This window comes from Burkholderia sp. A9 (genome assembly GCF_000801975.1).
Map to the genome: position 1 here is coordinate 169380 of NZ_JSZN01000003.1, position 57671 is coordinate 227050.

A 57671-nucleotide genomic window follows, 5' to 3' on the forward strand; every position below is an offset into this window, starting at 1 on the left:
GTCGTGCGTCTTCGCCGCGTCCTTCATCGACTGGATGATGCCCTTCAGCACCTTCAGCGTGTCGGGCGAAATGCGCTTCGCGAGCGCGCGCGCGACCGACTCGTCGAGCATCGCGCGCACTTCGTAGATCTCCTCGGCCTCGCGCAGCGGCACGACCCGCACCGTCACGCCGCGGTTCTTCTCGTTGCGCAGCAGCCCGGCCTGCTCGAGCGCGCGGAACGCTTCCCGCACGGGGCCACGCGACACGTTCAGCTTGGTCGCGATATCGACTTCGTTGAGTTTCTCGCCCGGTGCGTATTCGCCGGACACGATCGCGCGCTCGAGCATGTCCTGGACAATCATCGCGAGCGACTGGCTTTGCAGGAGTTCGATGGCGTTGAGCGCGTTCGGGGCTGTCATGGTCGGGCAGGCAGCGTAGCTGCGGATGAAAACGAGGGCGCCATATCGGCGAATGATCCTTATATATCCTCGGCCCGGAATATTGTCAACAGTTTTCAGTTTCCAAAAACCAGTCGCACGGCCGGCGTGAGCACACCGGCCGTGCGATGCAGGCCCGCCGTCAGGCCGTCTGCTTCACCGGTCCCGGATCGCTCTGGCTCGGCCGGCCCGTCTCGACGTGGCCCGCGAAGCGGCGCACGACCTTGTCGTCGCCGCCGCGCAGCGTCGTCGCGGTGATCGTCAGATCGTACCAGCCGTGGCTCGACGACAGCTCGAAGTGATCCTCGATGCGTTCGCCCGGCTCCAGCGTGTAGGTCCGCGCATGCGCATGGCTGTATGCGTTGTCGACGACCACGCGGCACGCCGCGCGGCCGCTGTTGCGCAGTTGCAGGTACACGTGGCGGTTGCGCACGTCGTAGCCGATCTTCGCTTCCGGGTTCGCGTGGCTGCCGTCCGCGGCGAGCCGCGTGTTGCCCTGGAATTCGCACAGATAGCCGTTCGGGCCGTAGGCGGCGAGATGGTAGTCGCCGCGCGCGGCCGCCGTGCTCCAGGTATCGGCGAAGCGGTCGTGCGACGACACCGCATAGCGGCGCGGCGGCGTCGCCGGGTTACGACGGTCGTACACGTAGAACGCGGCGCCCGCGTCGCCCGAGTTCGCGAAATCGAGCGACACGCTGTCGTCGCGGCCGTTCACGCGCGCATGCACGAACAGCTCGTACGGCAACGCGCGTGCCGGACGGGTGCCCGGCTCCTGCGCCGGCATCGACTGCTGCGCGGGCACCTGGTACGCCTGGCCGGCCGTGGCGATGTGCTGCGGCACCGTGAAGCTCACCGTGCGCGTATCGGGTCGCGCGGAGAAATCGAACGCCGACGTGAGGTCGCCGCAGATCGACCGGCGCCATGCGCTGATGTTCGGCTCCATCACGCCGAAGCGCGCCTCGAGGAAACGCAGTACCGACGTATGGTCGAACGTCTCCGAGCAGACCCAGCCGCCCTTCGTCCACGGCGAGATGATGATCAGCGGCACGCGCGGCCCGAGGCCGATCGGCTGGATCCCGCCCGGGTCCGCACCCGGCACCAGCGGGCTCATCTCGCCCGGGTACTTGTTCAGGTCGAGCAGTTCGTCGCCGAGGTTCGACAGCAGGTTCGACGACACGATGCCCTGGCCGCCCACCCCGCTCGTCACCGGCGGCACCGGCGGCACGACGTGGTCGAACAGCCCGTCGTTCTCGTCGTAGTTGAGGATGAACACCGTCTTCGCCCACACCTCGGGGTTCGACGTCAGCGCCTCGAGCACCATGTTGATGTAGAACGCGCCGTCGGTCGGCGACGCCTGCGGGTGCTCGCTGTACTTGTACGGCGACACGATCCACGACACCTGCGGCAGCCGGTTCGCCTGCACGTCGGCCTTCAGCTCGGCGAGCGTGTGGTCCGACGCGCCCTTGTCGACCAGCGGGCCGCTCGCGCCTTCCTTCACCTGGAACTTCTTGAAGAACATCAGCGAGTTGTCGGTGTAGTTGTCGGTCGGGTCGCCCGGGATACCCGTGCCGCCCTGGTACACCTTCCAGCTGACCTTCGCGTTCTCGAGGCGTTCGGCGTAGGTCGTCCACGTGTAGCCGTTCACGTCGTCGCGCTCGCCGATGCCCGGGCCGTTCGGCGGGCTGCCGTAGATGTTGCGCGGGTCGACCGTGCCGGTCCACAGGTAGATGCGGTTCGGCGCGGTATCGGCGTGCGCGGAGCAGAAGTACGAATCGCAGATCGTGAACGCGTCGGCCAGCGCGTAGTGGTACGTGAGGTCCTGGCGCTTCAGATAGCCCATCGTCAGCACGTCCTGCTTCTGGTTCACCCACTGGTCCCACTGGCCGTTGTTCCAGGACAGGTGGCCGCTGCTCCAGCCGTGGTTGGTGCCCGGCTGGAATTCGGTCGTCTGCTTCGGGTCGAGGTAGAACGGCAGCACGTACGGCGCCGACGGATCGAGCCCGCGCGAATGGTAGTGCTTGGTGAACACCGACGCCGGCGGCTGCTGCCACACCGGCGCGCCGCTCGGCAGCAGGTGCGGACGCGGGTCGTTGAAGCCGCGCACGCCGCGCAGCCCGCCGAAGTAATGGTCGAACGAGCGGTTTTCCTGCATGAAGATCACGACGTGTTCGACGTCGCGGATCGTGCCGGTGCGATACGCGGCCGGCATGGCCAGCGCGTTGCGGATCGCGGGCGGGAAGCCGGCGTAGGCGGCCATCGCGCCGGCCGACTGGGCGGCGAGGCGCAGGAAATCGCGTCGATTGGTGGCGGACATGAAGAGGATCCTGTGGGTCGGTAAGAGTGGCGCCGGTCGAGCGGGGCCGGCGGTCGGTGCATGGCCGTTATTAGTCCGCACCGGCATGTCCCGGCCGTGACCGGTTCCATCAGGTTTCTTGTGGTCACCCCCAGCTTTTTTTCGAAGCGGCGCACGACGCGTCTTTCATCCGGCCGACACACGCGTGCGCTACGCTGACGCGCGATCAAGAGGGGGAGAAGCCGAGTCGTGTTCGATCAGCTGAAGGCGTTCCACGCGACCGTCCGGCAGGGCAGCATCACGCGCGCCGCGCGCCACCTGGGCGTCAGCCAGCCGACGATCGCCGCGCAGATCCGGCAGGTCGAGCAGCTGTACGGCGTCGAGCTGTTCTATCGCAGCGGCCGCAAGCTCGAGGTCACCGAGACCGGCATCGAGCTGCTGCCGCTCGTCGAGAAGATGATCGCGCTCGAGGCGCAGGCCGACATCATGCTGCGCAACGTCGGCGGCCTGTTCGAAGGACACCTGCGGATCGGCGCAACGGGGCCGTACTACATCATGGACGCGGTCGGCCGCTTCTCGCATGCGCATCCGTCGATCGCACTCACGTGCCGGATCGGCAATTCCGAGGAGATCCTGCAGGCGCTGCAAGAATTCCGCATCGACCTCGCGGTGTCGTCGCAGCGCAATGACGCGGACGGCCTCGAACGCAAGGTGATCTCGACCGATCCGCTCGTGCTCGTCGTGCATCGCGACCATCCGCTCGCGCGCTTCGATGCGATCGACGCCGCGCAGCTCGCCGACGTGCGGCTGCTGATCCGCGAGGAAGGCTCGGTCACGCGCCGCTGTACGGAGACGATCCTCGCAGCGGCCGGCGTCGCGGCCACGTCGGCCGCCGAGATCGGCAGTCGTGAAGCGATCCGCGAGGCGATCCTGCATGGGGTCGGCGGCAGCCTCTTTCCGCGCGGCGAGGCCGAGCGCCATCCGGACCTGCGCGTCCTCGCGCTGCGCGGCGTCGACACGACGATCGACGAATACGTGTACTACCTGAAGGCGCGCCGCCAGAGCCCGGCGATCGATGCGTTCCTCGCGTGCATCCTGCCGGCGCAGCACGCTGCGAGCGACGCGATGCGGCAGGTGAACGCGCGCTGAGCCGCTGCGCGCTCACCGGTTTCGCGCATGTCCCGGCGGCGTTCCCGGCGCTTTTCCCGCACCGTCCGTCGTCGCTTTCCTCGCGCCGCCCTTCTCGCATCCCGCCACGCGTTACTTCGGCAGCGCGGGAATCATCCACGTCAACACGTGCTGCTGCAGGAACACGAGCACGCCGAGCAGCAGCGTGAGGATCACGCTGTGCCAGAAGGTGCGCGCGAACACGACGCCCTCCTGCCCCTTCAGGTCGGTCGTCGACACGCCCGTTGCGATGTTCTGCGGCGAGATCATCTTGCCCATCACGCCGCCCGACGAATTGGTCGCGGCCATCAGCACCGGATCGAGGCCGAGCTGCCGGGCAGCGACGACCTGCAGGTTGCCGAACAGCGCATTGCCGGACGTGTCGCTGCCGGACAGGAACACCGCGATCCAGCCGAGCGACGCCGACACCAGCGGGAACAACGCGCCGGTCGACGCGACGCCGGTGCCGAGCGTGTAGCTGATCCCCGAGTAGTTCAGCAGATACGCGAGCCCGACGATCATCATCACCGTGACGATCGCGATCCATGTTTGCCGCCACGTCTTGACCACGCATTCGAAGAACGCGCCGACGCCGGTGCGCGTCAGCACGGCCGTGATGATCGCCGACACGAGGATCGCGGTGCCGGTGCCGAGCGGCTGGAAGTCCCAGATCGCCGCGTACGGCTTGTGGTACAGCGACACGAACACCGTGTTGTGCAGGCCCGGCCACTTGATCTTGACGTCGCCGATCGCCGCGATGTTCGCATGCACCCAGACGATCACGATCACCGATACGACGAGCCACGGCAGCCAGCCGCCGAAGCCCGCGCGCGCGGCGCCGGCCGTGGCGGGCACGCTGCGCGCGAGTGCGTACTGCGGATCGGGTTGCGGTTTCCACACCTGCAGGAAGCCGATCGTGACGATCAGCGACGTGAGCGACGACAGCACGTCGGTGAGCTGGTAGCCGAGGAAGTTCGACGTGACGAACTGCGCGATCGCGAAGCTGCCGCCCGACACCAGCAGCGCGGGCCACAGTTTCGCGATCGAGCGCAGGCCGCCGTACGCGCCGACCACGTAGAACGGCAGCAGCAGCGCGAAGAACGGCAGCTGGCGGCCGACCATCGCGCCGAGCGTCGCCGGCGGCAGCGACGTGACCGCGCCGAGCACGGTGATCGGCACGCCGAGCGCGCCGAACGCGACCGGTGCCGTGTTGAACAGCAGCGTGTAGGTGAGCGCTTCGAGCGCGGGGAAGCCGAGCGCGATCAGCAGCGCGCTGGTGATCGCGACCGGCGTGCCGAAGCCGGAGATCCCTTCGAGCAGGCAGCCGAACGAGAACGCGACGACGAGCAGCACGAGGCGGCGGTCGTCGGGCAGGTTGTCGAGCATCCACTGCCGGAACTGGTCGAAGCGGCCCGACTTCACCGCGATGTTGTACAGCAGCAGCGCATTGAAGACGATCCACATCACCGGTACGACCGCGAGCGCCATGCCGGCGCCGACCGCATTGAACGCGAGGCCGGCCGGCATGCCCCATGCGCCGATCGCGACCGCGAGGCCGGTGACGAGCCCGGCCAGCGACGCCTGCCATGCAGGGCGGCGCAGCACGCCCAGCGCGATCAGTGCGACCGCGATCGGGATCACGGCGACGAGGAACGACAGGAACAGCGAGTTGGCGACGGGCGTCAACGGCTGCGCGAACAGGATGCCGGGCGGCAGGGCTGCGGTGGGATTCATCGTGTCTCCGTTGTCGGCATCGGAGTTTGCGCTGAAGCGCCTTAGCGCTGACTCCAATCCCATGCTTCGCGGTCGGCCGGAGGTCGGTGGGGGTTGGCGCTTCAGCGCCTGGTCGCACCCTATGCAAGGCTGTTGGCGCTTCAGCGCCTACGCACGCCCCGGTCCCGTTCAAACCTTCGTTCCACGACCTCGACACCTGCTCGACGCTTGCGCATGCAACCACACCGCAGCGCCGACCGATCGGTCGCTTAAAAAAGGTTAGGAGGCGCGTCGCGCTTGTACAAGGGGGACAAGCCCGATGCGCATGGCTCCGATACACGCCATCCGCCGAGCGATGAACCGCGGCTGGCGCCCCGCTGACCCGCGCGCCAGGAAGCCGCCGGCGCAATGTTGCTCAGCCGACAAAGGTGACTGACGGCAAGCGGGGTGTTTCGTTTGGCGTCCGAAGCCTAGACTGGCTCCATCGATTCCGCCCGCACCGACGAAGGCGCGGCTCCGGAACCTCACGGAGCAAACACGATGAAAGCGATGAAACTTGCAGCGTACGCGTTACTGCTGATCGGCCCGGCGTTCGCCGCCCAGGCCCAGGCCGCATCGACGCTGACGCGCGCGGAAGTTCGCCAGGAACTCTCGGAACTGCAGGCGGCAGGCTACCGGGCGAACCTCGCGAGCAGTCCCGACTTTCCGCAAAACATGCAGGCAATCATGCAGCGCGCCGCGCAGGCGCGCGGCGACGCGACCGGCTACGGCAGCGCCGGTCACGCAAACGTGGAATCAGGGAAGCCGGCGTTGCCGCCCGTGGTCGACCGCGACACGTACGCCCATCACTGAAGCGGGCGAGACCGGGCCGGGCGCGTGAACGCGCGACGACCCGCCCCGCTGCCGGCATACCCGCCGCGCGACACACGGCGGGCAGTGGCGGTCAGACGCTGAAGCGGTTCAGCGTGTACGCACGATAGGCCGCGACGAACGCGTCGAATGATCCGGCCTCCTTCGCTTCCAGCTCGGCCTGCTCGGCCAGCGACTTTGCCGCGAGCGCTTGCTCGGTGCGCATCGTCTCCGCCGACGGCGGGTTCGCACGGAAATGCGCGGCATGCGCTTCGCTGTGTGCAAGCGCGAACGCGAGGAACGACTGGCCGTTCTCGCGCATCGTGCGCAGCACGCGCGCCGACGGCGTGCGCTCCGGATCGGCGAGCTTCTCGCGCTGCGCGGCGATCGCGCGCGCATGCTCGTCGCCGCCGCGGATCTCGTCGAGACGGCGCCCGACGGTTTCGATATCGGCCATCAGGTCGTCCGCCCACGCCTGCAGCGTAACCGGCTGGCCGTCGCGCGTCAGCGTGAGCCCGGGCATGCGCCCTTCCATCGTCACGCTGCCGAAGTTCGCATTCGCTTCCTTGTACGCGTCGCAATCGAGCACGGGGCTCTCGTCGAGTGCACACGCGAGCAGGAATGCGTCGATGAAACGCGCGGTCTCGAGCGCGATGCCGGTCGGCTCGAACGGATCGATGTCGAGGCAGCGCACTTCGATGTACTGCACGCCGCGCGACGCGAGCGCATGCAGCGGCCGCTCGCCCGAATACGTGACGCGTTTCGGCCGGATCGTCGAGTAGAACTCGTTCTCGATCTGCAGCACGTTCGTGTTGATCTGGATCCACTCGCCGTCGCGATGCGTGCCGATCGCCTCGTACGCCGGATACGGCTCGCTCACCGCCTTCGACAGCGCATCCAGATAACCGGACAGCGTGTTGTAGTCGACCTGCAGCGCGGCCTGCGCGGTCGTGTTCGAGTAGCCGAGGTCGCTCATCCGCAGGCTCGTCGCATACGGGCGATACAGCGTATCGGCATCGAACACGTCGAGCGTGTGCGGCTTGCCGCGCAGGAATTTCGCGTCGAGCGCGGGCGATGCGCCGAACAGGTACATCAGCAGCCAGCTGCGACGGCGGAAGTTGCGGATCTGCGCGAGATAGCGCTCCGACTGGTAATCGACGAGCGTGGCCGTCGAGCCTTCATCCGCATGCAGGCGCCGCCACACTTCCTCGTGCAGCGAGTAGTTGTAGTGGATGCCGGCGATGCACTGCATCGTGCGGCCGTAGCGATACGCGAGGCCGCGACGGTACACCGTCTTCAGGCGGCCGATGTTCGACGTGCCGTAGTCGGCGATCGGAATGGCGTCGTCGGCCGGCAGCAGGCCCGGCATCGAGTCGTTCCACAGCATCTCGTCGCCGAGCGACGCATACACGTAGCGGTGCAGATCGTCGAGACGTTCGAGCGTGATCGACGCGTCCGCTTCCGCCGGCGTGATCAGTTCGATCAGCGCTTCGGAATAGTCGGTCGTCAATGACGGGTGCGTGAGGGCCGAACCGAGTGCGCGCGGATGCGGCGTGAACGCAATCATCCCGTCGCGCGTCACGCGCAGGCTTTCCTTTTCGATGCCGCGCAGGCCGTCGGGCAGACGCTGCCGCGTCGGGCCCGAGCTCAGCGCTTCGAGACGATTCAGCAGCCGTTCGGACTGGCGGTGAGTCATGGTGTTCGACATGGAGACGCAAGTGCGTGACGGCCGCGCGCAGAATACCGCGCGCGGCCGGCTGGATTATTGGTCGCTTCGTTGGTAGCGGGCACTTTAACATCTCGCCGAAACCCGTGCTTGAGGTGACTCCGGGCCGCGTGCGCAGGCCGTAGCGGTCCGCCGGGCGGGGCGATGACGACTATTGCCGCGTGCGCTGCCGACTGCGGTCAGCGGCAACGAATGCCGCGAGCGCGCGAAATTCGTCGGATGGAACGTGACCGGTGCGCGAAGCCGCAACGACAGGTGCAACCCGCGCCGCAGTACGCGCTATTCAACACCTTCGTGGTTGAACCGACCGTGCGCCGGGGCGGCGGACGCCGGATTTGTTTGATCGCCGTCAAGCGTCGCAACCATGAGGACGATCGACCGATCGCTGCCGGACCGGCGCCCTCCGCGGGTCGCGTCGCGGCCTCGCCCGGTCGCACCGGCCGAGCCAGCCACCGCTGCCGTCATCCGCCGCGCGCGCCGCCGGCCCGGTCCGCGACGTCGTTCCATAAATGAAGCGCCGCGTACGCGCGCCATGGCCGCCACGCTTCGGTGCGGCGCTTCTGGCTTGCGAGCCGGTCGAGCGACGGATCGCGCGCGGTAATCGACTGCATCAGCACGAGGTCGGACGCCGGCCAGGCGTCAGGGTCACGCCATGCGCGCATCGCGATGTATTCGACCGTCCACGGGCCGATGCCGGGCAGGTCGAGCCACGCGCGGCGCAAGGTCCCGAGATCGGCATGTGCGGGATCGAGCGGCACGTGGCCGGCCGCCACCGCGCGCGCCATGCCGGTCAGCGCCGCCGCCCGCTTGCCGGGCATCCCGATCTTCTCCAGGTCGCATGCGGCGAGCGCGTCCGGCGTCGGAAAGCGCCAGGCGGGCGCGCCGTCCGGTGCCGCCATGCCGTCGTCGTGCACGACGCGCTCGCCGGACCGCTGGACGAGCCGACCGACGATCGTCGTCGCTGCCTTCACGCTCACCTGCTGGCCGACGATCGCCCGGACCGCGAGCTCGAACCCCGACCATGCGCCGGGCACCCGCAGCCCCGGCGCGGCCTCGACGAGCGGCGCGAACCACGGGTCGCGCGCGAGCCCGCCGCCGATCGCGGCCGGATCGGCGCCGAGATCGAACATCGACGCGACACGGCGTGCGAATGCGTCGTCGACATGGCGCGCGGCGGCACCTTCGACGGTCGCGATCAGGCAATGCCGGCGCGGATGCTTCGTGACGGTGAGCCGGCCCGCGTCGCCGTGCAGGTCGACGATACGGCAATAGACGCCGTCGATGACCTGCTCGACGCCCGGAATCGCCCGCCCGCTGAAGAAGCGCAGCACGCGCGCCCAGTCGTACGGCGCCTTGAAGCGCAGCTCCATTTGCGCGGACGGCGGCACCTGGCCGCCGTTCGCGATCGACGTGATCGTGGTCGTTTCGATGCTCAAACTGCGTTTCCCTCCGCAACGGCTTCGCTTTCATCGTCGCGCACGTGGCGCGCCTCGGACGCGAGCAGCGTCGCCTTGCGGCGCACACCCCAGCGATATCCGGCGAGCGCACCGCCCTTCTGCACGACACGGTGGCACGGGATCGCGAGCGCGACCGGGTTCGACGCGCAGGCCGACGCGACGGCCCGCACCGCACGCGGCGAGCCCAGCGCCTCGGCGATCTCCGAGTAGCTGCGCGTTTCGCCGTACGGGATATGCGTCAACGCCTCCCAGACGCGCTGCTGGAACGCGGTCGGCGCAATGTCGAGCGGCAGGTCGAACGCGTGCCGCGTGCCGTCCAGGTATGCGCGGATCTGCGCGACGAACGGCGCGAGCTGCGCGGCGGATTCGACCAGCTCGGCGCGCGCGAACGCGTCCTTCAGCTCGTCGACGAGCGCCGCCGGCTCGTCGCCGAACGCGATCCGGCAAATGCCCTGTTCGGTCGCAGCGACGAGCACCGTGCCGAGCGGCGTCGACGCGGTCGCATAGTCGATCCGCAAGCCGGCGCCCTGGCGGCGGAACGCGGATGGCGCCATCCCCAGTTCGCGCGGCACCGATGCATAGAGCCGCGACGGTGAGTTGAAACCCGCGTCGACGGCCGCCTGCGTGACCGGCTGCCCGCTTTGCAGCGCCTCGCGCAGCGCGGCGCCGCGCTGCGCGGCCTGGTACTGCCGCGGCGACACGCCGACCACGCGCTTGAACAGCCGCTGCAGGTGGAACGGGCTCACGTGCACGGCGTCGCTCAACTGCTGCAACGTGAGCCGCTCGGCATGCGCGTCGAGCACCGCGCATGCGCGATTGACGATCTCGAGCTCGCGCGGCAACCCTTCCGGCTGGCAACGCTTGCAGGGCCGGAAACCGGCCGCGCGGGCGGCGGCTGGATCGGCAAAGAAGGACACATGCTCGCGCCGCGGCAGCCGCGACGCGCAGCTCGGGCGACAGAACACGCCGGTCGTGCGTACGGCATAGAAGAACGCGCCGTCCGCGTGCGGATCGCGGGCGGTCACGGCGCCCCAGCGGGCATCATCGGTCGGATAGGCGGTTTTCATCTGAACCTCGCACTCTCTAGTGTAGATGGTGCCTACTCTAGACATCGGCATGCGCCGTCGCGCCCTGAATCTTGCTCTGTGATTCGCGCCCGCGAAACCGGGGACGCATCGCAATCGATCTATCAGACGAAAACGCGTGCGGGTGCTGCTCCGGCACCGCTTTCGTCATGATTCCGTCACTGTTTTGCTGCAGTGCAGCTGCGACAAATCGCCGTCCTGACGATTTTTTACACTCGGAATATTGCAACGCAGCATCGCCGTGTGTATAGTTGGAACTGTCTCCTCCATGTCTCCTCCTGATATGGATTAAGCCCGTTCCGCTCTGCGTGAACGGGCTTTTTTTCGTCCGTCGATCGTGTCGCGTTCCGGCGCGCGTCGCCGGCGCGGTCTACACTCGGTGCACGCTATCCGCGAAGGAGTGCCCGCTCATGAAACCGACCATCCGCGCGATCGATCACGTCGTGCTGCGCGTGACCGACATGGCTGCGATGACGCGTTTTTACTGCGACGCCGTCGGCTGCCACGTGGAGAAGGAACAACCCGACCTGGGCCTCGTGCAGTTGCGCGCCGGCGATGCGCTGATCGACCTGCTGTCGGTCGGCGGTCCGATCGACCGCCCCGACAGCGGCCCGCCCGGCGCGGGACGCAACCTCGATCATCTGTGCCTGCGCGTCGAGCCGTTCGACCCCGACGCGCTGATCGAGCATTTCGCCGCGTATGGCGCGCGCCCTGGCGCCCCCGCCGAACGCTACGGCGCCGGCGGCTACGGGCCGTCGATCTACCTGTTCGATCCCGAAGGGAACATGCTGGAATTCAAGGGGCCGCCCGCCGCGCTCGGCTGAGCGCCGGCCGTCACGCGTCGGCGCGCGCCTTCAGGACCGTCCACTCGACCGCGACCGGATCGTGGTCGGCGCTCGAGATCCATGCGGTACCGTCCTGCACCGTGCACTGCAGGCGCATCGTGCGCTCGGCGAGGCGCGCGAGCGCGGCCGCGACGCCGTCGGCCAGCGACAGCACCTGCACGTTGCGCAGCCGCTCCACCTTGCTGCGCACGCCCTGCCACCAGATCTCCGAGGTCTTGCCGCCGTATGCGATCACCGTGACCTGTCCGGCGCGGCCGGCGGCCTTCGAGATACGCCGCTCGTCGGGCTGGCCGGCCTCGATCCACACGTCGATCGCGCCCGTCAGGTCCTTTTGCCACAGATCGGGTTCGTCGACGTCCGACAGCCCCTTGCAGAATTCGAGACGCTCGTGCGCGAACAGCGCGAACGCGACGATGCGCACCATCATCCGGTCGTCGGTTTCCGACGGGTGACGGGCGACCGTCAACGCATGATCGGCGTAATAGTGCCGATCCATGTCGGCGATTTGCAGCTCGGCTTTGTAGATCGTGGATTTCAGCGCCATGCGGATACGGCCCGGGCGGGCATTCGGTTCGGTCGGGCCGTGATGATACCGAATGCGCGCCGCCCGGCGCATGATCTGTGCAGCACAGCACAACGGCCCGGCATCGGCCGGGCCGCGTTCAGGACGCGCCGCCGGCGTGTCGGGCCGGTGCGCGGATGCGAGAGGTGCGCGTGCGGGTTATTGCTTGACGAAGCGCGAATCGGTCCAGAGACCCTGCTGGTCGCTGTTGTCGGCGCTGACGAACTGCACGTCGCCCTGATCGACCGACACCACGCGGAAACGCTGGCCTTCCGGTACCGACAGGCAACGGTAGTCGTCGAAGTACTGCTGCTTCGCCTGCGACTTGCCGTCACGCTCGTGGTTCAGTACGGAGTCCAGATTGTCTTTCGACAGACAGCCCCACGCATTCTTCGTCAGCTGGATTTCCTGCTTCGGCTGGACAGCCGAATCGCCGCCCGCCTGGGCGATCGAGACCACGGAAAATGCGCCGACAAGGGCAACAAGGACACCGGTTCGCTTCATCATGTTCTGTCTCCAGGCTTGCGGGCACCAGGCTGGGTTAGCTATGTGTTTAAAGATGATCGTGAACCCGCGTTTTTCACTTTAGAAGACCGGCAAGCGATATCAAGCACATTTGTTGTGCGATCGCAATAGCGGCGAATTGTCGCACCCTGCGCGCAGCCGGTTTTTCGCGTGTCGCGCACGCGCGGCGGTGCCTGCCGTCCAGCGGACCAGCCCGCGCCGCCGGACGCGAAGCGTTGTCCGGCAAGACTTGCAGCAAAGTTGCGCTGTCCCAGTTGAACGGTTTGGATAATTCATTTCAATATCGGGACCATTTTGACGCGCCGCACACAAAGTCGTCCGAAACGATATGAATTTACCGCAGTGCGGGACCGGATTTACCTGATACAAGAAAAATGCCAGGTATAAGCGCGTGCGTATTTATCCGTATTTTCCCGCATGCGCCCGGTGCCCGCGGCAGCGGGGCCGCGGGGTTTCTTTAGTCGGTGTTTTTACCCGGCGTTACTCAGGCCGATTGCGGGCGCTCGAAATAATCGCGCTGGAAGATGCACATGCGATATGCGTTGTGATACGCGCCGTTTCCGAAAAATTCTTCCTTCAATTCGGCCTCGTGCTGGAATCCGCATTTCTCGTACACGTGGATGGCCGCCGCATTCGACGTATCGACGATCAGGTACAGCTTGCGCATGTTCAATACCTTGAACGCGTACTCGATCGCGAGACGCGTCGCCTGGCCGGCATAGCCGCGCCCCTGGCATTGGGGCGCGATGATGATCTGGAATTCGCCGCGACGATGGATGTAGTCGAGCTCGATCAGCTCGACGAGACCGACCAGTTCGTCCTGCGGATTGACCGCGACGAAGCGGCGCTCGCGCTGGTCGTGCACGTGGCGGTCATACAGCTGCGACAGCTCCGAGAAGGTTTCGTACGGCTCCTCGAACCAGTAGCGCATGATCTTCGCGTCGTTGTTCAGTTCGTGAACGAAGCGCAGGTCCTGGCGCTCCAGCGGCCTCAGTGCGAGCGTGTGCTTGTCGTTCTGGAGTTGCATGTTCGTGTCCTTTTTGATGCCCGCGTGCGGGTGCGACGCCCGCGCGGCGCTGCCGCGAAGCCGGCCCGTTCCGCGCGGCAAGAAGTTGACCGCGGGCGAAGTTCAGAGCCTAGAATGGGAGCAAGGGTTCCTGCCACCGCAAGGAGGCTATCGTGATCGAGCAAGTCATACTCGGAATTTTCCTCGTGCTGCCACTCGTGATCGTGGCTGCGCTGTTCTCCGACGAACTGTGGCAGGAACATCGGCGCCAGCATCCGCGCGACGAAAACGCACCGCATATCGACTGGAAGCATCCGTGGCGCCGTGTGCGGCGCGAGCACTGAGCCGATCACCGCCTGACTCATGTAACCGCCTCCGTTTCGAACCGATTCCCGCTCAACCCGCGAGACGCCGACGTGAACGACAAACCCGCGCCCCCTGCGCACGACATTCCTGGCGAAACGATCGACCTGCAGATCGCCGACGTGCTGGCGGCCGTCCGCTACCCGGCGAACAAGGACGCGATCGTCGACGCCGCGCGCGACGCCGGCGCCAGCAACGAAGTGCTGTCGATGCTCGACGGCTTGCCCGAACAGGACTACGCGGACGTCGATGCCGTCACGCGCTGGGTCGCCGGCAACTTCGGCCCCGGCCTGGGTATTTGAGCGCACGCGAATAACACGATAGGATCGGGCCGCACCGGTCACGCTGCGGCCCGATGCATGCCGCCCGGCGCCAAGACCGGGCGTTTTCGCACGAGCGCCCGGGGGAATCCATGGAAGGTATCCTGATTCAGCACACGTCGCGTCGTCAGCTATGGTTCGGCGCGCTGACGGCGCTCGTCATCGTGCTCGCACTCGGGATCGCCGTGCCGCACGCGAACGTCGCGCTGCCGGCCGTCGAGCCGTTCATGCCGATGTGCGCGCTGACCGTGTTCACCACCGCGAGCATCGCCGCGTTCTTCCTCGGCGCGCAGTTCACCGTGACGCGCCAGCCGGTGCTCGGTGCGCTCGGCGGCGCCTATGCGTTCACCGCGCTCGCCGTGGCGCTGCAGTTGCTCACCTTTCCCGGCGTGTTCGCGCCGCACGGGCTGCTCGGCGCGCGGCCGCAAAGCGCCGCGTGGATGTGGGTCTTCTGGCATGCCGGTTTTCCGTGCTTCGTGATGGCCGCGCTGCTCGCGCGCGAGCGGCTCACGCGTACGCCCGTCGGCACGATGCAGACGCGCTGGTGGGTGATCGGGCTGGTCGGCGGCCCGGCCGTCGCGGCCGCGCTGCTCTGCGTGCTCGCGCTGAACGTGGCGCTGCCGCCCGCATTCCAACCGCCTGGCGACACGGCCGCACTGCCCGTCAACGAGATCGCGCTGGTCGTGTGGATCCTCAATGCGCTCGCGCTGGGTGCGGTGCTGGCCGCCGGCCGGCTGCGCACGACGCTCGACCTGTGGCTCGCGATCGCGGTGCTCGCGTGCCTCACCGACACGACGTTGAACCTGCTGACCACGAACCGCTTCACGGTCGGCTGGTATCTCGCGCGCGTGTTCAGCATGTTCACGCCCGGCGTGCTCGTGTGCGTACTCGCGTGGGAAGTGACGAAGCTGTATCAGCAACTGTTCGAGGCGCACGCGACACTGGTTCGCTCTTCCGCACGCGACGGGCTGACCGGCGCGTTCAACCGCAGTCACTTCAACGATCACTTCCATACGCTGTTCCTGCAGGCGCGGCGCCAGGGCGAGCCGTTGTCGCTGCTGATGGTCGACGTCGATCACTTCAAGGCCTACAACGACGCGTTCGGTCACGTGAAGGGCGATGCGTGCCTGATCGCGGTCGCGAATGCGCTGGCTAGCGCGGTGCGGCGGCCCGCCGATATCGTCGCGCGCTACGGCGGCGAGGAGTTTGCGATCGTGCTGCCGAACACCGGCGCGCGTGGTGCGCGGGTCGTGGCCGAGGAAGCGCGCGAAGCGGTGCTGCGACTCGATCTCGCGATGCCTGCTCCGGCGAGCCGCTTGAGCGTGAGCGTCGGGTGCGCGACCGTGTCGGCCGATGACCTGTCGACGCCCGACGCGTTGATCGAAGCGGCCGATGCCGCGCTGTACCGCGCGAAGGATGCCGGGCGAAACCGGGTCGTCATCGCCTGAAAACATCTGCGGATTGGGGATTTGTTACGGACATTGTGACCGGAATAATCCGCCGTTACGGATTACGGATCAGGGAAACGATCGCTTACAGCCGGTGTTGAGGGTGCTCGCTATGCTCGATTCATGTCGAATCCGAGCAGGTGAACGCGATGAAGAAAACCCTTTTGCTGATTGCCAGCGTGGCCGCGTTGTTGAGCGGATGTATCGTGGTGCCTGATGGCGGTGGGTATTACGGTGGTGGCGGGTATTACCACCATCATCATCATTGGGATTGATGGGATGCCACGCCGCGGTTCATCGCGGCTGCCACGATGACGCCGTCCGGACCAGTCGGTATTTTAAGGCTCAGCGCCCGTCGATCGGCCCGGACCGCGGCTGGATGTGCAGCCGAATGCACCAGCCCCAGGAGATAGCGATACTCGCCTTCGCCGTGCTAACGCCTGCATCAGCCATCGGCACGACATTCATCTCGGCGTTTGGTCCAGCATGAGCAAACGGCGATCCCGCCGCGATGGTGCTCCAGGAAGTTGAATTCCGCTGGAGTGGCGTTTACTTCCCGATGCAGAACCTGCTGAAAATCACCCCCAGCAGATCATCCGAAGTGAACTCACCCGTAATCGCATTGAGCTGCTCCTGCGCGAGCCGCAGCTCCTCCGCAAACAGATCGAGCGACTGCGCGCGCTGCTCCGCATGATCGGCCGCTTGCGCCAGATGTTCCTGCGCGGCCCGCAGCGCAATCAGATGCCGCTCGCGCGCCAGATAAACGCCTTCAGCCCCCGCCTGCCACCCCGCGATCCGCAGCAGCTCCGCGCGCAGCATGTCGATCCCGTCGCCGCGCTTGGCCGACAGATGCACCTCGGTCAGATCGCCTTCGGCCGCCGGGTGCTCGACGCACGCCGGCACGCCCGTCAGATCGGTCTTGTTCAGCACGCGCACCACCGGCACGCGATCCGGGAACCGCGCGGCAATCGTCTCGTCGTCCGCTGTCATCCCCGTGCGCGAATCGAGCAGATGCAGCACGACATCCGCGCGCTCGATCTCGCTCCACGTGCGCGCAATCCCGATCCGCTCGACTTCATCCTCCGTCTCGCGCAACCCGGCCGTGTCGATGATGTGCAGCGGAATCCCTTCGACCTGGATCGTCTGTGCCACCTTGTCGCGCGTCGTCCCGGCAATCGGCGTGACGATCGCCAGCTCCGCGCCGGCAAGCGCGTTCAGCAGCGACGACTTGCCGACGTTCGGCTGCCCCGCCAGCACGACCGACAACCCTTCGCGCAGCAGCGCACCCTGCCGCGCATCGCCGAGCACGTGCGCCAGTTGCTCGCGGATCCTCGCGAGCTTGCCGCGCGCATCGGCCGCTTCCAGGAAGTCGATTTCCTCTTCCGGAAAATCGAGCGTCGCCTCGACCAGCATCCGCAGCGTGATCACGTCCTCGACCAGCGCATGGATCTGCCGCGAGAACGCGCCGTCCAGCGAACGCCCGGCCGAGCGCGCCGCGGCTTCGGTGCTCGCCTCGATCAGGTCGGCGACCGCCTCGGCCTGCGCGAGGTCGAGCTTGTCGTTGAGAAACGCACGCCGCGTGAACTCGCCCGGCTCCGCGAGCCGCAGCCCGAAGCCGCGCCCCGCATCCAGGCAGCGCTGCAGCAGCAGCTGCATCACGATCGGCCCGCCATGCCCCTGCAATTCCAGCACGTGCTCGCCGGTGTACGAGTGCGGCGCGGGGAAATACAACGCGATCCCGCGGTCGAGCGGCGCACCGTGCTCGTCGAGGAACGGCACGTAGCTCGCATGGCGCGGCGCCAGCCGCTGCCCGCACAGCGCGTCGATCAGCAGCAGCGCGGCCGCCTCGCCGCCGCGCCCGAACGACACGCGGACGACGCCGATGCCACCCCGGCCGGCAGCAGTGGCAATGGCGACGATCGGATCGGAATCGGTAGCGAGCATGGGAATCGGATGAATCGGGTAATCAGGCAGTGAATGGTGCGCCCGCGCAACAGTTCGGGCATCGGAACGCGGGCATTGTAGCGCGCCGGCCCGCACGCCACCGGACGCCATGCCAGTTTCGAACTCGCCCGAATTTATCCCGGCGGAGCTAAGCCGAGTATCAATTCCGGGCAGCCGCGAGCTGTCCGTTTCGGACAAGTATGCCTGTCGTAGCGGCCCGACGCTGAGGCCCCCAATTCGGGCAGACACTCCACGCCTGATTGGGATTCATCCGAATAAGCTACGTTTATCTCATATGGTTGTCTGATACGCGTCAGCGGAATTGCACAATCACCCCCATGCCGACACCCGAAGAAAAAGCAGCGTTCTCGGAACGCCTGAAATTCGCCTTGCGGCGCAGCCCGGAGAAGGTCACCGGTGCGACGGAACTGGCGAACCGGTTCAATCTGCGTCACCGCGGCACGCAGCCCGTTTCGCCGCAAACCGCGCACAAATGGCTGACGGGCCGGACGATTCCGACGCCGGACAAACTCGAAACGCTCGCCAACTGGTTGCGCGTCGAACTGCATTGGCTGCATTACGGCCCGTCGCCGAGCGTGATCGAACATACGACGCCGCAACCGCTGCCGCGTGACGAGCGCTATCCGCCGACGCCCGAGACGATCGAACTCGCGTCGAAGATCGAGTCATTGCCGCCGCATCAGCGTTACCTCGTTCAGGAACTGATCGAGCAGTTCTACGGCGGCGAACCGAAACTCGAAGCGAAGAAGGCCTGAACGGGAACGGCCGAACGCACGCGCACGCCGCCCCTGAAAACAAAAAGCCGCATGGATCGAACCATGCGGCTTTTTTACGTGCATCGCGGGCGACTTGGCCGCCCGCGTGTGCCACGGGCGTCAGGCCGGCTTCTTCTTGACCCCGCCGAGCTTGCGCGTGATGTAGTACTGCTGTGCGATCGACAGCACGTTGTTCACGACGTAGTACAGCACCAGACCAGCCGGGAAGAAGAAGAACATCACCGAGAACGCGATCGGCATGAACTTCATCATCTTCGCCTGGACCGGGTCCGGCGGCGTCGGGTTCAGGCTCGTCTGCACGAACATCGAGACGGCCATCAGCACCGGCAGGATGAAGAACGGATCGCGCTGCGACAGGTCGTGAATCCACAGAATCCACGGCGCACCGCGCATTTCGACCGAAGCGAGCAGCACCCAGTACAGCGAGATGAATACCGGGATCTGGATCACGACCGGCAGACAGCCGCCGAACGGATTCACCTTCTCGGTCTTGTACAGTTCCATCAGCGCGGCATTCATCTTCTGCGGATCGCTCTTGAAGCGTTCGCGCAGCGCCTGCATGCGCGGCGTGATTTCCTTCATGCGCGCCATCGACTTGTAGCTCGCGGCCGACAGCGGGAAGAACACCGCCTTGATCAGGACCGTCAGCAGCACGATCGCCCAGCCCCAGTTGCCGACGAAGCCGTGGATCTTCTCGAGCAGCCAGAACAGCGGCTTCGCGATGATCGTCACCCAGCCGTAGTCCTTCACGAGTTCCAGGCCCGGCGCGACGCCTTCGAGCATGCGCTCTTCTTCCGGACCGGCGAACAGGCGTGCCTGCACGTCGGCCGACTGGCCCGGTGCGATCGCGGCGACCGGCTGCTTCACGCCGACGCGGTACAGCGTCGGATCGATCTTTTCAGCGTAGATGTCGCGCTTCACGCCCTGCTGCGGGATCCATGCCGACGCGAAGTAGTGCTGCACCATCGCGACCCAGCCGTTGTCGGCGGAGTTCACGAAGTCGGCCTTGTTCTTGTCGAGGTCGCTGAAGTTGATCTTCTGGAAGTGCTTCGCGTCCGTGTAGACCGCCGGCCCGAGGAACGTATGCGAGAACATCGGCGTTTCGACGGCCGTGTTGTCGCGTACCAGTTCCATGTAGACAGTCGGCGTGACAGGTGCCGTGCCGACGTTGTCGATCTTGGTGTCGACGCCGATCACGTAGCTGCCGCGCGTGAACGTGTAGGTCTTCACGACCTTCACGCCGCCCTTCACCGGCGATTCGAACGACAGCTTCAGCGTGTTCTGGTCGCCCGTCAGCGACGTCGAGCCCGCATTGACCTGCGTGTAGACGTCGTTGTGGTTCGGGAAATCGCCGCCGAGCAGGCCCGAGCGCGCGAGATACGTGTGGCCGGCCGTGTGGTCGAACAGCGTGATGTACAGGTCGGGCTGCTTGCCGTCGCCCTGCTTCTTCAGCGTCAGCTTGGCGAGCGTGCCGCCGCGCGTGTCGATTTCGCCGTCATACACGTCGGTCGAGAACTTCACGAGCTGCGCTTGCGCGGCCGGTGCCGTCGTCGACGGTGCGGCGCCGGCTGCAGCGGCAGGCGCGTCACCTGCGGTCGTCGTCGCGCCCGTGCCCGATGCGCCGCCGGCAGCCACGGGGGCCGTCTGCGTTGCGCTCGGGAAGAACATCGACGGGCGTCCATGGGACCGCTGCCAGTTGTCGTACAGCATGACAGCTGACATGAAGAAGATCACCCATAGGACGGTGCGTTTGATATCCATGCGTTGTCTCAGAGTCGATGGGACCGCGCGTCGGCTTCGCCGCGAGCGCGTGTGTCGGAGTTGGGCGGCGGGACGAGGTCGATGCCGCCCGCGGAAAACGGATGGCATCGGCACACGCGCCTGACGGCGAGATACGTGCCGCGCGCGGCGCCATGATACTGGATTGCCTCGCGCGCGTAATCAGAACAGGAAGGATAAAAACGGCAACGGTTGCCGAGCATAGGGCTCACGGCAACCTTGTAGAAGCGCAGCAAGGCGATCAATACCGTTTTCATACCTTGGGCGGCGCCGTTCGACGCCGCGTCAAAACCAGCCGGGCAGGCGCGAACGCCGCACCACGGATGGATGCGTCACTCGGACGCGGGCTTCGACGCCCGGCGGGCGATCTCCCGGGCCGCTCTATCGAGCAGCTCACGGATTTCGGCCGCGCACATCGCCGCGAGCGGGGCGGAAGCCGCGCTCGGCAGCGCTTTCTTGTCGAAGCGCGTGTGCTGCCGCAGCAGCAGGTCGTAACCGGCGAATTCGGCCCGGCGCAAGCGAAACGCGTCGCGCGCCAGCCGCTTCACGAGGTTACGTGTGACTGCACGCGGCGCATACTTCTTGCCGACGACGAGCCCCAGACGAGCAGGCTGACCGGTCGGCTTGCCGTAGATCACGAAGTGCGCGGAACGCCGCCAGGGGCGCAAACGAAAAACGGATGAAAATTCATCCGTTTTCAGAAGTCGCGCAGCTTTCGGGAAGGCGGCTTTCGTCTGCGACGGATTCGCACCCGGCTCGACGGCACCTTCCGCAGGACTGCGGACGGCGGACACAGCGCGCAACCTGCCTTAGATGGCGAGGCGCTTGCGGCCCTTCGCGCGGCGAGCGTTGATGACCTTGCGGCCACCTGCCGTCTTCATACGGACACGGAAGCCATGGGTGCGCTTGCGGCGCGTCACGGACGGTTGGTAAGTACGTTTCATGATGTTCTCACTTGTTCGAGAATGTCGAAATTCAGGGGACCGCGTGCCCTTAACCGGAGGCATTCGGGCGAACGCAATCGCCGGGAATACAGGATTGGTTTTCGCGGAACCCGCTATTTAAACCGTTTTTCTCTTGACGGTCAATACTTTAGGAGTCGTCCGCCTGTGCCGGCCTGCGCCGATCCGGCCCCGCGCCCCACAGCCACGGCCTGTGGATAAGTCGCGCTGTGGCCGCGTTTGGCGGTAGAATCTCGCCTTACCTCCAAGAATCCCGCACGCCGCTTCGGCCCTCGCCTGCCGCTCCACGACTGTGACGCAGGCGTCCGAAGCACGCTCGCACGACCGCTTCGGGCCTTGTTGCGAAACCGCCACAAGGGCGCCGGCGAGCCGCGCTGTGCACGCAAAAAACGACAGTTACTTGATGAACGATTTCTGGCAACACTGTTCCGCACTGCTGGAGCGCGAGTTGACGCCCCAGCAGTACGTGACGTGGATCAAACCCTTGGCCCCGGTGGCCTTCGATGCGTCGGCGAACACGCTGTCCATCGCCGCGCCGAACCGCTTCAAGCTGGACTGGGTCAAGAGCCAGTTTTCGGGCCGCATCTCCGATCTGGCCCGAGATTTCTGGAACGCGCCGATCGAAGTCCAGTTCGTCCTCGATCCGAAGGCTGGCATGCGCAGCGCCGCTGTGGGCGCCGCGCCGGCCGCCCCGCGCGCGCCGCTGGCACCGACCGGCCCTGCCGCCACGGTGGCCGCGATCGCCGCCAACCTGAGCGCGAATGCAGCTGCTGCGCCCAGCGCGCCGGCCAACGTGCCGATGACGGCGTCGGCAGCCGCCGCGCACCACCTGCACGCCGACGACGCCGACATCGACCTGCCGAGCCTGCCCGCGCACGAAGCGGCCGCCGGCCGTCGCACGTGGCGTCCGGGCCCCGGTGCCGCACCCGCCAACGGCGGCGAAGCCGATTCGATGTACGAACGCTCGAAGCTGAACCCCGTGCTCACCTTCGACAACTTCGTGACCGGTAAGGCGAACCAGCTCGCACGCGCCGCCGCGATCCAGGTCGCGGACAACCCCGGCATCTCGTACAACCCGCTGTTCCTGTATGGCGGCGTCGGCCTCGGCAAGACCCACCTGATCCACGCGATCGGCAACCAGCTGCTGCTCGACAAGGCCGGCGCACGAATCCGCTACATCCACGCCGAGCAATACGTGTCGGACGTGGTGAAGGCATACCAGCGCAAGGCGTTCGACGACTTCAAGCGCTACTACCACTCGCTCGACCTGCTGCTGATCGACGATATTCAGTTCTTCTCCGGCAAGTCGCGCACGCAAGAGGAATTCTTCTACGCGTTCGAGGCGCTGGTCGCGAACAAGGCGCAGGTGATCATCACCAGCGACACGTATCCGAAGGAGATCTCGGGTATCGACGATCGCCTGATCTCGCGCTTCGACTCGGGCCTCACCGTCGCGATCGAGCCGCCCGAGCTGGAGATGCGCGTCGCGATCCTGATGCGCAAGGCGCAATCGGAAGGCGTGAACCTGTCGGAGGACGTCGCGTTCTTCGTCGCGAAGCACCTGCGCTCGAACGTGCGCGAGCTCGAAGGCGCGCTGCGCAAGATCCTCGCGTATTCGAAGTTCCACGGCCGCGAGATCTCGATCGAGTTGACCAAGGAAGCGCTGAAGGACCTGCTGACCGTGCAGAACCGGCAGATTTCGGTCGAGAACATCCAGAAGACCGTCGCCGACTTCTACAACATCAAGGTCGCCGACATGTATTCGAAGAAGCGCCCCGCGAACATCGCGCGGCCGCGGCAGATCGCGATGTATCTCGCGAAGGAACTCACGCAGAAGAGCCTGCCGGAAATCGGCGAGCTGTTCGGCGGGCGCGATCACACCACCGTGCTGCACGCGGTGCGCAAGATTGCCGACGAACGCAGCAAGGACGCGCAGCTCAACCACGAGCTGCACGTGCTGGAACAGACGCTGAAGGGCTGAGCGCGCGGCGCGCTTGATAATTCGGCATCCGCCCCAAATTAAGGGGGGCGGTTCGGTTTTGAGGCACAATACTGGTTTGACCGCCCCGGTGGTGGCGGGCCAAGAGCCCGGCCGGCGGGGCGCTGCGAGGCTGCTGCGCTGCAGGCCGTTACTCAACGAAGGAACTCTATGCAACTGGTCAAGACCGAACGAGACACCCTCCTCAGGCCGCTGCAAACGGTCAGCGGCATCGTCGAACGCCGCCATACGTTGCCGATCCTCGCCAACCTGCTGATCACCAAGAACGGCCCGGACGTTTCGTTCCTGTCGACCGACCTGGAGCTGCAGATCACCACGCGCGCCGATTTCGGCGTCGGCAGCGACCAGGTCGCGACCACCGTCGCGGCGCGCAAGCTGCTCGACATCCTGCGCGCGATGCCTGACGGCCAGGTCACGCTGTCGCTCGCCGACAAGCGCCTCACCGTTCAATCGGGCAAGAGCCGTTTCGCACTGCAGACGCTGGCGGCCGACGAGTTCCCGACCGTCGCGCAGGCGAAGGATTTCGGCGCGACCCTGACCGTCCCGCAGAAGTCGTTCCGCCAGCTGCTCGGCATGGTCCACTTCGCGATGGCGCAGCAGGACATCCGCTACTACCTGAACGGCATGCTGCTCGTCGTCGACGGCGACCAGCTGATGGCCGTGGCCACCGACGGCCACCGCCTCGCGTTCTCGTCGATGAAGCTCGAAGGCGGCACGTTCGGCCGCCAGGAAGTCATCGTGCCGCGCAAGACGATTCTCGAGCTGCAGCGCCTGCTCGAAGACATCGACGACACCGTCACCATCGACATCGCGCAGACCCAGGCCAAGTTCACGTTCGGCCAGGTCGAGCTCGTGTCGAAACTCGTCGAGGGCAAGTTCCCCGACTTCCAGCGCGTGATCCCGAAGGCGCACAAGAACACGTTCGAGATCGGCCGTGAAGAACTGCAGCGTTCGCTGCAACGCGCGGCAATCCTGACCTCGGACAAGTTCAAGGGCGTGCGCTGCATCATCGCGCCGGGCCAGCTGAAGATCATGTCGACCAACGCCGATCAGGAAGAGGCGCAGGAAGAACTGGAAATCGCCTACCAGGGCGATACCGTCGACATCGGCTTCAACGTCACGTATCTGCTCGACGTGCTCGCGAACCTGAAGGTCGACACCGTGCAGGTGAGCCTCGGCGACGCCAGCTCGAGCGCGCTGATTACCGTGCCCGAGAACGACGAGTTCAAGTATGTCGTGATGCCGATGCGCATCTGACGCGCACGACATCAAGACACACACTAGGGGGCGGCAAGCCCCTTTGGCGTTTTTATGGCGAACCGACAACCCGTCCCTTTGGTGCCTTTTCGGCGCTCGGGGCGGGCCAGGAAACTGGAGCGGCCCGGCGATTTCTCTCGCTGAAACGCACCGCGCCGCCACCTGAGTGGCCTCGCAGAACCGGAAGATATCCATGAGTGAACAGCACAATTCGCAACCCGATAACAGCAGCTACGGCGCCTCGTCGATCCAGATCCTCGAAGGTCTGGAAGCGGTGCGCAAGCGCCCCGGGATGTACATCGGCGACACGTCGGACGGCACCGGTCTGCACCACCTCGTGTTCGAGGTGCTCGACAACTCGATCGACGAAGCGCTGGCCGGGTACTGCAACGACATCCACGTGACGATTCACGCCGACAACTCGATTTCCGTGACCGACAACGGCCGCGGGATTCCGACCGACGTGAAGATGAACGACAAGCACGAGCCGAAGCGCAGTGCTGCCGAGATCGTGATGACCGAGCTGCACGCCGGCGGCAAGTTCGACCAGAACAGCTACAAGGTTTCCGGTGGTCTGCACGGCGTGGGCGTGTCGTGCGTGAACGCGCTGTCGAGCTGGCTGCGGTTGACCGTGCGTCGGAACGGCAAGAAGCATTTCATGGAGTTCCATCGCGGCGTCGCGCAGGAGCGCGTGCTCGAGACGGTGGACGGCGTGGAAGTTTCGCCGATGCTGATCACCGGTGACACCGAAAACCGCGGCACCGAAGTGCACTTCATGGCCGATCCGACCATTTTCGGCACGGTCGAGTATCACTACGACATCCTCGCGAAGCGGATGCGTGAACTCTCGTTCCTGAACAACGGCGTGCGGATTCGTCTCACGGACCTGCGCTCGGGCAAGGAAGACGATTTCGCGTTCGCCGGCGGTGTGAAGGGCTTCGTCGAGTTCATCAACAAGACGAAGACCAACCTGCACCCGACGGTGTTCTTCGCCAACGGCGAGAAGGATGGCGTGGGCGTCGAAGTCGCGATGCAGTGGAACGACAGCTACAACGAAAACGTGCTGTGCTTCACGAACAACATTCCGCAGCGCGACGGCGGCACGCACCTGACCGGCCTGCGGGCCGCGATGACGCGCGTCATCAACAAGTACATCACCGACAACGAAATCGCGAAGAAGGCGAAGGTCGAGACGACCGGCGACGACATGCGCGAAGGGCTGTCGTGCGTGCTGTCCGTGAAGGTGCCGGAGCCGAAGTTCAGCTCGCAGACGAAGGACAAGCTGGTTTCTTCCGAGGTTCGTGCGCCGGTTGAAGAGGTTGTGGCGAAGGCGCTGGAAGAATTCCTTTTGGAAACGCCGATCGACGCGAAGATCATCTGCGGGAAGATTGTTGAGGCTGCTCGGGCGCGGGATGCTGCGCGGAAAGCGCGGGAGATGACGCGGCGCAAGGGCGTGCTCGATGGTGTTGGTCTGCCGGGCAAGCTCGCGGACTGCCAGGAGAAAGACCCGGCGAAGTGCGAAATCTACATCGTCGAGGGTGACTCGGCAGGTGGGTCGGCGAAGCAAGGTCGTGATCGCAAGTTCCAGGCAATCCTGCCGCTGCGCGGCAAGGTGCTGAACGTCGAGAAGGCGCGCTACGACAAGCTGCTGTCGTCGGAACAGATCGTCACGCTCGTGACCGCGCTCGGCTGCGGCATCGGCAAGGAAGACTACAACCTCGACAAGCTGCGCTATCACCGCATCATCATCATGACCGACGCGGACGTCGACGGTGCGCACATCCGAACGCTGCTGCTCACGTTCCTGTATCGCCAGATGCCGGACATGATCGAGCGCGGCTATGTGTATATCGCACAGCCGCCGCTTTACAAGATCAAGGCGGGCAAGGACGAGCGGTATCTGAAGGATGACGTGGAGCTCAACGCGCACATGCTGCGGTTGGCGCTGCAAGGGTCGGAGCTGGTGCCGGGTGAGAATGCGGCGGCGATTTCCGGCGATGCGCTTGGCGAGTTGGCGCGGTCGTATTTGCTGTCGAAGAGCGTGATCGAGCGGTTGAGCCGGTTGTATGACCCGGCCGCGCTGGAAGCGGTCATGGATGGGGTGGTGATCGATCTCTCCACTGAGGCTTCGACCGAGGCTTCGGCGAAGGCTCTGCACGCTGCGTTGCATGACGAAGCGCTGAAGAACGAAGTGCGTGTCGTGCCTTCGTATGACCCGGTTCGCGAACAGCGGTCGCTGCATGTCGAACGTACCCATCACGGCAACGTGCGGGTTTCGGTCATCGACCAGGAATTCCAGCACACGGCGGATTATCAGCAGCTCGTGACCACCGCGAATACGTTCAAGGGGCTCATCGGGGAAGGTGCGGTCATCAAGCGCGGTGAACGCAGCATGGCTGTCGCGGACTTCAAGAGCGCGATGAAGTGGCTGTTGGCGGATGCCGAACGCAACGTCTCGAAACAACGCTACAAGGGGCTCGGCGAGATGAACCCCGAGCAGCTGTGGGAAACGACGATGGATCCGGCAGTGCGGCGTCTGCTGCGTGTGCAGATCGAAGACGCGATTGCGGCGGATGGGATCTTTACTACGCTCATGGGGGATGATGTCGAGCCGCGGCGGGCGTTTATCGAGTCGAATGCGTTGCGGGCGGGGAATATTGACGTCTAATACTGTAGGTTGTCAGAGATAGTGAAAAATTTGTCTCTGAGATGAAAAAAATTTCTCACTGTTCGTGAAAATTTGATCGCATTTGTAGCCCGGTCGACCGCCCAAGTCTTCCGGGCTATTTTATTTTTTGTCACCACAAATCTCACTAAACCAACGCCAACGGGTTTTAATGCAATAAATATTGCACATTGCACCAGTGAAAATAACCGCACAATAGACAAACAAAATTACCCAGCAACTCCAAGGTGTTGCATATGCCACCTGGCATCATCGATTCTCAGTAGAAAAATACTGCAATAATCATTGACCGCGCGCCGACAATCAATAAAATAACGTCTTCGCTGAAAAAAGATGCTAGTTTTAAGCAGGAGTATGCTCGCCCAGCGAACTTGCAGCGAGCAAAAATGGAGAGCGGAATGTAAAAACGGAGCAACCCCCCTATTGGAAGCTTGCCCCGCTGGTGGGAGCTGACGCTACCCGACTTAGACACTCGAAGTATCGTCAATCCCCCGCCCGCGGTCAAGTTTTTGCGCCCAATTTTTTCTGATCTCGCAAGTCGAGAGGGTTTAATGCGCCCTTTTAATTTGCGAGCGGAGCGAATCATGCAAAACAATCCGCATGCCGCCGTCAGTCCGATGGCTAGGCAGGGGATTCATCATACCCCAGCACGACAAGTGGTTCGGCCTACCGGCGGAATTTTCCGCGGCCGTTTCCCTTCCCGAAAGTCAGGCAGATCAGTGGCCTTCGAGTCATTGATCGAGCGTGACGCCTTGCTTCTCTTCGAGTTCTCTCGCGGCGTAATCAGCTATCGAGAGCAACCCTACTCGATCTATTACCTGTTCGACGGTAGATCGCGGAAGTACACACCGGACTTTGAACTCACTCTTGCCAGCGGCGCAGTGCTACTCATCGAGGTCAAACCAGAGGAAAAAGCGCTCGCGCCAGACGAAGTGAGGCGGCTGCGGCGAATCGAGGAACATTTTTCCGAGCTAGGCGTGCCATTTCGGGTTTTGACGGACGCCCAGATTCGTAGCGGCGGGCTTCTGCCTAACCTGAACGCGTTGTTCCCCTATCTAAGCAAACCAATGTCAGGGCTTCAACGACGACTGGCCGTGGCACCGCTCCTCCACGAGCCGTCCCTGACGGTAGCACACGCCCGCGTTCGTCTCGGATCGACCGCGGAAGTTTGGCGATTCCTTGCTCAAGATCTACTTGCCTGCGATCTGCGTCAGCCGTTGAGTGAATTGACTGCTTTGTCCATACAAAACCGTGAGCCGAGTGATGAAGAACTATATTTTTAAGGTTGGAGTGTCCATCGTTCTGGACGATCAACCTCATAGGATCGTTCATCTCACCGCGGATGGACTCGCGCACCTAATAGCGGTGTCCAACGGCGCATTAGCGGTGACATCAACCTCAGAACTGCAGAGGCAGTATCAATCTGGCCGGCTGCGCTTTCTGGACGAGCCCACGAATATCGGCGATCCGGTGCCATCACGGTTGGGGCGTCCGCTGTCAACGTTCCCTAACCGTGTCCGAGAGAACGCTCTCCGAAAAAAGAAGTACCTTGACATGCTGCTCGCTAGCGGCCCGATAGTTTCGACGCCGGCTGTGCTTGCGCCGCTTATTCAGGAATGTGCGCAAGAATTGAACGACCCCTATCCGCCGAGTGCCATCAGTGTTTACAGATGGGCTCGCAGCGTTTCGCGAGCAGACGGTGACAATAGAGTGTTGATTGATCGGTTCGACCGTCGAGGAGGCGGTGGCAGCAGGTTACCTATTACGAGCCTGAATTTGCTGCAGCAATCGATCGACTCGATATACATGGCGCGGGAACGAGGCTCCGTAACTGACGTGTGTGCTGACCTTCGCTACCGAATAGATCGCGAAAATGAATTTCGCAGCGAGAACGAGAAGGTTCGAATGCCGAGCCTCGCCACCGTGTATCGGGCGATACGCTACCTTGACGCATTTGATGTCGAGGTGGCCCGCCGCGGAAAGCGCATAGCGAACATCACGTTTCGCACGACTGGCCGCGGCGTCCATGTTGAGCAAATCCTCGAGCGCGTCGAGATCGATCACTCACCTCTGGATCTTTTTGTGATCGACGAGAGGACAAAGCTACCCCTAGGCCGTCCGACGGTAACCATCGCACTAGATCGGTATTCAAGAATGCCGGTCGGTATGCACGTCGGATTTCAGGGGCCCTCAGTCCACGCCGTCCTCCGGTGCTTGCGGCACGCGATAATACCGAAGGCTGACCTTCGAGAGCGCTATCCGGATCTGCAACACGACTGGCCGTGCCATGGAAAAATTCGCGAACTAGTCTGCGATAACGGACTAGAGTTTCACAGCGACGAACTGAAGAGGGTTGCGTTTGAGCTGGGCATGATCGTAACGTTTTGCCCAAAACGCCAGCCGTGGTTCAAAGGTGCCGTAGAACGCTTCCTGAAAACGTTGAATTTTCAGTTTGCGCACGCGCTGCCTGGAACGAGTTTCGCTCGATGGTTTCATCGAGAAGATTACGACCCGCAGGAGCAGGCATTGATCACGTACGATCAGCTACTGCATGTCCTGACGCGTTGGATTGTTGACGTCTACGCACACTCCCTCCATCGAGGAATCAAAACTACGCCGCACGAGAAATGGGTTACGGGAGCGACGCGTTTTCCGCCGGTGCTGCCGCCGAGCATTGAGGACGTCGATATCACGATCGGGGAGACGCATACTCGAACGCTGTCTCATCATGGCATTGAACTCGACAACTTGCGGTACAACGATCCCGCACTTCTGCAGATCCGCAGTAAACATGGGCCTCGAGTCGCGGTCGATATCATTTCGTACTTCGATGACGTTTCACGCATTGCGGTCATCGATCCCGACACCAAAATCCCCGTCATCGTGCCGGCGCTTGATCAGGAATACGCGAGCGGTCTAACTCGAGAGCAACACAGATTGCTTTGCGCACGCGCGCGCGAAACTGGCAAAGGGCTAGTGGACCAAAGTACCCTTGCGCAGGCGAAAAGCGAAATCCGAATGCTGGTTTCCGAGTTTGCCCTGAGCAAATCACAACGAAAGCGACAAAAGAGCGCGGCGTGGCGCGGTATCGGAACAGAAGCAGCGGACATATTCGCAACGCCGGTTGACAAAACAGCCCGCAAAAAGCCGGAACCTCATATTGAGAAGCAGTCGGCCGTACCGGTGTCCGAGCTGCCAAAGCTGGTCGGCTTGCTACTGGATAGCTCTCCAAGCGGAAAGGTTTCCACATGATTGATCGACCGTTTTCCGATGACGACTATGCTCGGATGAAGGAAGTAGAGCGCATTCTCATTCCTCATCGGCAATTTAAGGATGTGGTTGCGCGCTTACAGCACGTCCTTGATTTATCACGACATGGTGCAGATCCACGTCATACCCTTCTTGTAGGTGAGTCTGGCACGGGAAAAACATGGATCGCTCGTTATATCCGATCGATCCTTCCGGAATCAGAAAGCGAAAATACCCACATCAAGCCAGTCCTCGTTGTCGAAACTCCAACGTCGCCGACGTTGAAGAGCCTGGCGCAGGCAATACTTGTTGCACTCGGAGATCCACTGGCCAGCCTTGGCAACGCTGAAGTCAAACGGCTACGGGCGCTTGCGCTTATGCGTCAGTGTCGGGTCCAGATGCTCATCGTTGATGAACTTCAACATTTTCTCGACCATGGCTCTCACAATTCACCGCAATCGGTAGCCGATTGGCTCAAGAGCTTCGTTGAAGATGCGCGAATACCGTGTCTGCTAATGGGCCTGCCAAGATCAACCGCAATCCTCACACTTAACGAGCAACTTCGGCGCCGATTTTCAGCTCGCATAGAACTTGCACCTTTTTCAATTGAGCGAGAAGAGGAAGAGATAGAGTTCCGAACAATACTGAATGCCTTGGATGAAATGCTTCCCTGTCAACGTCGCTCAGGCCTTGCCGAGCCTGAAATCGCACGTCGGATATACATGGCAACCAACGGCCTTATCGGATACGTCAGACGGCTCACGACCGGGGCCTTCGAACTGATGGTGGCTGCGAACCAGCCAAGTATCGATCGATCCTTGTTACAACAGGCCTTCGTTCAAGAGATCTGGCGCGGCGGACAGAACGAGCTAAATCCATTTCATCCGAAATTCTCGTTTCGTCGTCTGGATCAACCAGGCGAACCGTTTTCGCCCACAAGCCGCCGAGGGGAAACTCGCGGCACGCGACGCCGTTAGTAAAGGATCATTCGTGAAAGCGCAGTTGATCAACCTCCCACAGACGCATCCCTTCGAGAGCGCCCAGGGCTTTCTTCTGCGATTGGCGGAAGCTAACGCGTATCCTGCCGTCGAATGGTTGCAGCGCATTGACGGTCTTCACGTTCACCTTCGTGATCTCGTGGGTACCGCCATTTTTGGATTTATACCCAAATGGCTCGGGGAATTCGGCACGCCTGTCGTAGCTCCGCCAGAGTTTGACCAAAAATTCTGTCTTGGCCGGCGAGCAAGATGCTGCGTCGCGTGCTTGTTAGCGACGCCGTACTGGCGAGCAATATGGGAACATCGGTTATACGTCGCATGCCACGTACACGGCATGGAGTTGGTTGAAACATGCCTTGCGTGCGGAAGCACGCTCTGTTGGAGGCGAGCGTCGATGATGAGATGTCGCTGCGGAAGTGAGATTTCGTCATGGGAACAAGTCGAAGCGAGTCGCTCCAGCGTCGACGCCGCTCACCACATTTGGCATGCATTTGTGCAAGCGGCCGGCGTGCAGGAGGACACGGCCGGACGACGGGTTAGCGCGCTTGAGGATCTCAGCTTGCCCTCTATTGCGTCGTTGATTTCCCACCTTGGAGCGACGACGGATACGACCGAGTACATGTTGACGCCCAAAGCGTGGCGCAACCTTACGTTGTCGGAAACTTCCCGACTAATAGCTGCGGCCTATTCACGCTTGACCGACTGGCCATTTAAGTTTCACGACTTCCTTCGGGAGGAAGAACGCTCGATTCGAGATGCCGCCGAAACCTCGCTGCAATCGCCGCGCGTGCGCCGACTAAAGAAGTTCTTGTTTCACGACCTTGCGCCCGATCTGAACTTCCTTCTCGACGGCTTCCGGGGATACATGCGTGACCAGTCCATGGATACTCTGGACAGGCGCCGCCATTGGGCGACAGTTGACGACATTCAATCGCAGGCATATATCACCGCAACCGTTGCCGCTCGTCAACTTGGAATCCGGGCTGCGACCCTTCATGCTTTGGCCAGACGGGTCGGCGTTACGGAGATCCCCAACCCGGGAGGCGTCCGACGGCACTTCACCCTAATCAAGCGGACCGCCCTTTCGTCGCTTAAGCAAGAGCTCGCGGATGAGATCAGCCTGCGGACCATGAGCTTACTTCTTGGAGTTTCGATGCCCCGGGTAGAACAGCTCGCTGACGTAGGCATGCTGAAACGTAGGACCGTGACTCATGGACTGATCTCGACGTCGCTTTTCCGGCGTAGCGAGGCGTCGGAGTTGATCGATAGCGTCAAAAATTGCGGCGAAGCCGTGGCATGTCCAGATCGCGAGATTTCGTTCGCCGAAGTCAGCAAATATTTTTTGTCGCAGCGAGCAGAATTCGTATCCCTCATTCGCGCAGTACAAGAGCAGCGTATCAACTTGAGGCGATGGGATGAGAGTGCTCGAGGAATCGCCGGCGCAATTTTTGGACGAGAGGAATTCCTCAACTGGCATCGACAACAATGTTGCGTCGGGGGCGTGACAATTCCTGAAGCGGCAGTTCATCTTCATATCAAGCAAGAAGTTGCGTACCACTTAGTAAAATCGGGTCTATTAAAAGGACGGGTCGCCATTCGCGGTCGACGAACTGTCACTTTGATCACGCCAGACGCCCTATCGGACTTCGAACAGCGCTATGTGTCTGCGGTCGAGCTTGCTAAGGCTGCGTCTCTATCGGTTGGGACGGTTATGGCAATTCTTTCTGACGTCGGGATAGCGCCGATTTGTGGTCCGCAAACGGACGGCAGCCGCCAGAACATCTATCGCCGTGGAGACGTCGAGCTTGCTTCGGACGCGCTTAACACTTCTGCCAAGGCCTGGGTGGAGTATAAACAACCGTGAGCGGCTGCTCGGCCCGATGGGCGAACAAACTGCAGGAGGGAACGCGTGGGCACTTTACATCCATGGGAGCGGCGAATCTTCATCGACACAGAGTTTACGGATATCACGGCGCCGTGCCTGATAAGTATAGCCATGGTCGCTGAGGACGGGCCTGAGTTCTATGCGGAGCAAGCGCACGTGGATAGGAATGCTTGCAGCGCTTTTGTGCAGGCCAGTGTGTTGCCTCAGCTAGGCGCAGATTCGACGCGGGTAATGGAGCCAGGAGCGTTGCGTGACGCGACACGAATCTGGATGTCAATGTTCACCGGACTAAAGCAGCGACCCGTGATTTGTTACGACCATCCCGTTGATCTGCAACTGTTGTGGGAGCTGCTCGGCGGACGAACAGCCGGATGGAAAGCAAAGCTCGTCAGTTCACGAATTGATCCCGTCATGAAGGAAGAGTATTTCCGAGCGCACGGCGGCCGTCATCACGCTCTTCATGACGCACGCGCGAATAGAGCAGCGTATCGATAGCGCAGGACCACGCATATTTCCGCCCAGTCGTCGAACTGCGGTGACGTGACGACACACAATGACCAAATGCAGTCGAACACACCCTGCGACTAGCAGCATGACGCAGACGCTCAAACACTCATGTTTTCACTCGCTCTGCCGTAATATAGTTGGGATATAAAAACTGGACAACCTGTGGCGAAATATTCGATTAGGGTCGGCTGGAAACGTCTTGCGGAAGAGCGCTACTACAAGGCGCTGGAGTTGACCCTGTAATTCCGGACACAGCATCACACTAAGGTTGCTGAATCCATGGCGCGACGAAACGCTCTCGGCGAGCGGTAATTCAATGCGCTATGGGGGTGCTTCTCGTTGTAATGCTCGAAGGCGATGGCCAGGTTCCGCGCGGCAGTTTCAGCGTCCGGCTTCGGCATGAACGCCACGTAATCGCGCTTCATCGTTTTCACGAAGCTCTCGGCCATGCCGTTACTTTGCGGGCTGCACACGGGCGTGGTCAACGGCTTCAGACCGATATCCACGGCGAACCGGCGCGTCTCGTCGGCCGTGTAGCCCGAACCGTTGTCGCTCAACCACTCGATTTCGGATGGCGTATGCAACGCAGCACCGAAGCGATTTTCCACCGCAGCCAGCATCACGTCACGCACAATGTCGCCGCTGTGGCCCGCCGTTGTGGCCGCCCAGCTCATCGCTTCGCGGTCGCAGCAGTCCAGCGCGAACGTCACGCGCAACGGCTCGCCGTTGTCGCATCGGAACTCGAAGCCGTCCGAACACCAACGCTGGTTGCTACGCGCCACGGCCACCTTGCCGTCGTGTCGTCGCTGAGGGCGAGATGGAACCGGTCGCCGCGCCATCAGCAAGCCATGCGTTCTCATGACGCGATAGACGCGCTTCGCATTGAACACCTGCAGCCCAATGGCCTGTCGCTCTTCGCGCAGCACGCCCCAGACGCGGCGATAGCCGTAGCTCGGCAAGTCGCCGATGATCCGGCGAATTTCCTCGACTACGGGCGCATCATCGGTTTGCCTGGACTTCCGGCCATCCTGCCAGTCGGCGGGACGCGCAAGGTGTGCCGAAACGTTCGAGCGCGACACACCGAGAACTTCGCAGACCAGTTTCACTGCTCGTCCCCCGGCAACAATGGCGCGTGCGCTATCCATTTTTTTGCTCGGCCATATTCAACTGCTTCGCGGAGAATCTCGTTCTCCACGGTCTTTTTGCCGAGCATCCGTTGCAGCTCACGAATCTGTTTGAGCGCATCGGCCAGTTCCGACGCCGGAACCACTTCTTCACCCGCTTTGACCGCTGACAGGCTCCCGCCCTGGTACAGCTTGCGCCAGTGGAACAACTGGTTCGGGTTCACGCCGTGCTGCCGAGCGACCAGCGAAACGGTTTTCCCCGGCTCGAAGCTCTCGCGAACCATTGCCATTTTTTGTTCCGCCGTCCAGCGCCGCCGACGCTCCGGGCCCGTCAACACATCCATCACTTCTTGCCTGGTGTTAGTCAAAAACACAGTCTTATGCCTACCCGTTATTTTAAGTGGGAGACTGTGTCCGGTGTTTCAGGGGGCTGCTCCAGGCGCTTTTCGACCATCTCAAAAACTCGACGCTTGTAGTTGCTCTTGCCGTAGCTGCCGCGAAGGTTTTTTCGGCTCATGCGGCCAGCATCATCACCATCACAGGAAAGGGCTTAGCCATTTTGTTGGCGACAGCACTTTTTATCGGCTTCTTCTCGTTACTGTGGTACAACACATGGTTTTACATTAGACAGGTCTTGTTCCCTCAACTTGCGATTGAGCAAACCCGTCCAGTGGTTAAGATGCGGATCCGACTTAAGATTAGGGCGAGGCGACCGCGCTACAGAAGATTGGTGACATGGCTTCGGCGATACAGAAGCCATTTGGCTATTACCGCGCTCATAACGGCGCTTTGGGGATCGGAAGTGTACGCATTCTTCTCCTCTATGGATCATCTCGGCTCCTCTGAAGCAAGCGCGCCGGCCGGTGCACGCGAAGCTACGGACCAACTGCATCAAGAACCTTCCTCGTCATACGGCGGGAAAACGCGACCATTCCCGAGTCAAAACCGCCTTTCGATCAATAGCATCCGATGCTAGAGAAGTCGAAGTGCTGAGTCGACTGCACTGTCTGTCGTGACGTTTATCGAGTTTGGGGCAAATGCCCGTATCAACGTGAAGTGATCACTCAATGCACATAGCAAATTTCTCAGACTTACACAACGCATTCTCGAAATACCGTTCTGACAATCGTTGGATGTTCAGAGGGCAAGCTCGTGCAGAATGGCCTGTAATACCTAAGGCGGGCCGCGCACCGTACGGCGCTGCGAATGATCTGGTGAACCTCGAGGCATGGAAGCGGCGTGCGATGGAGTTCCTAGAAGTCGAGCCCGCTGACGATTGGGAATGGCTTGCGCTCGCTCAGCATCACGGTCTACCCACCCGATTGTTGGACTGGAGCTACAACCCACTTGTAGCGGCATTCTTTGCGTCGCTTGAAGAGACACTTGCGGATGGTGCAATTCATTGTCTTTTGCCGCATTGGGCGATCAAGCCAGAGCATGCGAAGCCGGGAAGTCACCCGAATGTAGCGCGTTACAAACCTCGGATAGTCACGAGCCGCATCGCAAGGCAAAGTGGCTTATTTACCGCACACCCGGATCCCAAGGTCCAACTTTCCGAATGCTTAGACCACCGCGACCGTTACGAAGTACACACGATTGCTTCACACTACAAGCGGCAACTGCAGTTCGAGCTGAATCACTACGGAATTAATCGCCTGACGTTGATGGGAGACCTCGACGGCCTCGCAGCACACATGCGCTGGACCCAGGAAAATAGAGGGTACTGGACAAATCACGACGAATTCATGCGGGAACTGAACGAACACATTACAAATCCTCCAATTTAAGCGAAGCCTTCCGGAATACTGTGGATGATAGGCGCGACGCCGAGATCGATATGCGTTGTCATCCCATCAACCTCTACCCTCTATCAGGGGCCGCCAAGCACCTTCAACGCCGCGGTTTTTGGATCTCCATAGAAGATCGAGTCAACGTGCTCCATGATGTCGGCGCTGACATCCAGGAAATTCCGCTTGTTTTCGATCGGAATCAACGCACGCTTTGCACCGTTATCTTTTGCAACCTGGAGAGGTTCCGTGAGCGAGCGGAGCGGCTTGATGTTCCCTTGCACGCTCATGTCACCAAGAATCAGCAGGGCCGGGGTGACCGGCGTCTTGCGCAGTGCCGAGTAACATGCGACAAAGAGCGCGACCCCCAGATCGGCTTCGACTCGGTTCGCAAGTAGATCGATTACCTCAACATGGAAGTCGGCGACGTCAAAGTCCCGAGCTATCCCGAGCTCCGACTTCTTTGTCTGCAGAAAACTGAACGCACGCTGCACAGACTCCTTCATGGCGCCCGATATGCCACCCGCCAGCCTGAGCTTGCCGGTGCCATTCGACATGGACACCTCCATGCGGTACAGACCAACGGTTCCGTCCGCGGTCACACCCGCGGTGTAGGCCGTGCCTGGCGGCAGCGGATCGATCGAGATTAGATCGCGTCCACCCTGCTCAGGCACACCAACGAATTTTTCCTCACCGGTTTCCTGCAGCGTATAGCTGAATGAGGTGTGGTAGTACTCGAAGGAGCCCATCTTCTTGAGTTGCTCCTTTACCCGTCGCCGCCCCTCGAGCGCCAGCTCAAGGATTTCGCCAAGCTCCTCGTGAGACACCTCACCGTGCGGATACAGGATCTTCACAAGCCCGGAAACCGTCTTGCGTACGGCCTTGCGATCACGAGCGTTGAGGTGAGCTCCCAGTGAGAAATGGCGGTCGATGATCTCGGTGAAGTTGTGCTTCCGCATCTCGCGGAGTGCCTCGGCGAGATAGTCAACAACAAATCCGTAGTGATCCGTGAAGAGGTCGTTCCGCATCTTCGGGATCTCCCAACCCGGGAGGTAGAAGTGCAGGCGGTCGATGAAGGCCATGTCGTCGCGGATGATATCCGGCATCGGCGCGAACAAATGACCCGTTTGGACCATCACGTCGACGGGCTGATTCGTGTTACCGAACATAGCGATGCTTGCGTCGCCGGAGACTGCCTCCTGCCCACGCTGAAAGGTACCCGACTCGCAGTAAGTCTTCATCGTCGTGATGACCTCCTTCGGCATCTTCTGGAGGTCGGCAACCTCGTCGAACCCGACGACGTCCCAGATCTGAACCATACCCTTCTGCCGACCGTTCATGTGGCCAAAGAGGTTGGCCACCGTAGTGCCGCCGGTGAGCAACGCCGAGTACGGAGAAACCTCCTGCACGACATAGCTCTTGCCTGTACCACGTGGACCGAGCTCTACGAGGTTGTAGTTGCGCTCCGCAAGCGGGATGAGACGCACGAGGAAAAGAAGCTTCAGGCGCCGCGACATCTCGTCTGGCTCGTACCCCATACTGCGCATGATGAGGTTGATCCACTCATCCGTCGTGAACTCGCTACGAATGCGCCGGTACTCTTCGAGATCGAAGGTCGCAATTTGGATGGGCGTAAGCTTGTCGATCCAGAACGGGTTTTTGCCACGAGACTCCTCATCGTACTCGAAGCGCATGTCGATCTGTGCCCAGACGCCGCCCATCACGAGGCGCTCGTAATCGCGGACGTAGTGCTCCGGCACGTGAACGTTTTTGTGGCCGAAGTTCGTGACCTCAGCCCAGTAGTCCGAGTCGACGAGACGCACCTTCACCTTGTCGATGAAGGTGTGACGTCCGCGGTCCTTGACCATCGACTGCGCCTTCATCGATTCGTCGGAGCGAATATAGTTGTTGGCCAGCGTGTCATTGACCACTTGCAGGCCCATCTGGATCGCGACCTCGTCGCTTGAGGCGCAGTATTTTCCGAGGAGAAACTCGAGTACAAAAACCGGCACGTTGGCGCCGACCTTCACCTTTCGGACAAGGTCCTTGCGCACGACCTTCCCAGCAAACAGCCGATTGACTTTGTCATCGAGCGCGTCTCGCATCGGGATCACTCCGTTGCTCATTGCTTATACTCCAAGTCGAACCGGGATGTCGGTGGGCGAGCGGTAAAGCTCTGCATCGGTTGCCGGGTCCTGCACTACAACGCGCAAAGCGGTGGCGCTTTCATCGCTCAATATGAAGGCAACGGTTACCTGCTTGTTGGGCTCGAGCTCAATGGTGCCCGTGGCGTGGTCAATTTGCGCGTCTACCGCCATCCCGATAACCCCCACCTGCTTGCCGGCTGCCATCAGCAACGGCCGAACTTGAACAGCCGTCGCGTCGAGCAGCATCTGCTTAGCGCCATAGACAAACGTAACGCTAAAAATGCGGTTTGTAACGACCTCCGGGAGCCCTGTCGCTTCGATTGGGCCCGCCGCAAGTCTCGTCAACTCACGTGTTTTCGTGCGTACGGTCAGCACCGGGACGACCAGCTCCTGGAGCGTCGGCCCGCCGTGGTGGAACGCAAGGTCACCGCCCGCCTTGAAGACTCCCGACGCCGCCGGGAATACGAGCTCGAGGTCGGAGGCGTAACCGAGGGACGAAGCCGAAACACGCACGCAGCCGGGCGGCGTAGCGCCGCCCCGTCCAATCCAGCAACGCCGATGTAGCTCAACTGTGTCACCGCCTGGGGCGTCTGTGCGCATCGACTCGTCGCGGTCGCTAGCGAAGAACAAATGGCCGTGATCTGCGCTCACCACAGCGTGTTCGATGCCTGCAACCGCGAGCTTGCGAATCGCGCGTGCAATATTGTCGATGACGGTGTCCATCACCTGCCGCGCCTGGAAGGTGAAACCCGTCTCGCCAGCATGGTCAATTTCTTGCGAACGAACGAAGACGACTTGTGCGCCGTCAAGCTTCTTCGCGAGCTTCGAAGGCTGGAGGCTCAAGAGCTCGTCGAGCGTCAAGTCAGCTAGGCCTGGCACGCGCGCAGCTGCGTGCTTTTTCCTGCTCGCGAGGTCAGGCAGGAAGCTGTCATCGATGTGGGCGCCGAGCTTTCCGCCTTGCTCGATAACTGAGAAGCTTGCAGATGCTCCGGGCTGCAGTGCCGCCATGCCGATAGGCGTGATGCTGGGCAGCGCACCGACGGCCGCGCGAATAGAGACCTCGGAGGTCTTCGACAGGCGCTCGGCGAGCTCTGCGCCCATCTCGAAGCGCATGGCGTCGACGAGGAAGTAGGCAACGGGCTTCGGTCTGCCGGCGACGACTTCGTTCCAGATGTGTGTCTGGTAAAGTGCCCCGGGGACGGTCCACCCGGCCTTGATGAGCGCTTTGGTGAAGCCCTCGGCCATCGCGTGGCAGGCATCCTCGTGGGCACGGCGGACAACGCCTAGCGGGCGCTCCTCGGGTTCCTCGTCGAGGTTCGCGACCCACGCTTCTAAGCAACGCTGGGCCTGATCGAGACGGAACCAGCCATCCTTCGACACGTACGCCTCCAGCCAAACGGCCGCATCCCCTGAAGTCTTGTTGACTGCGTTTCTTACTTCCACGGCCAAGTTACCCAGCTCAGCCATACGCCGAATGGCTTCCCACTGGGCCTTCCGGCTGACGTCACGGTCAAGCCAAAAGCATTGCGCACGCTCGACAATAAGTTCCAGCGCGTCACAGAATCTACCGTTCGAAATGAGGTCGCCCGCATGACGAAGCAGAGCGCGCTCCTCGAAGCGGAAGGTGTCGATGGCACCAAGCCCACCGGGCGGCAGCATCGCGTCTTTGAGACCCAGCTCGTCTTCGACTCGGTCAGCGAGAGCCGCGTACGCATCTGGAAAGCTCATGCGAAGGCGCCGCGCGAGCTCGCACACAGCAACCTCATTATCCTTTGATGGGGGCTTGGGGACGCTGTCAAAGGAAATGGGCGCGTCGCATGATAGGTCGAGACGGAACTCCCCAGCGAGCACATATCGGAGCGTGATAGCGCGCAGTTTCGCGAGCGGCGCATCCAGCTGCAGCTCGAGCCCGAGACGCGCCTTCACGAGTTTCGTCAGCTCGCGCATTGCTTCCTTGCTGATGATTTCCACATCACGCGCGTCGCTCACGAGCCAAGTGGCAAGGAGTGCATCATTGCTGCTTGTATCGTGGAAAATGCTTCTCAGAATCGAAGGAGGCTCTACTGCGGAGTCTCCCGCCGCGGCGCGCGCGAGATCCTCGTAGGATACCTTTCGATCAAAGGGCAGCATCTCATCAACGACGCCGAGCGTGTACTTCTGAAGGAGAACATTCTTCGCCAACTGCTTGAGCTGCGGCTCCCACGTCATGCCGGCCTTCTCCAGCTCCATCAGGACGGAGGCGTGGCGGTTTCGGACAACGTTCGGCATGTAGATGATGACCGCGCCTGGAGCATCGTTGCTAACGTATGGCTCGACCACTGCACGCAGCTCGAATACCGATCCGGCGTACTCGGCAAGGCTCGTCGTCATGCCGCCGACACTAACCAGGACAGAATCGCTTGCTCTGCGAGGACCGCCGCGCACTTCGTCGACGAAGGACTGGAACTCGCCGCGCTCATCGTACCAGACGACAACGCAGCGGGACTTAAGCTTGTCGGCGAGCTGCTTCGCCACGTAGTCGTGAAGCGGGTGCATCAGGCGTTTCCTCTCTCGGTTGCAGTCTTGCGGCGATCACTACGACCGCGCCCGGCATTGCCAGTGGCGGTAGGAGCTTCGAGCAGGCCCTTGAGCGCTGACTTCACGGCGGACGAAGTGCGTTCTTGGACGAGCTCTTCTACACTGCGCGTGGGTGTTGTCCGCGCGCTCCACTTGCCGTCAGTTCCCTCAACCCAAAACACGTCCTCGAGATTGTGCGCAATTGCGAGACTCCGGTCCGTCGTGCACTTTGGAATCACGCGCTCCGGCCAGAGGTGCATCGCGACATGTGCCCAATCGTACTTGCCCTCGCAGAGCGCATCCCAAATGGACTTGAGTTCCCTCTGCCAGGATTTGTTCTGCGGGACGAGCCGCCAGAGCGGTGCAAAATTGACGATGACTCCGTCATCAAGGTTCGGCTTCCAGAGCGAAGCGACGCGCTTCACCTCTTCTAGGAAGGCGCGTAGTTCTTCCACGAAGCTCTCCTGCGCGGCCAGCTCCTTACGTTGGGCGGCAGTCGCTCCGTCACGCAACTCGCTTGCAAGCGACTCAAGGCGTCTTTCTTCGTGCGCGAGCTTCGGCACAGCGTAGTCGTTCTGGACGCGGAAGAAGGTGTCATTGCTAAACGCGTGGATGTAGAGCCACACCGAGTAGCTCGCTGTGGGTGTCGCGAGCTGCCAGTAGATCGGCGCCTTGCGACGACTCTTCGAGTACATCTTGATATGCAGCGGGAAGAATTCCTTGGCGAGCCACGCGCGGAGGTTCTCTGGGGCGTCGACGTTAACGTGCTCAGCGACGGCGCGAACTCGCGTGGCGAGATCGTCCGCGTGACCTTCGTCATTGACGAGGATGTCGGCACGGTCCGCAGGCTCGTCGCTCTCGGGATACATACCTGGTGAGCGGAAAGGCTGCGGATCGAAGGGCTCGGGTTCTGATGGAATCGCACGTTCGCCCGTGGCGAGACGCGGATCGAAGCGCCCGAAGGAAACGCCGACGAGCCAGGACACCAACGAGTCCAATGTCTGAGCAACCGAGTCATCGTCACCCTCTTCGACCGACTCATCGTTCTCGTTGACTGCGACGTCTCGGACCTCGGGAGCGTCATCATGCACCGAGACGGTACCATCGAGTCCGTAGAAGGAGCAGGCGAGATCGTCGATTTCGTGGCGAATCTTGGACAATTCGTTTGGGAGACCAGCGAAATCGACGCCAGCGACCCTTTCGTTCAAGCAGAGTGGGAGCACGAACGCGTGCGATGCTTCGTTTATGGTGTCGCGCAACCTCGCCTTGCTCCAAGCAAGGCGTGCCAGCTTTGCAATTCGAGACTCATCCTCAGCAGTCATCTCCGGCATCGGAGTACGAGAGACCGCACCAGTTTCGTAAGACTTGGCGAGGTCAACACGAGCAAGTTGCAGTTCGAGCAGACGCTGGAACGACATGGAGTTGAGAAGGGCGCATGTCCCGAGTAAGGAGTCGGGCGACTGACTCGGTGTAAAAATGGCTGGTCCTTTGTCTCCGAACACGCAGTTGGACGGAAGGACTCTTACAGCGAAATCCGTAGCTCGACGCGACCACGTGAGACCAGCGAGCCCGTACTTCGAGTAGTTCATTGTAATTCTTGACCAGTGCGAGTTGTCGTAAAGGGTCTCTGCCCAACTCTTGAACTCGGCACCGTCGCCCCCCCATCGAATGCACAAGTAAACATCTGCGTAGAACGCGTTGGCCGTTCCTCCCTTTGCCAACCCGAACCAGCTTGCGTGGTTGCCGATTGGGGTCTCCCAGTGCAGACGAAGAAAGCGGAAGTTGTCGGCCGTCGCGATTCCTTGACCTGCAAACCGCCCCGTTTCTTCGAAGGAAGGGAGATGGGCAAATGTGCGCACCAAATCACCGGCAGCCCAATATGCCAAGGGCGAGCCGGGAATACGCAGCAGATCTTGAACCGAGCGAACAAAAACAGTTCGATCGTCTACCGGTACCGACGCGCAAAGAGGTTTGAGCGCCAGCGCCTTGTCCTGAGCTCCATTGAGGCGGAAGAATATGCTCATTGTCTGCGCTCCAAACAGTACGCAGCAGTCTCAACCATTGCGCTGTCGAGCACGCCTGCACCGAGATCGGCAAAGACGCGGAGGTGCGCATCCTTCTGCAGCACGTGCTCTCGCCAGTTTTTGAACCCAGAGAGGAAGAATCCGGTTCTCGAGGTAATCGCTCCCAGCATTCCGCCCGGAGGAGTCAGCTCCAGCCCACGCTCGACGAAGGCGCCGTATACGTCGTCCTTGCTCCGTGCGTAAGCCTTCCAGAGAGCACCCTTGGCCTTTGCGGTTATCGCCCCGAACGGCGGATTCATAAGCACAACATCGAACTTCTTCTCAGCGATGCTGAGCAAACCAACTCCCTGTGCGGCATCGCCTAGAAAGAGCCGCCGGCGTGTACTCGCACGTCCACCCTCGTCACTGACGAAGCGTGCGAGCGCCGCGCGAATCCGCTCTTCGGGGGGGGCAAAGAGGTCGCCCGTTTGGCCTCGCTTTCCTTGGCGTGCGACGAGATGCTCCACACGCAAGAGCAGCCCCATGTCTCCGGCTAGACTCAACGACTCGACGAGTGCAGTGAACACGCGCCCTAGCTCGACGTCACCGAGCTTCTCGACGAAATCCTTTGCAATCTGCTCGTCGGCCACGAGCGGTTCGGCCACGACGATGTTCGACCTGCAAATCTGCGCCCGATCCGCACGCCCGATGCCGAGGTCGTGATACGCCTTCTGCGCACGCATCCACAGGGCGAGCTGGGCGATCTGCGCGCAGCGCGGGTCGATATCGACACCATGGAGGTTCTGCGCAAGGGCCAACCCCGGAATTGCCTTCCGAAGTGCGTCGATGCTCGGGTAGTCCTCCGCGATTGTGCGGCCTGTAGCTTCGCTCTTGGGGCTTTCGGGGTCGGTATACGCTTCCTCGTAGATGGCGAGCAGAAGGTCAAAGGCGTAGAGCAGGAAGTGCCCGCTGCCGCACGCCGGGTCAAGCACACGCAGGTCTCGCGGATCCCTCTTCGCGCGCGGCGCAAACTCCTCGTCGGCTTTGCGAACTAAATACTCGCACCGATCGGCAAGCGCGGTCTTCGTGGCGCGCATCTCGTACCAGGTGCGTCCGAGCGTGTTGTCGGTTAGGAATTGGACAACGTACCGGGGCGTGAAGAATTGGTTGCGAACAGCCAGCTCGCGACTGTTGCGCGGCGCTTGGCTCTCCTCACGCATCTTCTTGCGCTCATCTTGGCCGTTGAAGAACTGGTAAACCCAGCCGATAGTCTCGTCCTCGCCCCACACGTTGGCGAGCTCGGTTACGTTCAGGATCTCGAGGAGCTGCTCGAAGCTCGCGCGCTTCGGCCAGAGCACACTCGACGGGTCGCGGTGGTCGAATAGTACCTTCACCTCAGTCGACAGCTCGTCGAAGAGGGACTCAATGTAGAGCCGATAGCCGGCGCTATTGGGCAAGAGCAGCAGCCCCGGCGCCATGCCACTGTACTCAAGGTAGCCGGCGGACTGCTCGCCCTTGGTGATGCACTCTTGCACGAGCGCGCGCGCCTCCAGCATCTTGAGCGCGACGAAGCGATTAAGTGTGGTGAAGGCAGCGTCACGCAGGTAGTCCGCGACCGAGTCCGGAGGACTCGTCCCGGTAGCACGCTTGTGCTCGATGGCGGCGACGATGCGCTCACGCTGGAACGCTTGGCGGGCGGAGAGATGACCGCCAGCCTTCGCGGACACCTCACCATTACGGTGTACGTCGAATTCGCCCTCGAGCTGAGCGGCGAAGTCCTCCTCAAGGAGCGTCCTCGCCCGCTGGGTCGCGCGTTCGATGGCGTTGCGTGTGTCCTTGTCCATGTCAGGGCTCCCCGGTTTCGGATTCGGCGACGGCGGGCGCCGCAGACAATTCGATGAATCTCTCAGCGAACCACCGTACTCTCGCAACGCCCTCTGTCGGCGCCTCAGCGAGCGGAGTCTGAAGGTGTTTGCCAATTTTCGGCAGCAAGAGCACCAACAGCACATCTGACGAGTTGCGATCTAGTCTGAACCGCACCGATCCCTCTGAATCCATCCGCTGCGCGAATGCGTCAAGCGCTGCTTGTGCAGAATTCGTCATCGGTTCGTGCAGATTAAGCAGCTTCCGAATGCTGTCGGGGCTAAGTAATCGAATAGGTAGGAGCGATTCGAAAAGCGCCCCGGCGTTGCGGGCGAACTCGACCTCCGGAAACCAGCCGCGCAGCCGCGCGACAAAGTCGTATACGTCGCTAAACGTGCCACCTTGCTCCCGCTGCCGTCGTTCGGTTTCGGCGAACAGGCTCGAGATAGTGCCGTCACCCATGCGCACCGATTGGCCAAGCATGACCAGGAAATTCCGCTCCTGCTCTGATAGCGCGCCAGCGGCCGGCTTGTATCCAAGATCGTGCTCAATCTCGTTCCAGACGTGAGCCATCATGCTGCAAACCTGCACCTCACAGGGAACATCCATAACATTGGCATACGTGCCGACACCGTCGCCCTTAGTCAAGAACACCTCAACGTGGCTCGCGCGATAAAAGTTGCCGGGGTCGTCGCGGTTCTTGTCCTTACGCTCATGGGGTGGCCGCTGATTGCCGGCATCGACGAACCGCCGACAAACAAGCTCCACGACCTGCTCCTCGTGACGCTGCTCGTAGGTCGCAATTCGCACCGCGGCCAGATCACGAATCTGCTCGAACACTGCATCGACGTCCGGAATCGTCTTCTTACCGTTGGCGGCGAAGCGGCGCAGCTTGCCCTCGAAGCTCTTTGGGCTCTTGGCCCGGGACGTGACCTGGGCACGGATGGCGTTTCCCTCAACGATCTCGGAGCGGCAGATCTCGGCGACGCGCGCCGCGAGCTTGAGGTAGCGGTCGTACTCGCGGTGGTAGCGCTGAACGGCCTTCTTGATGGTGTCATCAGAGATGGTCATGTCGGCCTCTACTGGACAATGACTTTCTTGCCGGCACCGATGAGGCGGGAGCACTCCTCTCGAATGCCGTCCAGCGCTGCCTCAAGCTGTTCTTCGGTCTCGATTCCCTCCGCGAAGTAGCTGCCAACACTTACCGTGACGGCGCGCTCGCCGTCAATGATGCGGCGCAACTCCGTGACGGCTGCGCGCAGGCGCCCCTCACACGCATCCCGGTCGGCGCGAAGTTGTGGAATAGGCACGCGATCGGTCTCTTGCTTCTGCCCGCGCTCAAAGGGTTCGGCAAGGCGGCGTTGCTGGTCCTCATCGATCTCCGTCCAACCAGGCAACTTCACAAGCTTCTCGAAGGCCTTCGTGTAAGCGGCCACACGGGCGTCGAGTGCCTCGTCGAAGCGACGGCTGTACTCAGTCTCGATCGCCTTGGTGTATTGCTCGATCGATGGTAGCTCCTTAAAGAATGTCTCGCGTGCGAGTAGATCTTCGAGCAACGTCGCACGCGTACATAGTTCTTCGGCGATGTCGGACTCCTGGTTCAAGAAGTTCCAAAGCGCACCTTGAGCCTTGCGTGCGCGCTCGAGGTCGTGGAGGCGTGGTTCGGAGAGCACTTGCTCGAGCTCGACCGCGCGCTTAATAGCGTCCTTGATCGCGCGGTGGCTCGCGTTAAAGGTCGCGATGGCGTTGTCCTCCGAGCCCCGGAGGATGGCCTTCATCTGCCCGATGGCATCACCCAGCACCCCCTCGCCCGGCAGGCGATGAGCATGCAGCGTTGCGTATGCTGAGGAGATAGTGTCCTCGTTGCGCGCAACCTCTTTACGAAGCTCAGCGACGATTGCACCCGCGTTCAGCTCCCTCACCTCGCTGCCGAAAGTATCGCGGTACGCTTCGGAGGCCTTCACCAGCTCCTCGAACTCAATGCCCTTTTTAGGCCGAAATGCCGCCTGGCGGAAGAGATTGTTGTTCGGGAAGGTGTCGCGCGCCTCCACCCCGGTGACCGTATCGAGAGTCTGCCCTTTGCTGACTGCCTCGATTGTCCCGGCACGCAGGAGTGACAGTACCAAGAGGCGCACGACATCGAAGTCCCAGCCGAAAGGCTCTTTCGCGAATTCATCGGTAAGGTAGCGGCCACTCGCAGTTTCGCCGTAGTTCGCACGCTCCTCGATGCGATCAAGCACTTCCTTTAGCGGTCCGCTCTCGGTACGGAAGGCCGTCTTGCCTTTCTCGTCACGTAGAAGGCCGATGCTGCCAAATACGCCCGGTAAGCCTTGGAGGTTCTCGGCGGTGAAGAGAGCGTCCGTGCCCTTCTTCACGTCCGTCGCCTTGGCAGCGGCCTCCTTGAAACGATCAAACACCTCAGGCAACACCTGCCCGAGCACCTCCGCAGCGGTCCTGCCCACGTCGACAGCGCGGTCAGCCGGGCTGCGATCGTTACCTCGGAAGTAGATGCGACCCGAGAGACACGCGGCACGGAACAGACGACGAAGCTCGTCGCTGTGGCGGCGAAGGCGAACACGCTCCTCTGCAATGAGGGCAGGCGTGTCCTCACCCTTCGTTTCGCGTTCCTTACGGGCAAGCATTTCCTTGCTGCGGAAAAGTTCGACGGTTTCCCGGTCTATGCCATCGGTCAAGCCGATGGCCCAAAATACGTGCTTACGCTCCTGCTGACTACGTGTCCGAAGCTCTGCCGCCAGCGCGTCGAATTCCTTGCCGTCGAAGGCAAGGTGGACCTGGAACATTAAATCGCCACCCGTGACCTCACGGCCGTGGATCGCAAGACCAGCCTTGAAAGTCTTTGTATCGAAGAGCGAATGCGATGGCTGCGGCTGCCAAAATGCGGACAAAACCTCGGAGTAGAGACGATGCGAGTCACCGGGTTTCGGGCTGATACCGTTGCGCAAACGCTCCCAGTCGTCCTCAGCAGGCGTCGGGATGCGGTAACCGTCATCGCCACGGCGTACCTTGTGGGCCGTCTCGAGTTCGCGTAGGGCCTCCTTCACGGAAGCGAGTCGCGAGTCGACGCTGATACCGCTGTGCAAAGCCGCCGCGATATTTTCTGCGCTGCGGTGGACGCTCTTCACGTACTGGAGCAAGCAAATCACCTTCGCGACCGGCTTCGCGAGCGGGTGCGTCAGCTCCTTCGAGATAGCTGCAATCTTCGCGCGGACTTCGGAGCCGATGTTGCCCTCGACGAGGTCGTAGACATGGTCGAGGCGCACGAGGTCGCCGAGCTTCGCATCCGCGAGGTTCACCGCCGGATTGATCAGGAGCTGTTGCGCGAGCTTGATAATGGTGCGGTTTGCGCCGCCGACGTGTTTGCTCGCGCCACCTTGCGTGCGCAGGCCCGAGACGACCTGGATGATGAGATCGATCTGGTATGGCAGCAGCGGATACAGGTCGATGAAGGTCTCGCGCGCTAGCTCCGGGAGCCTGATGTCGGCGGTGAGTCGGGTGTGCTCGGTTAGCCGGCCGCGGTGTTCGTCGAAGAGCTTCCCGAGCGCAGTCTGCGCGGCGGCGTTCTTCGAAAGCACTCGGCGACTGGTGACCTCGGAGATATCTGACGGTTCGAGGTGGACCTGCAGTGGGAACCGGTCCATTAACCGGGCGAGCTCGATCTTCTTGTCGTCGAGGCCACTGACGAGCTCACCGAGCTTTTCCTGAGAGGTGACGACAACCCAATGCTTACCTCGGCCCTTAACTCCGAGGCTCTGTACGACTGCTTGTAGGTCGAGCATCTTCTGGACGTCTCGCGCGACGAACTGTCCCACCTCATCGACTACGAACATCAACGACAGCCCCGGCTTGCGGCGCTTCATCAGCTCGCCCGCTCGCTCCGCGAGCTTACCCGGCGTGATGTCAGCCTTGTTCTTGACGGCTTTCACCCACGAGTCGGCCATCGGGTACGTGTCCGGATCGAGGCTATGGAGGACGCGGCTCGCCTCGGAAAGCGCGAAAGCAACCTTGCCCTTCTCGACGGACCAGTCCTTCTTAAAAAGCTGCTTGTATTCCTCCTCAAAGCGGGCAAGCTGCCCCTTCTCCTCGAGCCCGATCTCCAGCTCCGAGAGGTCGAGGTCCTTCGCGTACCCCAAGCTCTGGAGGAAGAGACCGTACATGATCTCGGTCAGAGTCTGGTTACCACTGCGAATGCCTCGGTCCGTCGAAACGTCGAAGATAACAGCGTGGGTCGGGATTTTCTCGTTGATAGCCTTCAGCAGAACTGAAAGTTTCTTGTCGCCGGCGCGCTCGGCGAAGCGCTCGGCGGCGGACTCACCCGCGACGGTACGGTCCGCGATGGATAATCCGAGCATCTTGGCAAAGCTTGACTTACCGGAACCGAAAAACCCCGAGACCCAGATGGCGATGCCCTCATGCGGCTTGTTCGGCGTCTCTTGATAAGCATCGAAGATGCCCGTGTAGTGCGAGCGGATCGCGTCCGTGACCACGTACTCGTTGATCTCGTCGCGGATGATCTCTTCGTCGGTCTGGTCAACCTTTATGACTTCTTCGATACGACGGTAAATGTCGTTGGCGAAGAGTGTATTGATGGTCGTATTCGTCGTCATCGTCAGTATTCTTCAGAAGATCTTCGGGCGGTAGTTATGCTCCGCGTCGAGCACCCCCATGAACCGCAGGCCTGCAGCACCATCGAGGTCGCCAGGGTAGAAGAGAACGGTCGGAACGTGAACGCGGCCCTTGAGCTGCTCAAGCAGTGAAAAGGTCCGATACATTGGGAAGAGCGAGCCAGTGCGCAAGATGAATACGACGTCGCGCAGTGGATCGGGGTCCTCCGGCATGCGTGCTGCCACAAGGTCGACGAGCGGCGAGTACTCCGAGAGCACTGAGTGAACGGTCTCGATGATGGTTTCGACGCCCTGTTCGCGCTCGGCGGTAAACCACTCGTCCAGCGACCGCTGTGACCTCATTGCCTCATCGAGACATTCGGCAAGCGAGATGCGCTTCACACGCTTGCCCTTCTGGGAAAGTCGCGTTTCGAGAAGCGCCACTTGCTTGCGCAGCTCGAACTCGTCCTCAGGGTCGTAGCGAAACAGCGCATACGGCATGTCGTGGTACGCGCTGATGCGCTGCTGGGGATCGGGCAACTCGAGGACGGTCTCGAGGTTCTGCTTAATGCGCTGTTTGAGGTCGCTCATTCAACCATCCTCTCTACGTAATCGTGACAGCTGTTGCAGGGTAGACTCAGCTGCACGAGACTGCCAGCCACGTGATATTCGAGCTCACGGTATTGGTGGAGTCGTAGCAGTTCATGCTCAACATCGGCCGGACGCATGAGGAACAGGCGCCACTCGGGCGACGCGATAACCTTGCTAGGGCTCAACTTCTCGTCGCGCATCGCATGGAGCAAGTAGAGGAAGCTCTTCTCCGACAGGTGGACGGAAACGAATTCCTTGGCAATGGAGCCACGCAAAAGACCGAAATCGACGGCAATCTTTAGTAGGCCCGCCGCGACGCGTTTCGTGGTTTGCTCGGACCAGGCGTGCTCGGTGGTCGCGCCGCGCTTGGCAATGCTTCCGAGATACGCCTCGACGTCCTCGCTGCGGATGCGGAAGATGCCAGCGTCGTACGCATTGAAGAGCCAGGTCTCGATGAAGTCCCGGACCAGGAACTCGTCGCGCGTCATGTGCCAGAGTAGTAATGGCTTCCACTCTTCGACAGGTAACCCATACTGCGCGAGCACTACGAGGAGACGGTCACGCCCCGCGGGGTCGAAGCGGCGGTTCAGCACCTTGGCGACGTCGCGCAGCCAAGTCGCACTCCTCGCACCAATGAAGTTATCCTGCCGTAGACGATCGAGGTTCTCGCGCTTCGAACGCTCGAAGTCCCACGCCGAAAAGACGGCGTAGGTTTCGTCAATCATCGCGCCTTTGATAACCGTAAACGAGGAGACGACATTGGCGCGGGAATTCGTCGTCATTCGTCAGTCCGACTTCCATATGGAACCGCTAGAGCCCCAGGTTCACCACGCGCAAAACCAAGAGCAAGCAGCGTGACATCTGCATTCGTGCCGCGATAGCCACTTGGCAGCGAAACAGCGCGACCTTCCGCCGAACGGCGTAGCCTTGTGTAGGCATCGAGATCAGCCTCGGTCACCAGTTCGAGGCCTCGGAGAACCTCAATCAGATCCGTGCTACCCAGCGTCTCGATCCGCTCGAAGAACGGTCCCCATTCGCTCGCGTGATCGAGCCAATGCTCCCAGCGCGCCTCGAAGTCCTCCTCCACTGCCTCGGGAAGCTTCCAGAGTGTCACGCAAGCAGGCGGGTTGAAAACCTCGTCGCATCGCTGAGCGGCGACGGCGAAGACCGAACGGGCTTGCGCGAAGTGATAGGTGCGTGGGAATCCGCGTCGCAATACTGCAGCACCAAGTCGTCCTAGCTGACCCTTGGTGTTCCACCAGCGAGCGTTGTCGAGTTCCCCGAAGCGCGCGACGACGATGCGAAGTCGAAGCAGTTTCTCAAGATCAATCATGCGTCACGCATTCCAAGGTACCGCATCTTCGTCCATGGCGACGCCCCGTTTCACTGATCCTACGTCCCGCGTTAGCCAGCTCGTTGCCGTGCCAGCCGACTGACGCCTGATCTATTAGTCGATCTCGACTCGCGAAAACCGCTAGCTTCCGCCAACTTTAAACAGGTATTTTCCTGGCTGCCGTCAAGCGATAGACCATCCGATTGACGGCCTTCAAGTAAGCGGCCAGTTCATCAAGGGTAGTTATTTTGCCAGAGTCGTCATGCATTGGTTCCTATCCACTTGGGACGGGAAATATTGATTCTTGACGGCAATCTGGACAAGTATACGGCAAACCTGTCTATGTTTGAACAGGTGTCGCACCGAAGTCCGTGGCCGAACGCCCATCCTGGGATCGGCTGGAAGACCGGCTCCAGTGTTACGGGACCAGGAGTGCGCCGCGCCAGCCGATTGTGATCGAAATGACTCGTTCGAAGGTAGATCGCGAAAGTACACGGCAGACTTCGAACTCACCCTCGCCAGCGGTGCAGTGCTACTCATTGAGGTCAAACCGGAAGAAAGAGCGCTCGCGCCAGACGAAGAGTGGCGACTGCGGCGAATCGGGGAACATTTTTCCGAGCTAGCGTGCTGTTTCGAGTTTTGACGGACATTCAGATTTGCAGCACGGGCTTCTGCCTAGCTTGAACGCGTTGTTCGGCAGCCAGACCGTCCGCGTCTTCTCGGGCCAGCCTAGTAACCATTGAGATGTCCGGCACTAGGTTGCAAGTCTGACGAAGTTAGCGCAGCACCCTGCGCTGGCAGCGGTGCTGAATGGAAGGTCCTGCAACGCAATCAGCCGAGGACGGCCAACGATTATCGCGACCCGATCGAATACGGCATGCGCGCCAATCGAACGCAACCGACTGGCATTCCGTCCGGTTGTAGCCGAGCACTAGCGGTATTGCCGGAGCGACCTATTCTTCCGCTACTCCGAGGCCGAGCGTTACGGGCGTCTATCAACCCCAGAACATCGAGGAACGAGAATTTGTTGTGGGGATGTGCATAGATGTTTTTCGATGCTCGATCCGTACCCAGTCGACCTTCAAGTTGAGCAGCTCAAGTAGTCAGGGGCTTCTGTTGCCATAGCGAGCAAGGGAATGTACTGATGAAATAGGTCTTGATTTGACGGTGCGAAGCAACTACAGAATGAACATCAGTCCTCGAATTAATGTGCCATGGAAAACGAAAAGAAAGTGGTGGCGGGGAGCGGTGTGGCCGGGTCGTCGAACGCCCTAGTGGCGGGTCGCAGCACGGACTATCGTCCGAAGGCTGGAGAGGTTGTGTTTGGTTTTGTTGGCCCAACCGGGGTCGACCTGACGAAAGTGTGCAATGCATTGAAGTCAGAGCTGAAAAAATGCGCCTCTTATAATTCTCACACTGTTCCATTGAGTAATTTGATTCCAGAATACGTTCAAGGCGCGCCATTGGCACCAGTGAATGATTACGAGCGCATTAAAACATTAATGCAGATGGGAACGGATCTCAGGGAAAGGACTGAACAAGCGAATATCGTAGGAAGATTGGGGTTAGCCGAGATCAGGTCGATTCGTGCTGGACTAACCGGCGACCCCATGACTCCGGCAACGCGCGTTGCATACATAGTGCGTTCATTCAAACGACCGGAGGAAGTTAAGCTATTTCGAGAGGTTTATGGAGATGCCTTCATATTGATTTCAGTTTATTCACCCCGCGCGGCTCGAGTTCAGCATATGAAGCGAAAATTTTCCTCTGCAGCTGAGACCAGAGATATGGCCGAGCAGTGTGCGGTCGAGCTTATAAATCGCGATTACGCTGAAACTGGCAGAAAGGACTTTGGGCAAAATGTTGGCGAAACATTTCCGCTGGCTGATTATTTTCTCACAAGTGGGTCTTTGCAAGAGGTCGGCAAGAACATTGGCCGTTTGGTAAGTTTAGTATTTGGTGACCCCTACATATCGCCGACCCGGGATGAGCAGGCAATGTTTTTTGCGCAAGCATCCGCTCTTCGCTCGCTTGATTTGTCACGGCAAGTTGGAGCAGCGATTATTTCTGAAGAAGGTGATTTACTATCGACAGGCTGTAACGAGGTTCCGAAGTTTGGTGGAGGCTTGTATTGGGCGGATGATGACGGATGCCAACGGGACGTGGAGTTAGGGTTTGATTCAAACGTATCCATCAAACGCGAGATGGTAGAGGACGCATTTGCGCACCTGAGAGCGGCTAACTGTCTTTCGGATGATGCAATGGCAAGAACGGATTCTGAGTTGGCTGACATAAGTTTGTTTCGGGATGGTGCATTTATAAGAGACTCGAAATTATTCGATATTATTGAATTCGGTCGAGCCGTTCACGCAGAAATGGCAGCAATTACACAGGCGGCGAAAAATGGCGTGAAATTATCTGGATCACGATTATTTTGCACAACCTTTCCATGTCACATCTGTGCACGCCACATATTATCGAGCGGGATATCGGAAGTTGTATTTATTGAGCCATACGAAAAAAGCAGAGCACGTGATCTCTACGGAGATTCTATCTCTGTGGAGGCTCACGAAACACCAAAAAATAAAGCAGAATTTCGCGCGTTTTCGGGTGTTGCCCCCCGGCGATATATGGAGTTATTTCAAATGGCCTCGAAGCGAAAAACGAAAGATGGCCTAGTTTTTACTTATGATGAAATGGCAAATAATCCTCGATTTAGCCAAATACCTTTGACTTATTTATTTTTGGAGGTTATAATGCTCAGCGATGCCGCTCCCCCGGCAGGGGTCGCAGGAGATGAAAATGGAAACTGATAAGGTTGCTAGATTTTTGGCGCAATTTGCAGATTCTAAAACCCGAATTGCTGATTGGCCTCAGTGGATGCGTGATGCCGCCAAGGTGTCGGCAGTATCATTTCCAGAGGTTAGGCCCACTGAAAAATTGGATGGCGTCGAAAAAGACAAGAGTGCAAGCGAGTAAAATATCCAAGTCACCGGATTTTGTTAATTTATTATTGCCACTGAGATTTTCTATATTTTCTACCGGAGTTGGCAATTATGGTGACGGCTTTGGTCGACGGTTTTCACTAAGCAAGGAATCTCACTTCCGGTATCCCTATGCTGACGTTTCGACCGTAGGCTGATCCAACGTGATCGTGTCAACGATGGCCTGGAATTCGACAAGCAAATCAGCCTGTTGTGCTTGCAGGTACTGGTTCACCGATACGTTTTCGAGCAGTCTCGCGAGATAACCCTTCGCGAGCACAAGATTAAGTACATCCTGCCCGTAAGTCTGCTCCACCAACTTGTATTGCCCTTGGAGATTATTCATCTCCCGCTCCATCTTCGCCATCTGCTCGGGGCTCACGCCGGCAAGCTTCTTCGGTTTCTTTCCTTCGACCAGCCGAGAAGCCGGTGTCGCAACGAGCAACGCTTCTGCATACGACACGGACAGGTTGTTCGCTGCCACCATCAGCTCGACGCACTCGACCTGGCGTGTCGGTTTCATCTTGCGTAGCGCTCGCGCGAGCTCCGGCGAAAACTGCCGATCCTTCAGGAGCTCAGTCGCTTCAGCGCAAATCCCATCCAGCAATGCCATCCTCTTGATGATCTGCGACACATCTACCGACAGCGCCTTCGCTAGTCGCTCCGGGGACACACCCCGTTCGACGGCCCGACGAATCATGAAGTGCTCCTGGATGGTCGATAGTCGATTGACGCGGTTGTTGTAGGTGTAGCTCTCATCGTCTGTGGCAACGAGGCACGACACGGTGTTGAACTGGAGCTCCTGCAACGCGATCAATCGGAGATGCCCATCGAGCAGGACATGGTTGCCCGATGTCTGGTCAATCGGCGTCACCGAAAGCGGCTCGATCAGGCCCACCTCTTCGATGGAGCTTATGATCTGCTTGAACTTTCGTGAGTTCATCATGCCGGCAGGCGTGCGTCGCGATGGCAGGATGCTCGTGATCGGAACGGAGAGTGGTTCCGGAATGAACCCAAGTGCTACGCCGGTCATGCTGGACTCCCGCTCGGCCATACACGTTCCGCCAGATACTTCGGCAAAGTCGCCAGTTCCTCAGCACGCAGCAGATTGACGAAATTCTCATCGGCAAATAGCTGCCTGAGGGCACCGACAATGAAGAGCAACCGCTGCTGCGTAAACTCTGCCTTCCGCACCATCGTTTTCTGCCGCTCAACTTCATGCTGATACGTTCGGACGAGGCTCGATGTGGTCACGTCCATAACCTTGCGCGTCATGTTTCGATTCGCCGTGCGGCCGAGCGCCTTCCTCCGCTCGATGACGCGCCGAGCGTCCATCAACTGGCGCCCGCGCAATCTCCCCGATTCATATGCCTCCTGCAGTGCCGCCTGGATCGCCTCATCGTCGTCGCCGGCACCGACGATCGAAAGCGCTGCGTTCAGCGGAATTCGGCCTTTCTCCACTGCGATGACGAGGCGCTCTTCACCCTGATGCAGCAGCGTCAGGATCCCCTGCACGTAGTGCTGCGTGAGCCCCGTCTTCTCGGCGATCGCCTTCGGTGCATAGCCGCGCTCCTGCAGTTCGCGTATGCCTGCGAGCAACTCGAGCGGTCGGCACTGCCGTCTCGCGATGTTCTCCGTCAGGCTCATGATGAATGCATCTTCGTCGCTCACGCTCACCACCAGCGCTGGTATCGTCGTTTCGCCGAGCGATCGGAACGCCTTCAGTCGTCCCTCCCCACACACGAGGAGATACTTCTCCACGCCGCTTGCCGTCGCCCGTGGTGTGACCAGAATCGGTTTCTTCAGGCCGATTGTCTTGATGTTGCTGACGATTTCCTCGAAGACGCGGCCATTGCGCTCGCGAGGATTGATCACTTCGATTTGGCTGATGGGGATCATCCGAACCTCACCAGGCTGCTCACGCTGAGTCATGCTTTTCTCCTCAGCCGAGCACGCTGTGCCATACCGTATAAGTAGTCCAGCGTGTCAAAGCGATAGCTCTCGAACTCGATCGGATTCCAGTCCGCGAGATTGATACGGGGTTGCCAAAAATCGATGTGCGGCAGCAGGTAGTAGTCGAGCGCCGTCGAATTGCTCTGGTCCAACCTGACCGCCACGGTGATATCCGGCAGCAGGCTCGTGTCGAATCGCACCTTCCAGTGGTTACGGCCGCTGCCGCGCACTTGGCACCGCGACAGCACGATACAAGCGGTGAACTCTCGATTCACGGTCAGCAGATCCGTCGCCGGATCACGCGACACGGATCCGCCGAGATCCGCGATCTTCTTTTCGGTCTCGGCAACGATCTCTGGGTGCAGTTGCCGGATGAAGCGGTTCGTCTCGATATAACGATAGTCACGGCCTGGCGTGAAGCCAACCGTCTGGTACGCACGAATCAAACTGCCGAAGCGATACACATAAACCGAGGTGGACGGCATGCCTTCCGTTTCGTCGATCACGACGCCCGATAGAAAACCTCGGCTTCGATACAGGTTTCGCAGACGCTCGATAAGCTCCTCACTCGAGTAGCGCCGGGCGCGCGCCCGCATGATGCCCTGCGCGGTATAGAACGTTTCGCTCGGCACGATGGATTCGAACGCACCCTCCTTGCGGATCCACATCTCCGACGGATTCGTGACTCGCGATTTCTTCAGCTTGAACGACACACGGTTGTAGACGTTGTTGCCGATGTACTTCTCGTTGGTCAGCACCTCCCGAATGGTTGCCCGAGTCCAGGGTCGCCCCAGATCGGTCTGAACGTTCATGCCGTTCAAGCGAGCCGCGATCTCGTGCTCATTGAGTGACTCGTCGATGAACCAGCT

46 protein-coding genes (2 of these 46 cut by a window edge) are annotated in these 57671 nt (G+C 61.2%); 18 read left to right on the forward strand and 28 right to left on the reverse strand.

Annotated features, from left to right (window positions below):
- Together PI86_RS01740 and PI86_RS01745 are read right to left on the reverse strand one after the other, a co-directional pair.
- Window positions 1-399, reverse strand: the 5' portion of a protein-coding gene (locus PI86_RS01740; RefSeq protein ID WP_039318090.1) for a phosphonate utilization associated transcriptional regulator. The gene continues 327 nt to the left of window position 1, outside the view; the window shows 399 of its 726 coding nt (coding positions 1-399); the start codon lies at window positions 397-399; its stop codon lies off the left edge, out of view.
- A gap of 160 nt (window positions 400-559) precedes the next feature.
- A complete protein-coding gene (locus PI86_RS01745) occupies window positions 560-2731 on the reverse strand; it encodes a phosphocholine-specific phospholipase C (protein WP_039318094.1) in 2172 nt (723 codons plus the stop codon).
- A gap of 228 nt (window positions 2732-2959) precedes the next feature.
- On the opposite strand from PI86_RS01745, the gene PI86_RS01750 reads away from it, so the two are divergent.
- Window positions 2960-3859, forward strand: coding sequence for a LysR family transcriptional regulator (locus PI86_RS01750; protein WP_039318096.1), 900 nt, complete (start codon window positions 2960-2962; stop codon window positions 3857-3859).
- Between the two features lie 111 nt (window positions 3860-3970).
- Here PI86_RS01750 and PI86_RS01755 read toward each other — a convergent pair whose 3' ends face one another.
- A complete protein-coding gene (locus PI86_RS01755; protein ID WP_014895665.1) occupies window positions 3971-5611 on the reverse strand; it encodes an L-lactate permease in 1641 nt (546 codons plus the stop codon).
- Window positions 5612-6130: 519 nt separating this feature from the next.
- On the opposite strand from PI86_RS01755, the gene PI86_RS01760 reads away from it, so the two are divergent.
- Entirely contained in the window at window positions 6131-6442 is a 312-nt protein-coding gene (locus tag PI86_RS01760; protein WP_039318100.1) for a DUF4148 domain-containing protein, read from the forward strand.
- A gap of 91 nt (window positions 6443-6533) precedes the next feature.
- On the opposite strand, the gene gshA is transcribed toward PI86_RS01760, so the two are convergent.
- The 3 genes from gshA to ada all read right to left on the reverse strand — a co-directional run bounded on the left by gshA (window position 6534) and on the right by ada (window position 10689).
- Window positions 6534-8147: a glutamate--cysteine ligase gene (gene gshA / locus PI86_RS01765; RefSeq protein WP_039318106.1), complete on the reverse strand. Its 1614-nt coding sequence runs from the start codon at window positions 8145-8147 to the stop codon at window positions 6534-6536.
- Window positions 8148-8626: 479 nt separating this feature from the next.
- Window positions 8627-9601: a DNA-3-methyladenine glycosylase family protein gene (locus PI86_RS01770; RefSeq protein ID WP_039318108.1), complete on the reverse strand. Its 975-nt coding sequence runs from the start codon at window positions 9599-9601 to the stop codon at window positions 8627-8629.
- Window positions 9598-10689, reverse strand: coding sequence for a bifunctional DNA-binding transcriptional regulator/O6-methylguanine-DNA methyltransferase Ada (ada, locus tag PI86_RS01775; RefSeq protein ID WP_039318112.1), 1092 nt, complete (start codon window positions 10687-10689; stop codon window positions 9598-9600). The genes PI86_RS01770 and ada overlap by 4 nt, the downstream gene beginning before the upstream one ends.
- Before the next feature lie 428 nt (window positions 10690-11117).
- Here ada and PI86_RS01780 point away from each other — a divergent pair, with 428 nt between their 5' ends.
- On the forward strand, window positions 11118-11531 hold the full coding sequence (locus PI86_RS01780; protein ID WP_039318115.1) for a VOC family protein: 414 nt from the start codon (window positions 11118-11120) through the stop codon (window positions 11529-11531).
- 10 nt (window positions 11532-11541) lie between these two features.
- Here PI86_RS01780 and PI86_RS01785 read toward each other — a convergent pair whose 3' ends face one another.
- The 3 genes from PI86_RS01785 to speG all read right to left on the reverse strand — a co-directional run bounded on the left by PI86_RS01785 (window position 11542) and on the right by speG (window position 13666).
- Entirely contained in the window at window positions 11542-12096 is a 555-nt protein-coding gene (locus tag PI86_RS01785) for a YaeQ family protein (RefSeq protein WP_039318117.1), read from the reverse strand.
- A gap of 177 nt (window positions 12097-12273) precedes the next feature.
- Entirely contained in the window at window positions 12274-12621 is a 348-nt protein-coding gene (gene sap1 / locus PI86_RS01790; protein WP_014895657.1) for a surface attachment protein Sap1, read from the reverse strand.
- 502 nt (window positions 12622-13123) lie between these two features.
- On the reverse strand, window positions 13124-13666 hold the full coding sequence (gene speG / locus PI86_RS01795) for a spermidine N1-acetyltransferase (RefSeq protein WP_014895656.1): 543 nt from the start codon (window positions 13664-13666) through the stop codon (window positions 13124-13126).
- Between the two features lie 152 nt (window positions 13667-13818).
- On the opposite strand from speG, the gene PI86_RS17415 reads away from it, so the two are divergent.
- The 4 genes from PI86_RS17415 (at window position 13819) to PI86_RS17825 (ending at window position 16051) form a co-directional block, all read left to right on the forward strand.
- Window positions 13819-13989, forward strand: coding sequence for a hypothetical protein (locus PI86_RS17415; RefSeq protein ID WP_014895655.1), 171 nt, complete (start codon window positions 13819-13821; stop codon window positions 13987-13989).
- Between the two features lie 72 nt (window positions 13990-14061).
- Entirely contained in the window at window positions 14062-14310 is a 249-nt protein-coding gene (locus PI86_RS01805) for a DUF2795 domain-containing protein (protein ID WP_039318120.1), read from the forward strand.
- 110 nt (window positions 14311-14420) lie between these two features.
- Window positions 14421-15776 carry a sensor domain-containing diguanylate cyclase gene (locus PI86_RS01810; RefSeq protein WP_039318123.1) on the forward strand — a complete coding sequence of 452 codons (1356 nt, stop codon included), beginning with the start codon at window positions 14421-14423 and terminating at the stop codon, window positions 15774-15776.
- 149 nt (window positions 15777-15925) lie between these two features.
- Window positions 15926-16051, forward strand: a complete 126-nt coding sequence (locus tag PI86_RS17825; protein WP_268745853.1) for a hypothetical protein — start codon at window positions 15926-15928, stop codon at window positions 16049-16051.
- Window positions 16052-16325: 274 nt separating this feature from the next.
- Here the strand turns inward: PI86_RS17825 and mnmE are convergent, their stop codons facing one another.
- Window positions 16326-17720, reverse strand: coding sequence for a tRNA uridine-5-carboxymethylaminomethyl(34) synthesis GTPase MnmE (mnmE, locus tag PI86_RS01815; protein WP_039318126.1), 1395 nt, complete (start codon window positions 17718-17720; stop codon window positions 16326-16328).
- A 338-nt stretch (window positions 17721-18058) separates the two neighbouring features.
- On the opposite strand from mnmE, the gene PI86_RS01820 reads away from it, so the two are divergent.
- Window positions 18059-18496, forward strand: a complete 438-nt coding sequence (locus tag PI86_RS01820; protein WP_039318129.1) for a helix-turn-helix domain-containing protein — start codon at window positions 18059-18061, stop codon at window positions 18494-18496.
- Between the two features lie 120 nt (window positions 18497-18616).
- Here PI86_RS01820 and yidC read toward each other — a convergent pair whose 3' ends face one another.
- The 4 genes from yidC to rpmH all read right to left on the reverse strand — a co-directional run bounded on the left by yidC (window position 18617) and on the right by rpmH (window position 21240).
- Window positions 18617-20278 carry a membrane protein insertase YidC gene (yidC, locus tag PI86_RS01825; RefSeq protein ID WP_014895650.1) on the reverse strand — a complete coding sequence of 554 codons (1662 nt, stop codon included), beginning with the start codon at window positions 20276-20278 and terminating at the stop codon, window positions 18617-18619.
- An 8-nt stretch (window positions 20279-20286) separates the two neighbouring features.
- Window positions 20287-20553 carry a membrane protein insertion efficiency factor YidD gene (yidD, locus tag PI86_RS15845; protein WP_006489939.1) on the reverse strand — a complete coding sequence of 89 codons (267 nt, stop codon included), beginning with the start codon at window positions 20551-20553 and terminating at the stop codon, window positions 20287-20289.
- 75 nt (window positions 20554-20628) lie between these two features.
- The gene (gene rnpA / locus PI86_RS01830; protein WP_039318134.1) at window positions 20629-21090 is read right to left on the reverse strand and encodes a ribonuclease P protein component; all 462 of its coding nucleotides are present in this window, start codon (window positions 21088-21090) and stop codon (window positions 20629-20631) included.
- Window positions 21091-21105: 15 nt separating this feature from the next.
- A complete protein-coding gene (rpmH, locus tag PI86_RS01835) occupies window positions 21106-21240 on the reverse strand; it encodes a 50S ribosomal protein L34 (protein WP_004198824.1) in 135 nt (44 codons plus the stop codon).
- A gap of 421 nt (window positions 21241-21661) precedes the next feature.
- Here rpmH and dnaA point away from each other — a divergent pair, with 421 nt between their 5' ends.
- The 6 genes from dnaA (at window position 21662) to PI86_RS15850 (ending at window position 31426) form a co-directional block, all read left to right on the forward strand.
- The gene (gene dnaA, locus PI86_RS01840) at window positions 21662-23239 is read left to right on the forward strand and encodes a chromosomal replication initiator protein DnaA (RefSeq protein ID WP_039318135.1); all 1578 of its coding nucleotides are present in this window, start codon (window positions 21662-21664) and stop codon (window positions 23237-23239) included.
- Between the two features lie 168 nt (window positions 23240-23407).
- Window positions 23408-24514, forward strand: coding sequence for a DNA polymerase III subunit beta (gene dnaN / locus PI86_RS01845; RefSeq protein ID WP_039318137.1), 1107 nt, complete (start codon window positions 23408-23410; stop codon window positions 24512-24514).
- Window positions 24515-24707: 193 nt separating this feature from the next.
- Complete coding sequence (gene gyrB / locus PI86_RS01850; RefSeq protein ID WP_039318139.1) at window positions 24708-27182, forward strand: DNA topoisomerase (ATP-hydrolyzing) subunit B; 2475 nt, start codon at window positions 24708-24710, stop codon at window positions 27180-27182.
- 602 nt (window positions 27183-27784) lie between these two features.
- The gene (locus tag PI86_RS15655) at window positions 27785-28483 is read left to right on the forward strand and encodes a TnsA endonuclease N-terminal domain-containing protein (protein ID WP_161792347.1); all 699 of its coding nucleotides are present in this window, start codon (window positions 27785-27787) and stop codon (window positions 28481-28483) included.
- Window positions 28464-30452 (forward strand): Mu transposase C-terminal domain-containing protein, encoded by a 1989-nt coding sequence (locus PI86_RS01860; RefSeq protein ID WP_082012102.1) that lies wholly within the window; start codon window positions 28464-28466, stop codon window positions 30450-30452. The genes PI86_RS15655 and PI86_RS01860 overlap by 20 nt, the downstream gene beginning before the upstream one ends.
- On the forward strand, window positions 30449-31426 hold the full coding sequence (locus PI86_RS15850) for a TniB family NTP-binding protein (protein WP_082012103.1): 978 nt from the start codon (window positions 30449-30451) through the stop codon (window positions 31424-31426). The genes PI86_RS01860 and PI86_RS15850 overlap by 4 nt, the downstream gene beginning before the upstream one ends.
- Before the next feature lie 7 nt (window positions 31427-31433).
- Here PI86_RS15850 and PI86_RS01865 read toward each other — a convergent pair whose 3' ends face one another.
- A complete protein-coding gene (locus PI86_RS01865; protein ID WP_039318141.1) occupies window positions 31434-31670 on the reverse strand; it encodes a hypothetical protein in 237 nt (78 codons plus the stop codon).
- Window positions 31671-32066: 396 nt separating this feature from the next.
- On the opposite strand from PI86_RS01865, the gene PI86_RS01870 reads away from it, so the two are divergent.
- Window positions 32067-33311 (forward strand): hypothetical protein, encoded by a 1245-nt coding sequence (locus tag PI86_RS01870; protein WP_152608019.1) that lies wholly within the window; start codon window positions 32067-32069, stop codon window positions 33309-33311.
- 785 nt (window positions 33312-34096) lie between these two features.
- Here the strand turns inward: PI86_RS01870 and PI86_RS01875 are convergent.
- Window positions 34097-35307, reverse strand: a protein-coding gene (locus PI86_RS01875) for an IS3 family transposase (protein ID WP_152608020.1) whose coding sequence is annotated in 2 segments (ribosomal slippage) — window positions 34097-34992 and window positions 34992-35307 — 1212 coding nt in all. Because the reading frame shifts where the segments join, the coding sequence is not laid out codon by codon here.
- Between the two features lie 789 nt (window positions 35308-36096).
- Here PI86_RS01875 and PI86_RS15860 point away from each other — a divergent pair.
- Window positions 36097-36750: an FRG domain-containing protein gene (locus PI86_RS15860; protein ID WP_161792348.1), complete on the forward strand. Its 654-nt coding sequence runs from the start codon at window positions 36097-36099 to the stop codon at window positions 36748-36750.
- An 83-nt stretch (window positions 36751-36833) separates the two neighbouring features.
- Here the strand turns inward: PI86_RS15860 and brxL are convergent, their stop codons facing one another.
- From brxL to PI86_RS01925, 9 genes are read right to left on the reverse strand one after another with little or no spacing between them, the layout of a single operon-like run.
- Window positions 36834-38876, reverse strand: coding sequence for a protease Lon-related BREX system protein BrxL (brxL, locus tag PI86_RS01885; protein WP_052319348.1), 2043 nt, complete (start codon window positions 38874-38876; stop codon window positions 36834-36836).
- A 3-nt stretch (window positions 38877-38879) separates the two neighbouring features.
- Entirely contained in the window at window positions 38880-41432 is a 2553-nt protein-coding gene (locus tag PI86_RS01890; protein ID WP_039318152.1) for a PglZ domain-containing protein, read from the reverse strand.
- Complete coding sequence (locus PI86_RS01895; protein WP_152608021.1) at window positions 41432-43477, reverse strand: hypothetical protein; 2046 nt, start codon at window positions 43475-43477, stop codon at window positions 41432-41434. The genes PI86_RS01890 and PI86_RS01895 overlap by 1 nt, the downstream gene beginning before the upstream one ends.
- On the reverse strand, window positions 43474-45300 hold the full coding sequence (locus PI86_RS01900; RefSeq protein WP_039318156.1) for an SAM-dependent methyltransferase: 1827 nt from the start codon (window positions 45298-45300) through the stop codon (window positions 43474-43476). Before PI86_RS01900 ends, PI86_RS01895 begins: the two co-directional genes overlap by 4 nt.
- Window position 45301: 1 nt before the next feature.
- The gene (locus PI86_RS01905; protein WP_039318158.1) at window positions 45302-46390 is read right to left on the reverse strand and encodes a GTP pyrophosphokinase; all 1089 of its coding nucleotides are present in this window, start codon (window positions 46388-46390) and stop codon (window positions 45302-45304) included.
- 8 nt (window positions 46391-46398) lie between these two features.
- Window positions 46399-49944 carry a BREX system P-loop protein BrxC gene (gene brxC / locus PI86_RS01910; protein ID WP_039318161.1) on the reverse strand — a complete coding sequence of 1182 codons (3546 nt, stop codon included), beginning with the start codon at window positions 49942-49944 and terminating at the stop codon, window positions 46399-46401.
- A gap of 12 nt (window positions 49945-49956) precedes the next feature.
- Window positions 49957-50532 carry a BREX protein BrxB domain-containing protein gene (locus PI86_RS01915; protein ID WP_039318164.1) on the reverse strand — a complete coding sequence of 192 codons (576 nt, stop codon included), beginning with the start codon at window positions 50530-50532 and terminating at the stop codon, window positions 49957-49959.
- On the reverse strand, window positions 50529-51314 hold the full coding sequence (locus PI86_RS01920; RefSeq protein WP_039318167.1) for a BrxA family protein: 786 nt from the start codon (window positions 51312-51314) through the stop codon (window positions 50529-50531). Before PI86_RS01920 ends, PI86_RS01915 begins: the two co-directional genes overlap by 4 nt.
- Entirely contained in the window at window positions 51311-51865 is a 555-nt protein-coding gene (locus tag PI86_RS01925) for a BrxE family protein (protein ID WP_039318170.1), read from the reverse strand. The genes PI86_RS01920 and PI86_RS01925 overlap by 4 nt, the downstream gene beginning before the upstream one ends.
- 1214 nt (window positions 51866-53079) lie before the next feature.
- On the opposite strand from PI86_RS01925, the gene PI86_RS15865 reads away from it, so the two are divergent.
- Window positions 53080-54678, forward strand: a complete 1599-nt coding sequence (locus tag PI86_RS15865; protein ID WP_082012107.1) for an anti-phage dCTP deaminase — start codon at window positions 53080-53082, stop codon at window positions 54676-54678.
- Window positions 54668-54844, forward strand: a complete 177-nt coding sequence (locus tag PI86_RS17270; RefSeq protein WP_161792349.1) for a hypothetical protein — start codon at window positions 54668-54670, stop codon at window positions 54842-54844. Before PI86_RS15865 ends, PI86_RS17270 begins: the two co-directional genes overlap by 11 nt.
- A 135-nt stretch (window positions 54845-54979) precedes the next feature.
- Here PI86_RS17270 and PI86_RS01935 read toward each other — a convergent pair whose 3' ends face one another.
- The 3 genes in view from PI86_RS01935 to PI86_RS01945 are tightly spaced (each overlapping or abutting the next) and all read right to left on the reverse strand, a layout consistent with a single transcriptional unit that may run on beyond the window.
- Entirely contained in the window at window positions 54980-55882 is a 903-nt protein-coding gene (locus tag PI86_RS01935; RefSeq protein WP_039318234.1) for a plasmid partitioning protein RepB C-terminal domain-containing protein, read from the reverse strand.
- Complete coding sequence (locus tag PI86_RS01940) at window positions 55879-56781, reverse strand: ParB/RepB/Spo0J family partition protein (RefSeq protein ID WP_010100615.1); 903 nt, start codon at window positions 56779-56781, stop codon at window positions 55879-55881. Before PI86_RS01940 ends, PI86_RS01935 begins: the two co-directional genes overlap by 4 nt.
- A protein-coding gene (locus tag PI86_RS01945) for a recombinase family protein (RefSeq protein ID WP_039318177.1) crosses the window boundary here: on the reverse strand, window positions 56778-57671 show its 3' portion. The gene runs 720 nt beyond the window's last position; only the last 894 of its 1614 coding nucleotides appear in the window; its start codon lies beyond the right edge, outside the window; it ends in the stop codon at window positions 56778-56780. The genes PI86_RS01940 and PI86_RS01945 overlap by 4 nt, the downstream gene beginning before the upstream one ends.

Excerpts from the sequence above, each read along its gene's own strand:
- PI86_RS01745 (WP_039318094.1), bottom strand. The coding sequence starts at position 2,731 with ATGTCCGCCACCAATCGACGCGATTTCCTGCGCCTCGCCGCCCAGTCG.
- PI86_RS01755 (WP_014895665.1), bottom strand. The coding sequence starts at position 5,611 with ATGAATCCCACCGCAGCCCTGCCGCCCGGCATCCTGTTCGCGCAGCCG.
- PI86_RS01760 (WP_039318100.1), top strand. The coding sequence starts at position 6,131 with ATGAAAGCGATGAAACTTGCAGCGTACGCGTTACTGCTGATCGGCCCG.
- gshA (WP_039318106.1), bottom strand. The coding sequence starts at position 8,147 with ATGTCGAACACCATGACTCACCGCCAGTCCGAACGGCTGCTGAATCGT.
- ada (WP_039318112.1), bottom strand. The coding sequence starts at position 10,689 with ATGAAAACCGCCTATCCGACCGATGATGCCCGCTGGGGCGCCGTGACC.
- PI86_RS01780 (WP_039318115.1), top strand. The coding sequence starts at position 11,118 with ATGAAACCGACCATCCGCGCGATCGATCACGTCGTGCTGCGCGTGACC.
- PI86_RS01785 (WP_039318117.1), bottom strand. The coding sequence starts at position 12,096 with ATGGCGCTGAAATCCACGATCTACAAAGCCGAGCTGCAAATCGCCGAC.
- sap1 (WP_014895657.1), bottom strand. The coding sequence starts at position 12,621 with ATGATGAAGCGAACCGGTGTCCTTGTTGCCCTTGTCGGCGCATTTTCC.
- speG (WP_014895656.1), bottom strand. The coding sequence starts at position 13,666 with ATGCAACTCCAGAACGACAAGCACACGCTCGCACTGAGGCCGCTGGAG.
- PI86_RS01810 (WP_039318123.1), top strand. The coding sequence starts at position 14,421 with ATGGAAGGTATCCTGATTCAGCACACGTCGCGTCGTCAGCTATGGTTC.
- PI86_RS17825 (WP_268745853.1), top strand. The coding sequence starts at position 15,926 with ATGAAGAAAACCCTTTTGCTGATTGCCAGCGTGGCCGCGTTGTTGAGC.
- mnmE (WP_039318126.1), bottom strand. The coding sequence starts at position 17,720 with ATGCTCGCTACCGATTCCGATCCGATCGTCGCCATTGCCACTGCTGCC.
- PI86_RS01820 (WP_039318129.1), top strand. The coding sequence starts at position 18,059 with ATGCCGACACCCGAAGAAAAAGCAGCGTTCTCGGAACGCCTGAAATTC.
- yidC (WP_014895650.1), bottom strand. The coding sequence starts at position 20,278 with ATGGATATCAAACGCACCGTCCTATGGGTGATCTTCTTCATGTCAGCT.
- yidD (WP_006489939.1), bottom strand. The coding sequence starts at position 20,553 with ATGAAAACGGTATTGATCGCCTTGCTGCGCTTCTACAAGGTTGCCGTG.
- rpmH (WP_004198824.1), bottom strand. The coding sequence starts at position 21,240 with ATGAAACGTACTTACCAACCGTCCGTGACGCGCCGCAAGCGCACCCAT.
- dnaA (WP_039318135.1), top strand. The coding sequence starts at position 21,662 with ATGAACGATTTCTGGCAACACTGTTCCGCACTGCTGGAGCGCGAGTTG.
- dnaN (WP_039318137.1), top strand. The coding sequence starts at position 23,408 with ATGCAACTGGTCAAGACCGAACGAGACACCCTCCTCAGGCCGCTGCAA.
- gyrB (WP_039318139.1), top strand. The coding sequence starts at position 24,708 with ATGAGTGAACAGCACAATTCGCAACCCGATAACAGCAGCTACGGCGCC.
- PI86_RS15655 (WP_161792347.1), top strand. The coding sequence starts at position 27,785 with ATGCAAAACAATCCGCATGCCGCCGTCAGTCCGATGGCTAGGCAGGGG.
- PI86_RS01860 (WP_082012102.1), top strand. The coding sequence starts at position 28,464 with ATGAAGAACTATATTTTTAAGGTTGGAGTGTCCATCGTTCTGGACGAT.
- PI86_RS15850 (WP_082012103.1), top strand. The coding sequence starts at position 30,449 with ATGATTGATCGACCGTTTTCCGATGACGACTATGCTCGGATGAAGGAA.
- PI86_RS01870 (WP_152608019.1), top strand. The coding sequence starts at position 32,067 with ATGTTGACGCCCAAAGCGTGGCGCAACCTTACGTTGTCGGAAACTTCC.
- PI86_RS15860 (WP_161792348.1), top strand. The coding sequence starts at position 36,097 with ATGTTCAGAGGGCAAGCTCGTGCAGAATGGCCTGTAATACCTAAGGCG.
- brxL (WP_052319348.1), bottom strand. The coding sequence starts at position 38,876 with ATGAGCAACGGAGTGATCCCGATGCGAGACGCGCTCGATGACAAAGTC.
- PI86_RS01890 (WP_039318152.1), bottom strand. The coding sequence starts at position 41,432 with ATGCACCCGCTTCACGACTACGTGGCGAAGCAGCTCGCCGACAAGCTT.
- PI86_RS01895 (WP_152608021.1), bottom strand. The coding sequence starts at position 43,477 with ATGAGCATATTCTTCCGCCTCAATGGAGCTCAGGACAAGGCGCTGGCG.
- PI86_RS01900 (WP_039318156.1), bottom strand. The coding sequence starts at position 45,300 with ATGGACAAGGACACACGCAACGCCATCGAACGCGCGACCCAGCGGGCG.
- PI86_RS01905 (WP_039318158.1), bottom strand. The coding sequence starts at position 46,390 with ATGACCATCTCTGATGACACCATCAAGAAGGCCGTTCAGCGCTACCAC.
- brxC (WP_039318161.1), bottom strand. The coding sequence starts at position 49,944 with ATGACGACGAATACGACCATCAATACACTCTTCGCCAACGACATTTAC.
- PI86_RS01915 (WP_039318164.1), bottom strand. The coding sequence starts at position 50,532 with ATGAGCGACCTCAAACAGCGCATTAAGCAGAACCTCGAGACCGTCCTC.
- PI86_RS01920 (WP_039318167.1), bottom strand. The coding sequence starts at position 51,314 with ATGACGACGAATTCCCGCGCCAATGTCGTCTCCTCGTTTACGGTTATC.
- PI86_RS01925 (WP_039318170.1), bottom strand. The coding sequence starts at position 51,865 with ATGATTGATCTTGAGAAACTGCTTCGACTTCGCATCGTCGTCGCGCGC.
- PI86_RS15865 (WP_082012107.1), top strand. The coding sequence starts at position 53,080 with ATGGAAAACGAAAAGAAAGTGGTGGCGGGGAGCGGTGTGGCCGGGTCG.
- PI86_RS17270 (WP_161792349.1), top strand. The coding sequence starts at position 54,668 with ATGGAAACTGATAAGGTTGCTAGATTTTTGGCGCAATTTGCAGATTCT.
- PI86_RS01935 (WP_039318234.1), bottom strand. The coding sequence starts at position 55,882 with ATGACCGGCGTAGCACTTGGGTTCATTCCGGAACCACTCTCCGTTCCG.
- PI86_RS01940 (WP_010100615.1), bottom strand. The coding sequence starts at position 56,781 with ATGACTCAGCGTGAGCAGCCTGGTGAGGTTCGGATGATCCCCATCAGC.